The 57,671-nt window shown below is 67.3% G+C and carries 48 protein-coding genes (1 of these 48 running past the window's edge); 16 read left to right on the top strand and 32 right to left on the bottom strand.

The window, feature by feature from the left end:
- Nucleotides 1-301 precede the first annotated feature (301 nt).
- Together J7J50_RS09310 and J7J50_RS09315 are read right to left on the bottom strand one after the other, a co-directional pair.
- Nucleotides 302-3,877 (bottom strand): M1 family aminopeptidase, encoded by a 3,576-nt coding sequence (locus J7J50_RS09310; RefSeq protein WP_215057324.1) that lies wholly within the window; start codon nt 3,875-3,877, stop codon nt 302-304.
- A 14-nt stretch (nt 3,878-3,891) separates the two neighbouring features.
- Nucleotides 3,892-4,788 (bottom strand): ABC transporter ATP-binding protein, encoded by an 897-nt coding sequence (locus J7J50_RS09315; protein ID WP_215057325.1) that lies wholly within the window; start codon nt 4,786-4,788, stop codon nt 3,892-3,894.
- A gap of 308 nt (nt 4,789-5,096) precedes the next feature.
- On the opposite strand from J7J50_RS09315, the gene J7J50_RS09320 reads away from it, so the two are divergent.
- Entirely contained in the window at nt 5,097-6,287 is a 1,191-nt protein-coding gene (locus J7J50_RS09320; protein WP_215057328.1) for a low temperature requirement protein A, read from the top strand.
- A gap of 24 nt (nt 6,288-6,311) precedes the next feature.
- Here J7J50_RS09320 and J7J50_RS09325 read toward each other — a convergent pair whose 3' ends face one another.
- Together J7J50_RS09325 and J7J50_RS09330 are read right to left on the bottom strand one after the other, a co-directional pair.
- Nucleotides 6,312-6,686 carry a hypothetical protein gene (locus J7J50_RS09325; RefSeq protein ID WP_215057330.1) on the bottom strand — a complete coding sequence of 125 codons (375 nt, stop codon included), beginning with the start codon at nt 6,684-6,686 and terminating at the stop codon, nt 6,312-6,314.
- A gap of 195 nt (nt 6,687-6,881) precedes the next feature.
- Complete coding sequence (locus tag J7J50_RS09330; protein WP_215057331.1) at nt 6,882-8,255, bottom strand: MBL fold metallo-hydrolase; 1,374 nt, start codon at nt 8,253-8,255, stop codon at nt 6,882-6,884.
- A gap of 320 nt (nt 8,256-8,575) precedes the next feature.
- Here J7J50_RS09330 and J7J50_RS09335 point away from each other — a divergent pair, with 320 nt between their 5' ends.
- The gene (locus J7J50_RS09335; RefSeq protein WP_215057433.1) at nt 8,576-10,663 is read left to right on the top strand and encodes a M13-type metalloendopeptidase; all 2,088 of its coding nucleotides are present in this window, start codon (nt 8,576-8,578) and stop codon (nt 10,661-10,663) included.
- A 415-nt stretch (nt 10,664-11,078) separates the two neighbouring features.
- The gene (locus J7J50_RS09340) at nt 11,079-13,193 is read left to right on the top strand and encodes a M13-type metalloendopeptidase (protein ID WP_343222468.1); all 2,115 of its coding nucleotides are present in this window, start codon (nt 11,079-11,081) and stop codon (nt 13,191-13,193) included.
- A gap of 262 nt (nt 13,194-13,455) precedes the next feature.
- Here the strand turns inward: J7J50_RS09340 and J7J50_RS09345 are convergent, their stop codons facing one another.
- The gene (locus J7J50_RS09345) at nt 13,456-14,226 is read right to left on the bottom strand and encodes a hypothetical protein (RefSeq protein ID WP_215057334.1); all 771 of its coding nucleotides are present in this window, start codon (nt 14,224-14,226) and stop codon (nt 13,456-13,458) included.
- Nucleotides 14,227-14,450: 224 nt separating this feature from the next.
- Between J7J50_RS09345 and J7J50_RS09350 the strand changes: the two genes are divergently transcribed.
- Nucleotides 14,451-14,687, top strand: a complete 237-nt coding sequence (locus J7J50_RS09350) for a hypothetical protein (protein WP_215057335.1) — start codon at nt 14,451-14,453, stop codon at nt 14,685-14,687.
- Here the strand turns inward: J7J50_RS09350 and J7J50_RS09355 are convergent.
- Together J7J50_RS09355 and J7J50_RS09360 are read right to left on the bottom strand one after the other, a co-directional pair.
- Entirely contained in the window at nt 14,684-15,064 is a 381-nt protein-coding gene (locus tag J7J50_RS09355; RefSeq protein WP_215057337.1) for a hypothetical protein, read from the bottom strand. The genes J7J50_RS09350 and J7J50_RS09355 overlap by 4 nt on opposite strands.
- A gap of 1,222 nt (nt 15,065-16,286) precedes the next feature.
- Nucleotides 16,287-16,913 carry an FMN-binding negative transcriptional regulator gene (locus J7J50_RS09360; protein ID WP_215057339.1) on the bottom strand — a complete coding sequence of 209 codons (627 nt, stop codon included), beginning with the start codon at nt 16,911-16,913 and terminating at the stop codon, nt 16,287-16,289.
- 289 nt (nt 16,914-17,202) lie between these two features.
- Between J7J50_RS09360 and J7J50_RS09365 the strand changes: the two genes are divergently transcribed.
- Entirely contained in the window at nt 17,203-19,218 is a 2,016-nt protein-coding gene (locus tag J7J50_RS09365; protein WP_215057341.1) for a M13 family metallopeptidase, read from the top strand.
- A gap of 67 nt (nt 19,219-19,285) precedes the next feature.
- On the opposite strand, the gene J7J50_RS09370 is transcribed toward J7J50_RS09365, so the two are convergent.
- The 4 genes from J7J50_RS09370 to J7J50_RS09385 are packed head-to-tail and all read right to left on the bottom strand — an operon-like array spanning nt 19,286 to nt 25,516.
- A complete protein-coding gene (locus J7J50_RS09370; protein ID WP_215057343.1) occupies nt 19,286-22,051 on the bottom strand; it encodes a bpX6 domain-containing protein in 2,766 nt (921 codons plus the stop codon).
- On the bottom strand, nt 22,041-23,954 hold the full coding sequence (locus J7J50_RS09375) for a hypothetical protein (protein WP_215057344.1): 1,914 nt from the start codon (nt 23,952-23,954) through the stop codon (nt 22,041-22,043). The genes J7J50_RS09370 and J7J50_RS09375 overlap by 11 nt, the downstream gene beginning before the upstream one ends.
- Nucleotides 23,955-23,957: 3 nt before the next feature.
- Complete coding sequence (locus tag J7J50_RS09380; protein ID WP_215057347.1) at nt 23,958-24,377, bottom strand: hypothetical protein; 420 nt, start codon at nt 24,375-24,377, stop codon at nt 23,958-23,960.
- Nucleotides 24,374-25,516 (bottom strand): AAA family ATPase, encoded by a 1,143-nt coding sequence (locus J7J50_RS09385; protein WP_215057354.1) that lies wholly within the window; start codon nt 25,514-25,516, stop codon nt 24,374-24,376. Before J7J50_RS09385 ends, J7J50_RS09380 begins: the two co-directional genes overlap by 4 nt.
- A gap of 236 nt (nt 25,517-25,752) precedes the next feature.
- Here J7J50_RS09385 and J7J50_RS09390 point away from each other — a divergent pair, with 236 nt between their 5' ends.
- From J7J50_RS09390 to J7J50_RS09400, 3 genes are read left to right on the top strand one after another with little or no spacing between them, the layout of a single operon-like run.
- On the top strand, nt 25,753-27,108 hold the full coding sequence (locus J7J50_RS09390; RefSeq protein WP_215057355.1) for an AAA family ATPase: 1,356 nt from the start codon (nt 25,753-25,755) through the stop codon (nt 27,106-27,108).
- Entirely contained in the window at nt 27,108-27,584 is a 477-nt protein-coding gene (locus J7J50_RS09395) for a hypothetical protein (RefSeq protein WP_215057356.1), read from the top strand. The genes J7J50_RS09390 and J7J50_RS09395 overlap by 1 nt, the downstream gene beginning before the upstream one ends.
- The gene (locus J7J50_RS09400; protein WP_215057357.1) at nt 27,581-28,513 is read left to right on the top strand and encodes a tetratricopeptide repeat protein; all 933 of its coding nucleotides are present in this window, start codon (nt 27,581-27,583) and stop codon (nt 28,511-28,513) included. The genes J7J50_RS09395 and J7J50_RS09400 overlap by 4 nt, the downstream gene beginning before the upstream one ends.
- Before the next feature lie 15 nt (nt 28,514-28,528).
- Here the strand turns inward: J7J50_RS09400 and J7J50_RS09405 are convergent, their stop codons facing one another.
- The 3 genes from J7J50_RS09405 to J7J50_RS09415 form a co-directional block, all read right to left on the bottom strand.
- A complete protein-coding gene (locus tag J7J50_RS09405; protein WP_215057358.1) occupies nt 28,529-28,855 on the bottom strand; it encodes a hypothetical protein in 327 nt (108 codons plus the stop codon).
- A 66-nt stretch (nt 28,856-28,921) separates the two neighbouring features.
- Nucleotides 28,922-29,644 (bottom strand): rhomboid family intramembrane serine protease, encoded by a 723-nt coding sequence (locus tag J7J50_RS09410; RefSeq protein ID WP_215057359.1) that lies wholly within the window; start codon nt 29,642-29,644, stop codon nt 28,922-28,924.
- 92 nt (nt 29,645-29,736) lie between these two features.
- Nucleotides 29,737-30,075: an MGMT family protein gene (locus tag J7J50_RS09415; RefSeq protein WP_215057360.1), complete on the bottom strand. Its 339-nt coding sequence runs from the start codon at nt 30,073-30,075 to the stop codon at nt 29,737-29,739.
- A gap of 40 nt (nt 30,076-30,115) precedes the next feature.
- Between J7J50_RS09415 and J7J50_RS09420 the strand changes: the two genes are divergently transcribed.
- A complete protein-coding gene (locus J7J50_RS09420; protein ID WP_057943630.1) occupies nt 30,116-30,523 on the top strand; it encodes a hypothetical protein in 408 nt (135 codons plus the stop codon).
- A 218-nt stretch (nt 30,524-30,741) separates the two neighbouring features.
- Here the strand turns inward: J7J50_RS09420 and J7J50_RS09425 are convergent, their stop codons facing one another.
- The gene (locus J7J50_RS09425; RefSeq protein ID WP_215057361.1) at nt 30,742-31,869 is read right to left on the bottom strand and encodes an inorganic phosphate transporter; all 1,128 of its coding nucleotides are present in this window, start codon (nt 31,867-31,869) and stop codon (nt 30,742-30,744) included.
- Between the two features lie 10 nt (nt 31,870-31,879).
- On the bottom strand, nt 31,880-32,506 hold the full coding sequence (locus tag J7J50_RS09430; RefSeq protein WP_215057363.1) for a DUF47 family protein: 627 nt from the start codon (nt 32,504-32,506) through the stop codon (nt 31,880-31,882).
- A 425-nt stretch (nt 32,507-32,931) separates the two neighbouring features.
- Between J7J50_RS09430 and J7J50_RS09435 the strand changes: the two genes are divergently transcribed.
- Nucleotides 32,932-34,269 (top strand): hemolysin family protein, encoded by a 1,338-nt coding sequence (locus tag J7J50_RS09435; protein WP_215057364.1) that lies wholly within the window; start codon nt 32,932-32,934, stop codon nt 34,267-34,269.
- Entirely contained in the window at nt 34,253-34,963 is a 711-nt protein-coding gene (locus J7J50_RS09440; protein ID WP_215057366.1) for an exopolysaccharide biosynthesis protein, read from the top strand. Before J7J50_RS09435 ends, J7J50_RS09440 begins: the two co-directional genes overlap by 17 nt.
- 587 nt (nt 34,964-35,550) lie before the next feature.
- Here the strand turns inward: J7J50_RS09440 and J7J50_RS09445 are convergent.
- From J7J50_RS09445 to J7J50_RS09455, 3 genes are all read right to left on the bottom strand, one after another.
- Nucleotides 35,551-37,692: an EAL domain-containing protein gene (locus tag J7J50_RS09445; RefSeq protein WP_215057368.1), complete on the bottom strand. Its 2,142-nt coding sequence runs from the start codon at nt 37,690-37,692 to the stop codon at nt 35,551-35,553.
- Complete coding sequence (locus J7J50_RS09450; RefSeq protein WP_343222470.1) at nt 37,689-38,522, bottom strand: phosphate/phosphite/phosphonate ABC transporter substrate-binding protein; 834 nt, start codon at nt 38,520-38,522, stop codon at nt 37,689-37,691. The genes J7J50_RS09445 and J7J50_RS09450 overlap by 4 nt, the downstream gene beginning before the upstream one ends.
- Nucleotides 38,523-38,774: 252 nt before the next feature.
- Nucleotides 38,775-39,638 carry an RNA methyltransferase gene (locus tag J7J50_RS09455; protein WP_215057370.1) on the bottom strand — a complete coding sequence of 288 codons (864 nt, stop codon included), beginning with the start codon at nt 39,636-39,638 and terminating at the stop codon, nt 38,775-38,777.
- Nucleotides 39,639-39,734: 96 nt separating this feature from the next.
- Between J7J50_RS09455 and J7J50_RS09460 the strand changes: the two genes are divergently transcribed.
- The gene (locus J7J50_RS09460; RefSeq protein WP_215057371.1) at nt 39,735-40,556 is read left to right on the top strand and encodes an inositol monophosphatase family protein; all 822 of its coding nucleotides are present in this window, start codon (nt 39,735-39,737) and stop codon (nt 40,554-40,556) included.
- 214 nt (nt 40,557-40,770) lie between these two features.
- On the opposite strand, the gene J7J50_RS09465 is transcribed toward J7J50_RS09460, so the two are convergent.
- The 10 genes from J7J50_RS09465 to J7J50_RS09510 form a co-directional block, all read right to left on the bottom strand.
- On the bottom strand, nt 40,771-41,628 hold the full coding sequence (locus J7J50_RS09465; protein ID WP_215057372.1) for a class I SAM-dependent methyltransferase: 858 nt from the start codon (nt 41,626-41,628) through the stop codon (nt 40,771-40,773).
- A 140-nt stretch (nt 41,629-41,768) separates the two neighbouring features.
- The gene (gene secF / locus J7J50_RS09470) at nt 41,769-42,734 is read right to left on the bottom strand and encodes a protein translocase subunit SecF (protein WP_215057373.1); all 966 of its coding nucleotides are present in this window, start codon (nt 42,732-42,734) and stop codon (nt 41,769-41,771) included.
- 15 nt (nt 42,735-42,749) lie between these two features.
- Entirely contained in the window at nt 42,750-44,612 is a 1,863-nt protein-coding gene (gene secD / locus J7J50_RS09475) for a protein translocase subunit SecD (protein ID WP_215057375.1), read from the bottom strand.
- Nucleotides 44,613-44,670: 58 nt separating this feature from the next.
- Nucleotides 44,671-45,033 carry a preprotein translocase subunit YajC gene (yajC, locus tag J7J50_RS09480; protein ID WP_215057377.1) on the bottom strand — a complete coding sequence of 121 codons (363 nt, stop codon included), beginning with the start codon at nt 45,031-45,033 and terminating at the stop codon, nt 44,671-44,673.
- A gap of 304 nt (nt 45,034-45,337) precedes the next feature.
- The gene (gene tgt / locus J7J50_RS09485; protein WP_215057379.1) at nt 45,338-46,444 is read right to left on the bottom strand and encodes a tRNA guanosine(34) transglycosylase Tgt; all 1,107 of its coding nucleotides are present in this window, start codon (nt 46,442-46,444) and stop codon (nt 45,338-45,340) included.
- 88 nt (nt 46,445-46,532) lie between these two features.
- Complete coding sequence (gene queA, locus J7J50_RS09490) at nt 46,533-47,579, bottom strand: tRNA preQ1(34) S-adenosylmethionine ribosyltransferase-isomerase QueA (RefSeq protein WP_215057381.1); 1,047 nt, start codon at nt 47,577-47,579, stop codon at nt 46,533-46,535.
- 332 nt (nt 47,580-47,911) lie between these two features.
- Nucleotides 47,912-48,514: a response regulator transcription factor gene (locus tag J7J50_RS09495; RefSeq protein WP_215057382.1), complete on the bottom strand. Its 603-nt coding sequence runs from the start codon at nt 48,512-48,514 to the stop codon at nt 47,912-47,914.
- Complete coding sequence (locus J7J50_RS09500; RefSeq protein WP_057943649.1) at nt 48,511-49,698, bottom strand: sensor histidine kinase; 1,188 nt, start codon at nt 49,696-49,698, stop codon at nt 48,511-48,513. Before J7J50_RS09500 ends, J7J50_RS09495 begins: the two co-directional genes overlap by 4 nt.
- A 166-nt stretch (nt 49,699-49,864) precedes the next feature.
- Complete coding sequence (locus tag J7J50_RS09505; RefSeq protein WP_215057384.1) at nt 49,865-51,742, bottom strand: amidohydrolase family protein; 1,878 nt, start codon at nt 51,740-51,742, stop codon at nt 49,865-49,867.
- Nucleotides 51,743-51,782: 40 nt separating this feature from the next.
- Entirely contained in the window at nt 51,783-51,980 is a 198-nt protein-coding gene (locus J7J50_RS09510) for a hypothetical protein (protein ID WP_215057386.1), read from the bottom strand.
- Nucleotides 51,981-52,408: 428 nt separating this feature from the next.
- Here J7J50_RS09510 and J7J50_RS09515 point away from each other — a divergent pair, with 428 nt between their 5' ends.
- The 4 genes from J7J50_RS09515 (at nt 52,409) to upp (ending at nt 55,528) form a co-directional block, all read left to right on the top strand.
- A complete protein-coding gene (locus tag J7J50_RS09515) occupies nt 52,409-53,908 on the top strand; it encodes an aminotransferase class III-fold pyridoxal phosphate-dependent enzyme (protein ID WP_215057387.1) in 1,500 nt (499 codons plus the stop codon).
- Nucleotides 53,909-54,018: 110 nt separating this feature from the next.
- Nucleotides 54,019-54,261, top strand: a complete 243-nt coding sequence (locus tag J7J50_RS09520) for a hypothetical protein (protein ID WP_215057389.1) — start codon at nt 54,019-54,021, stop codon at nt 54,259-54,261.
- 61 nt (nt 54,262-54,322) lie between these two features.
- On the top strand, nt 54,323-54,634 hold the full coding sequence (locus J7J50_RS09525; RefSeq protein ID WP_215057391.1) for a hypothetical protein: 312 nt from the start codon (nt 54,323-54,325) through the stop codon (nt 54,632-54,634).
- A gap of 258 nt (nt 54,635-54,892) precedes the next feature.
- Nucleotides 54,893-55,528, top strand: a complete 636-nt coding sequence (gene upp / locus J7J50_RS09530) for a uracil phosphoribosyltransferase (RefSeq protein ID WP_215057392.1) — start codon at nt 54,893-54,895, stop codon at nt 55,526-55,528.
- A gap of 132 nt (nt 55,529-55,660) precedes the next feature.
- Here upp and J7J50_RS09535 read toward each other — a convergent pair whose 3' ends face one another.
- From J7J50_RS09535 to J7J50_RS09545, 3 genes are all read right to left on the bottom strand, one after another.
- Nucleotides 55,661-56,431, bottom strand: a complete 771-nt coding sequence (locus tag J7J50_RS09535; RefSeq protein ID WP_215057393.1) for a TMEM43 family protein — start codon at nt 56,429-56,431, stop codon at nt 55,661-55,663.
- Nucleotides 56,428-57,318: an MBL fold metallo-hydrolase gene (locus J7J50_RS09540; RefSeq protein WP_215057395.1), complete on the bottom strand. Its 891-nt coding sequence runs from the start codon at nt 57,316-57,318 to the stop codon at nt 56,428-56,430. Before J7J50_RS09540 ends, J7J50_RS09535 begins: the two co-directional genes overlap by 4 nt.
- Nucleotides 57,319-57,487: 169 nt before the next feature.
- Nucleotides 57,488-57,671, bottom strand: the final stretch of a protein-coding gene (locus J7J50_RS09545; RefSeq protein WP_215057396.1) for a hypothetical protein. The gene runs 401 nt beyond the window's last position; only the last 184 of its 585 coding nucleotides appear in the window; its start codon lies off the right edge, out of view — the gene reads right to left on this strand; its stop codon occupies nt 57,488-57,490.

Below are 57,671 nucleotides of genomic sequence, written 5' to 3' on the forward strand. Positions count from 1 at the left end.
AACGCTTCCGCCATAAAGCGGCGGGTCACTTTCTTTGTCCAAAGCCACAAAGAAAGTAACCAAAGAAAGGGCTTTAGGCTGTTTCGAGTCAAAAGCCACGAGTACGGTGCTTGCGCAGGCAGGTGCCACATTGGGCATCCTGCCCAAGGTGGCACCCGGCGCACGTCCATGTGCGCCGCCCTTCGGGTGTCCCTGGTCTCGCGAGTTACTAGCGGCGCCCAGCAACCGCAAAAGCAACGGCAACGGCAACGGCAATGGCAATGGCAGCAGCAACGGCAAACGCCAACTCAGCCCTCGCCCCTCACAACCGCTTGCGATTATCCGAAGGCACCCGATCGATCAACTTGTTGTAAGGATCGAACCCAACCTCATACGGCTCGCGATCCACCACCACCGTCACCTTCGTCTCCGCCTTCGTCACCCGCCTGCGCTGCAGCGACAACACCTGCTCATCGGCCTCCTTGCCCGAAGGCCCACGCGCGAACACGCCGACTTCGATCCAGTCGTCCACCGCGCCCGGCGTTTCCTTGCCCTTGCCGTCGGCGTAAAGCTTGCCCGCATGCAACTGCATCGTGACTTCGTACTTGCCGTCGGCGAGCTTCTTCGACGACGCCGACACCACGCGGTTGTCGTAGAAGGTGATTTTCTCGAACAAGTCGGTGATCAAGCCCTGCTGGTCGGGCCGGGCCTCGGCGCGTATGTATTCCAGCAACTCGGCCGAAGTCGTGTACGGCGGCGACTGATAACCCTTGTCCTGCAAGAACCGCTTCAGCGCGCGGTTGACCGCCGCCTCGCCCAGTTCCTCGCGCAAGCGGTAGAACACCAGCGAGCCCTTGCGGTAATGCACGTAGGGCTGGTTCTCGACCCGGTACAGCGGCAGTTCCTCGAGCCGCTCGTCGCCGCGATCGGACAGATAACGGTCCAGTTCGTACTTGAGGAAACGCCGCATCTTGGCCCGGCCGTATTCGTGCTCCATCACCATCAGCGCCGAATACTGCGACAGCGATTCCGACAGCATGCCCGCCCCCTGCACATCCGCGCCGATCACCTGATGCCCCCACCACTGGTGCGCGACCTCATGCGCGGTCACGTAGAACACGTAGTCGATCGCCTCCGGATCGCGCAGATCGGCGATGAAGCCCAGCGACTCGGAGAACGGGATGGTGTTGGCGAAGCTCTGGGCGAATCCGGCGTAGCTCGGAAACTCGATGATCCGCACCTGGCGATGCTGGTACGGGGTGAAGTTGGCCTGGTAATAGGCCAGCGACTTCTTGACCGCCACGATCATCCGCTCGACGTTGTACGCGTGCCTGGGATCGTGGTAGACCTCGATACGGACGCCGCCGGCGGCCGTGTCGCGCCGCACCTTCCAGCGCGCCGACAGATACGAATACAGCGGCAGCATCGGCTGGTCCATCGCGTAGTCGAAGCATTGCCGGCCATCGCGCATGTACTGCTTGCGCAAATAGCCCGGCGCCAGCGCGATCTGGTCCGGCGCGGTGCACACGGTGGTCTTGAAGTCGACCCAATCGGCGTCGTTGGCGATGAAATGGTTGGCGCGCGCCGCCCGGTCCTCCAGCCTGGCCGTGCGCGGCGCTTCGCCCAGGCCGCGCTTGCTGCGCTCGCCGCGGTCTTGCAACTGCCAGCCCTGGCTGTAGCCGAAGTGCGGGTAGCCGCCCGAATCGAAGAACGTGCCGTTGCCGACCACTTCGTGCCGATCGGGCTTGTTGGCGAACCCGCGCACCGACGAGGATTGCACGAACTCCAGCACGCGGCGTTCGCCGGGCTGCATCGGCCGGTCCAGGCGATAGATGCGATGGCCCAGGCGCTCATCGCCGCCGATCAGCCGGCCCCCGCCGAACTCCACGCGTTCAAGCCTGGAATCCGGGCCGAAGCCGAGGTGGAATTCGACGATCGGCGCGGCATGCGGGTTGACGATGTCGTAGCGTCCCCGCGCGCGCGCGAGCAAGGTTTCCGGATGCAGATCGACGGTATTGCGGATCGCGACGATGCGCGGCTGCGGCAGATCCCTGTACTTGCCGAACGCTTTCTCGTAGTTGGCCCGTTGGTCCATCGCCGCATCGGACGGCAGGTAGCGGTTGATCACGTTGGTGTTGTAAAAGATCCACGCGCCGCTCGCCGCCCACGCCGCCAGCGCGGCCGCCAGGGCGATGCGCGGGCCGCCGCGCAGGCGTTCGCGCGCCAGGCGCAGGCGATCGCGCCAGCCGGTGGAAACCCCGCGCACCCAGAACGCCGCCGCCAGCAGGATCAGCGCGCACAGCAGCAGGCCCCAATAGCCCTGGAACCACAACCGCGCGGCCAGGAAGTGGCCGTAGCCGTTCATGTCCGAATACGGCGCGTCGGGCGCGCGGGCGTAGTTGTAGAGACTGTGTTCGAAGCGCAGCAGGCCCATCGTCGCCTGCACGATCAACGCCAGCACGGTCAGGCCGTAGCCGATGAACCGGTTGTTGCTCAGCACTTGCAGCACCAATGCCAGCCCGCCCATCAGCACGAACGATATCGCGCCCAGCAACAGGCCGCGCGCATACAGCAGCGGCTCCAGCGCGGTATAGCCCTTGGCCAGTTGCAAGGCCATCGCCGTCACCGCGCCGACGCACTGGAACACCAGCACCACCGCGACCAGCGCCAGGAACTTGCTCAGCAGCGGCACCCAGTTCGCCACCGGCATCGCGTCGACGACTTCGGCCAGCTTGGCGCCGCGCTCCTTGAACACCAGTTCGCCGGCATAGAACATCGTCACCAGGATTAGCGTGGCGCTGAAACTCGATTGCAGCGCGGTCAGCATCAGCGAGGTGGTCGGATAGGTCTTGGTGCCGAAGGCGCTCTGCGTCATGTCCGCGCCGACCACGAAGTTGAGCATCGCGCAGGCGAGCATGATCAGGAACGGCACGCTCCTGAGCACGCCGACCGTATCGAAGCGCAACGCGTGCAGGAACTGCGCCCACGAGGTCGCCGCATCGAACGAGGGCCACACGCGCGGCGCGGCCGCGACGACGCCGGCGCGCGGCGGGCTGACGGCGGGCCGGTTCCGGCGCCGCAACCAGCCCCTGCCGGTGCCGGTGCGCTGCGGCTTGAACAGCGCGAACGCTGCCGCGATCATCGCGATGCCGACGCCGCTCCAGACCAGGCGGTTGAGCAGCAGCAAGCCGCCGAACTCCGGCAACCGGCTGTTGAGTTCCACCGACGACCAGTAGCGCACCGAGTGCGCGAAGGCGGTATCGCCGAACGGATCGAGCATCGCCGCCAGCCAGTCGTTGTCCAGGTCCGCGACCAGGGTATTGGCCAGCGCGCCCAGCACGAAGAAGCCGATCACGCCCAGGTACACGAACAGCAGGCTGCGTCCGGTGACCGCCAGCAGCGCCAGCAAGGCGCCGATGAAGACCAGGTTCGGCAGCATCATGACCAGGAAACTCCACAGGTACGGCCGCAGCGAGAACGGCCCCAACTGTTCGGGATCGACCCAGGGCATGAACGGCGCGACCAGCAGGCCCGCGATCGCGAAGGCATACACCAGCAGGCATGCGGCAAGCGCGCCGCTGAAGCGGCCGAGCAGGAAATCGCGCTTGCGCATCGGGCTGGAGAAGAACAGATCGGCGGTGCCCATCTCGAAATCGCGCAACAAGGCGCTGGCGACGAAGACCGCGATCACGAACAGGCTGGTCATGCTGAACGCGCCCAGCGACTGGGCGATGGTGACCGGCGCATTGCGGTGCACGTTGCCGATGCCGCCGCTCATTTGCACCGCATCCGAACTGCCCAGGGCGAAGGCGAGCAGGCCGAACATCAGCGCGATCAGCCACAGCAGCGGCGAGCGCAGCTGCTGGCGCAGTTCGAAGACGAAGAATTCACGAATCATGGCATTCGCTCCGCTCAGGCTACGATGCGCGCGTGTTCGCGCAGGCGCTGGAAGTACACGTCTTCCAGATCCGGCGCGACGCGTTCGAAGCCCTCCTCGGGCGCATCGGCGCTGAACACATGGATCACCGGCTGACCGCCGACCAGGCGCGTGGACAGCACGGTGAAGCGGGTCTCGTAACCGGGCAGCGCCGCCTTGCTGACCTGCTTGCGCCAGACCTGCTGCTTGAGCGCCTCGATCGCCGCGTTCGGCTCGCCGGCCAGCAGCACCTTGCCCTTGTTGACGATCGCCATCGTCGGGCACAGATCGGTGACGTCCTCGACGATGTGGGTCGACAGGATCACCGCCACGTTCTCGCCGATCTCCGCCAACAGATTGAGGAAGCGGTTGCGTTCTTCCGGATCCAGGCCGGCGGTGGGCTCATCGACGATCACCAGGCGCGGATCGCCGAGCAAGGCCTGGGCGATGCCGAAGCGCTGGCGCATGCCGCCGGAGAACGTGCCTAGCTTCTGCTTGCGCGCGGCCCACAGATTGACCTGATGCAGCAGTCCCTCGACCACCTCGCGGCGCGGCTTGCGCTGGCTCAGGCCCTTGAGCACGGCGAAGTGATTGAGCAAGTCCTCGGCGCTGACCCTGGGATAGACCCCGAAGTCCTGCGGCAGATACCCCAGTTGGCGCCGCACCAGGTCTTTTTCGCGCAGCACGTCGATCGCGCGGCCGTCGGCGCCTTCCAGCACGACGGTGCCGGCGTCGGCTTCCTGCAAGGTCGCCAGGGTGCGCATCAGCGAGGACTTGCCGGCGCCGTTGGGACCGAGCAGGCCGAACATGCCGCGCGGGACATCCAGGGAAATGCCGTCGAGCGCGCGCACGCCGTTGGCGTAGGTCTTGGTCAGGTCGCGGATGGTGAGCATGCGGAACTCCGTTGAGGGCGATGCGCGCGACGGGCCAGTGCCGCGACCGTCGCGATCCGGATCGATGCTAGCCAGGCCCTCCGCGCCGCCCCAGGGCGGTTGGTCGCGGTGACCGATGGCACGGCTTACGCAATGCAGCTTGCTTGAGTAATCCAGGCACCTTTATGCAGATCCGCGCGGCACGCTCGCCGCCGCCATCGCCGCGCGACATTGCGATCGCCCTGACGCCGCCGACACATCGCGTCCGCGTATCCTGCGGCGCATCCGCGCCCGTTTCGCGCCCTGCCATCGCCCGCCCAGGCCCGCCCATGACCCCGCCCCGCCCCACCCTGCTGCGCATCCGCGAAGGCCACGCCAAGGTCGGCTACGCCGAGCTGTTCTTCGATCTGGTGTTCGTGTTCGCGGTCACCCAGCTTTCGCACACCTTGCTCGAGCACCTCACTCCGACCGGCGCATTGCGCACCGGCTTGCTGTTCCTCGCGGTGTGGTGGCTGTGGATCTGCACCTCGTGGGTGACCAACTGGCTGGACCCGGAAAAAATCCCGGTGCGGCTGACCATCTTCGGCCTGATGCTGGGCGGCCTGATGATGTCGTCGGCGCTGCCGGACGCGTTCGCCGAGCGCGGACTGGCCTTCGCCGTGGTGTTCGCGGCCATGCAGGTCGGCCGCAGCGCGTTCATGCTGTGGGCGCTGCGCGGCGGCCGCGGCCCGGGCAATTTCCTTAATTTCATCCGCATCACCCTGTGGTTCGCGATGTCGGCGGTGCTGTGGATCGCCGGCGGACTGGCCGAATCCGAGTCGCGGGCGTGGTGGTGGCTGGGCGCGGTGGCGATCGAATACCTGGGTCCGATCGCGCTCTTCCGCGTGCCCGGCCTGGGCCGCTCGTCGTTGTCGGACTGGGACGTGGAAGGCGGCCATCTGTCCGAACGCTGCGGTTTGTTCATCATCATCGCGCTGGGCGAATCGGTGCTGATCACCGGCGCGACCTTCGCCAAGCTGGAGTGGAATCCCACCACCATCGCCGCGTTCTGCATCGCCTTCCTCGGCAGCGTGGCGATGTGGTGGATCTATTTCGACAGCGGCGCGGCGCGCGGCGAACACCGGATCACCCACGGCCAGGACACCGCCAGCCAGGCGCGCCTGGCCTACACCTATCTGCATCTGCTGATCGTCGGCGGCATCATCGTGTGCGCGGTCGCCGACGAACTGGTGCTGGTGCATCCCGATCACGCGCAAACCGCCGGCGTGGTCGCGATCATCGGCGGCCCCGCGCTGTACCTGCTGGGCTGCGCGTTGTTCAAGTGGGTGACCAACACCCGCCGCTTCCCGCCGTTCTCGCATCTTGGCGGCTTGCTGCTGCTCGCCGCGCTGGCGCTCGCCGCCGCGCCGCTGCATCTGTCGCCGCTGGTGCTGGGCGCGGTTACGACCGTGGTGCTGATGATCGTCGCCGGTTGGGAAACCGCATCGTTGCGGCGTTCCCGCTCCGAACCGAAGCATTGAGGCAGCGCGCCGCGACCGCGACGCTCAGCCGCGCCCCAATCGCCGCAAGGCGATGCCCAGGGCGATGCGGTAACTCGCCGCCAGATCGCGGTTGATCACGATCGTCGCCAGCGGCGCGGCATGCGCGCGCAGGCGTTCGTCCAGGGTGGTGGCGCTGCCGTCGTGGACTTCGATGTAGGCGCTGGGCAATGCGTCCAGCGCTTGCCGCAGCGGTTCGGGCTGGGCCAGCGCTTGCGAAGCCAGTTCGCCTGGATCGATCAACACGAACTCGGCGTTGCCCGCGCGCGCGCAGCCCAGTTGCGCGACGAACTCGCGCAGGCTCGCGCACGGCCGCACGTCCAGGCGGCGCCCGACCGCGGCCGCCAGCCGGCGCAGCCCGGCGTAGAAGTCCGCGCCCAACGGCGCCTAGTCGGAATGGGCGCCTTGTACGATCACGATGCTCACGCTTGCTGCCTGTTGATGGTCCGGGGCGCAGCTTGCGACAGGCTGGCATAAACGTGCTATTTCGCCGCGACGGCGCGGCGTAAATTCTTCGCATAGCCGGGGTGGCGGCGGCGGGTCATGGACGCGATTGGTCAGCCTCCATCGCCGCACCTAAACCTGCAAAGTCATCCCCGGCCGCGCCAGTTCCACCTTCACGCCGAAGCGCTCGCCGATCTCGCCGGCCAGCGCTTCGCGCGCCTTGTCTTCGCCGTGCACCAGCGCCAGCGGCGGATGGCCGGCGATCTGGCCGTACCACTCGATCAAGCCGTGTTGATCGGTATGCGCCGACAGTCCGCCGATGGTGTGGCGCTGCGCCAGCGCGCGCACGTCGCGGCCGTGGATGCGCACCCACTTCGCGCCGTCGACCAATCGCCGTCCGATCGTGCCTTCGGCCTGATAACCGACGAACACCACGTGCGTCTGCGGCTTGCCCAGGTTGTGCTTGAAGTGATGCAGGATGCGCCCGGCGTTGGCCATGCCGGAACCGGCGATCACGATCGCGCCGCGTTCTAGCTGGTTGATCGCCATCGAGTCCTGCGCCGATTCGGTCAGCTGCAGATTCGGCAGATGGAAGGGATTGGGTTTCTGTTTCCACACCCGCACCGCGTCTTCGTCGAACAGATCGGTGTGGCGGTCGTAGACGGCGACCACCTTGGCCGCCATCGGGCTGTCGAGAAAAATCTTCCAGCGGCCGACGTTCCATTCGTCCCAGTACTTGGCGAACCAATACAGCAGTTCCTGGCTGCGGCCGACCGCGAACGCGGGGATCAGCACGTTGCCGCCGTCGCTCCAGGCGCTTTCGAGAATGCGCCCGAGTTCGAGGATGGTCTCGGCGCGGTCCTTGTGCAGACGGTCGCCGTAGGTGGATTCCATCAGCACCAGGTCGGCGCGGTCGATCGGCGCCGGATCGCGCAGGATCGGCGTGCCCTTGGGGCCCAGGTCGCCGGAGAACACCAGCTTGCGGTCTTCGGCGTACAGCTCGACCACCGACGAGCCCAGGATGTGGCCGGCCTCGCGGAACGCGACTTCCACGCCAGGCAGGATTTCGCGGCGCGTGTCGTAGGCCAGCGGCTGCACGCGCTGCATGGTCGCTTCGACATCTTCGCGGGTGTACAGCGGAATCAGTTCGGGCTCGCCGTGCTGGCGCTTGCGGTTGCCGCGTTCGGCTTCGCTCTCGGCGATGGATGCCGAATCCAGCAGCATGATCCGCATCAGGTCGGCGGTGGCTTCCTGGGCGTGGATGGCGCCGCGGAAGCCGCGCTTGACCAGCAACGGCACGCGGCCGATGTGATCGATGTGGGCGTGGCTGATCACCAGCGCATCGAGCGCGGCGGCGTCGAAGGCGAACGGATCGAGATTGCGCCGTTCCGCCTCGGGACTGCCCTGGATCATGCCGCAATCGAGCAGCACGCGATGGCCGGCGGCCTCGACTTCGTGCAGGGAACCGGTGACCTCGCCGGCGGCGCCGTGGAAATGAACGCGCATGGGTTGTGCTCCTGATGTGGACCGGCCGCGGCGGCGGCCGCGATCCAGGCGTCGAACTTAGCATGCGTGCGAACCAGTCCGGCTCTCGATGGCACGCTTGTTGCGCAACGGCTCAGCGCACGCATCGCAGGGTGCAAATCACCCCACATGACTGACGACACCCTTCCGCGCCTGCGAACCGGTCTATCGTCGAGACATCGCGCTGGGGACCGACGACGACGGCCCGCAACGAGAGCCGCCGTTTCGTCATCTACCTCAAGTTCGCCTGGCAGGAGTACGCCATGACCCGATTCGTCACGACCCGATTCAAATCGTCCCCGTTGCTGCTGTCGCTCGCCATCGCCGCGGCCCTGAGCGCCTGCGCAAAACCCGAAACGCCGGCACCGGCGGCGAGTTCGCAAACCGCCGCGCCGCCCGCGGCGGCGCCCACGCTGAAGCTCGACGAAAGCAAACTGCTGCAGCCGGTGCGCTTCGCCGTCGGCGATCTGGACCCGTCCAAGAACGTCTGCGACAACCTCGGTCAATACGTCAACGGCAAGTGGTTCGCCGCCAATGCGATTCCGGGCGATCGCTCTTCCTGGGGCGTGTCGGATGTGTTGGCCGAACGCTCGCTGGCGGTGCAGCACCAGTTGGCCGAACAGGCCGGCCAGGACGCGCACGCCACCGGCATCGAGAAGATCGTCGGCGACCTGTGGGCCACCGGCATGGACGAGGCCAAGATCAACGCCCAGGGCATCGAGCCGCTGAAGAACGATCTGAGCGCGATCGCCGCGCTCGACACGCCGGAAAAGATCGCCGCCTATCTGCGCACCTCCGCCGCCGAGGGTCGCGGGGTGATCTTCGATTTCGGCGGCGAGGCCGACTTCAAGAATTCCTCGATGAACATCGCCTACGCCACGCAAAGCGGCCTGGGCCTGCCGGACAAGGGTTATTACTTCGATCAGGACAAGCGCGACAAACTCACCGCGTATCAGCAGCACATCGCCAAGGTGCTGGAACTGTCGGGCACGGCCGCGGCGGATGCGGCGGCGCAGGCCAAGGCGGTGATCGCGTTCGAAACCCGGCTGGCCAAGGCGTCGCTGTCGCGCGAGCAGTTGCAGGGCGACGTCGGGTTGTACTACCAGCCCATCAGCCCGGCGAAGGCCAACGAGCTGACGCCTAATTTCTCCTGGACCGAGTTCTTCAAGTCGCAGGGCGTGGAAATACCGGCGCAGTTCTCGCTGGCGATGCCGGACTTCCACAAGGAGGTCAGCAAGATGCTCGCCGACACGCCGGCCGCGGATTGGCAGGCGTATCTGCGCTATCACACCGTCGACGGCGCATCGCCGTATCTGAGCGATCCCTTCGTCGCCGAGCACTTCGAATTCCACAGCAAGGCCATGGTCGGGCAGAAAGAACAAAAAGCCCGCTGGAAACGCGTGTTGAACGCCATCAACGGCTCGGCCGGCGAGGCGATGGGCCAGTTGTACGTGAAGGTCGCCTTCCCGCAGCAGTCCAAGGCGCAGATGGACGCGCTGGTGCAGGGCCTGCGCACCGCGCTGAAGGCGCGCATCGAAAACCTGACCTGGATGAGCGCCGAGACCAAGAAAAAAGCGCTGGAGAAGTGGGCCAGCTTCACGCCCAAGATCGGTTATCCGGACAAGTGGCGCGACTGGAGCGGACTGAAGACCGGGCGCGACAGCTATTACGCCAACGCCCTGGCCGCGGAGCAGTTCAACTACCAGTGGAACCTGGGCAAGATCGGCAAGCCGGTGGACAAGACCGAATGGGGCATGTCGCCGCAGACGGTCAACGCTTACTACAACCCGCTGCAGAACGAAGTGGTGTTCCCGGCCGCGATCCTGCAGCCGCCGTTCTTCGATCCCAACGCCGACGAGGCGATGAACTACGGCGGCATCGGCGCGGTGATCGGCCATGAGATGACCCACGGCTACGACGATCAGGGCAGCCGCTTCGATCCGTCCGGCAACATGGTCAACTGGTGGACGCCCGAGGACGCGAAGGGCTTCGCCGCGCGCAGCACCAAGTTGATCGAACAGTTCAACGGCTACGAGGCCGCGCCCGGCCTGCACGTCAACGGCAAGCTGACCCTGGGCGAGAACATCGCCGACCTGGGCGGCCTGGCCACCGCTTACGACGCCATGCGCCTGGCGGTCGGCGACAAGCCCGATCCCAAGACCGACGGCCTGACCCGCGACCAGCGTTTCTTCTACAGCTTCGCCACCAGCTGGCGCGATCGCTACACGCCGGATCTGCTCAAGGTGATCGTCAATTCCAACGAACACGCGCCGGCCGATTTCCGCGCGATCGGCGCGCCGTCGAATCTGCCCGCGTTCGCGGCGGCGTTCTCGTGCAAGGCGGGGCAGCCGATGGTGCGTGCCGCCGACAAGCAGGTAGTGATCTGGTGAGCTGAGGCCACGAGCCGAGCCGTAGTGTTCCCTCTCCCGCTTGTGGGGTGAGCGGACGCGGCTTGCGAGCCACTGGCTCGCGTCCGGGAACGCTCAAACGCCCAGCGTTTGAGCCGGGGCGGGTCAGGGTGAGGGCAAGCGGCGGCGGCCCTCATCCGGCCCTTCGGGCCACCTTCTCCCGCCAGCGGGAGAAGGCAACGGCGAGCCCGAACCGCTGCATCGCGCTTATTCGATGCACAAATCGGGCAAAACTGAACATTCCCGCGCCACCCCACATGACCTTCGACACCCTTCTCACGCCCCGATCGGGACTATCGTCCGCCCGGTGTCCCGGCGCGGGCCGCGTCAATCCGGCCCGAAATCCGTGACAATCCCCGTTCGTTTCTCGCCAACGCCCTTCCGGCCGGAGCCCTTTGTGACCTTCAACAAACCGCAAGTCCTGCTGTTGTCCCTCGCCATCGCCGCCGCGGTGGCCGCCTGCGGCAAGCAGGAAACCGCCACCCCGGCCGCGGGCGGCGACGCCACCGCCGCCAAGCCGGCCGAAGCCGTCCAGTTCAAGCTCGACGAAAGCAAGCTGCCGCCGGTCAACCGCTTCCTCATGAGCGACCTGGACACCACCAAGGACGCGTGCACCGACTTCGGCGGCTACGTCAACGGCAAGTGGCTCGCCGCCAACGCCATCCCGGGCGACCGCACCTCGTGGGGCGCGTTCGAAATGCTCGACGAGCGTTCCGACGGCGTGCAGCGCCAGCTGGCCGAACAGGCCTCGGCCGACACCAAGGGCACGGGCGTGGAGAAGATCGTCGGCGACCTGTGGGCCACCGGCATGGACGAAGCCAAGATCAACGCCCAGGGCATCGAGCCGCTGAAGGCCGACCTGGGCAAGATCGACGCGATCAACAGCCCGGAAGCCATCGCCGCCTACCTGCGCGAAGTGTCCAAGACCGGCGACAACCCGCTGTTCGGCTTCGGCGCCGAAGCCGACTTCAAGGATTCGGCCAACAACATCGCCTACGCCTCGCAGGGCGGCCTGGGCCTGCCGGACGCGCCGTACTACACCGACGCCAAGTTCAAGGACAAGCTGGACGCCTACGAGCAGCACATCGCCAAGGTGCTGGAACTGGGCGGCGTCAAGGCTGAAGATGCAGCCAAGCAGGCCAAGGACGTGATCGCGTTCGAAACCCGCCTGGCCAAGGCTTCCAAGACCCGCGAGCAGCTCTCGCGCGACGTCTCGCTGTACTACAACCCGATCGCGCCGGCCAAGGCCGACGAGCTGACCCCGAACTTCTCCTGGACCAAGTATTTCGAGTCGCAGGGCGTGGCCGTGCCGAAGATGTTCTCGCTGGCGGTGCCGGGCTTCCATGAAGAAGTCAGCAAGATGATCGGCGAAACGCCGGTCGCCGCGTGGCAAGCCTACCTGCGCTTCCACACCATCGACGGCGCCTCGCCGTACCTGTCCGACGCGTTCGTGCAGGAGAACTTCAACTTCTACAACAAGACCCTGCGCGGCCAGAAGGAACTCAAGGAACGCGGCAAGCGCGTGCTCAACGTGATCGAAGGCCAGGCCGGCGAAGCGATGGGTCAGCTGTACGTCAAGGTCGCCTTCACCCCCGAGTCCAAGCAGCGCATGCAGGCGCTGGTCGAGAACCTGCGCCAGTCGCTCAAGACCCGCATCGAAAACCTCGCCTGGATGAGCGCCGACACCAAGAAGAAGGCGCTGGAGAAGTGGGCCAGCTTCACCCCGAAGATCGGTTACCCGGACAAGTGGCGCGACTTCAGCGGCCTGAGCACCGGCCGCGACAGCTACTACGCCAACGTCAAGGCCGCCAACGAGTTCAACTACAAGTGGAACCTGGGCAAGGTCGGCAAGCCGGTCGACAAGACCGAATGGGGCATGTCGCCGCAAACGGTCAACGCCTACTACAACCCGCTGCAGAACGAGATCGTGTTCCCGGCCGCGATCCTGCAGCCGCCGTTCTTCGATCCCAAGGCCGACGACGCCACCAACTACGGCGGCATCGGCGCGGTGATCGGCCATGAGATGACCCACGGTTACGACGACCAGGGCTCGCGCTTCGGGCCGACCGGCAACATGGAAGTGTGGTGGGCCCCGGCCGACGCGAAGGCGTTCTCGGGCCTGACCGCCAAGCTGATCAAGCAGTTCGACGGCTACGACGCCGGCAACGGCCAGCACGTCAACGGCACCCACACCCTCGGCGAGAACATCGCCGACCTGGGCGGCCTGGCGACGGCCTATGACGCGATGAAGAAGGCCGCGGGCGACACGCCGGACCCGAAGACCGACGGCCTGACCCGCGACCAGCGCTTCTTCCTCAACTGGGCCACCGTGTGGCGCCGCAACTTCACCCCGGAAGAGAAGAAGGTGCGCCTGCAGACCGACGAGCACGCCCTGGCCAACTTCCGCGCGATCGGCGCGCCGTCGAACCTGCCGAGCTTCGCCGCCGCGTTCTCGTGCAAGCCAGGCCAGCCGATGGTGCGCGAAGGCGACAAGCAGGTGGTGATCTGGTGATTCGTGCCTCGCCGCGCCGCGCCGCGGCCTGATCGCACGGCATGAGCAGAAAGGCCCGGGAATTCCCGGGCCTTTTTGTTCGCCGATGAGTCGTTGAGTTTAGACCGTGGCACTGGATCTTGTTCGCAAGAGCGGCTTCGTGCGTCGTCCATGCGATCCGAATGCGATCTCGGGCGCCTCATGCGTCCACTGTGGCCGGGCACATCGCGTCGATCCGGTTCCGCGCTCGCAATCCGCATCCGCGCGCTCGCCGCACCCGGTTCTATAACTCGTCGTGCGCGGTGCAATTAGGCGCCGGCACGCAGCGGGTCATCGAACGCAGCACCCGATCCGACACATCGCGCTGGGTCAGTCCGCGCCACTGCAAACTCGCGCCCTGCAAGTCGCGTTCGCTGGGCCGGATATCGTCGAGGGTGACCGGGCGCCCCAACCGCTGACGCAACTGGGACAGATAAATCCCGCCCGCCGGCTCGGGACCCGGCCGCGTGGTCATGATGGACGGATCGGCGTCTGTCGTATTCGGCGCAGGAATAATCTCGATGACATACTCATCCGCAGTGATAGGCCCCAGTTGCTCCGAGGTATGCAATAAACCCAGCGCGTGTCCGACTTCATGGATGACGGTTTGCCGCACGTGCATGTCCAGGTATTCGGCCACGGATATGTCACCGACCACACCAGCGGCGCGCGATACGGCATAGTGTTCCGAGACGGTGACCCCTATGGCGTGCGGATTGAGCAACACGCACATCGGCCTGCTTTCGATGATGGCGTAACCCATTACATTGCAGTTCTGGTGTTCTACCGGAAACAGACGGAATTCAACCGTCGCATCCTGCGGCCCGCCCGCGTGATAAGGAACGCCATTGGCTGCCCGGGCCGCATCGCGATTCCCCAGGTAATTCTCGCCGGCCCACAGCCTGATGGCCGTCAGGTAATTTTGCGCGAAATCGTAATGTATGGTCTGCCCGGCGACTCCCGGCCCTGGCGGAATAACGATATCGGCATACCGATCCCCAGTGACGTAAGACATCGAGTAAGACCCGGTTGCGGGATTTATTCTCCCGACCAGCCGCCCCCACTTGAGTGGCGCATGCCGGCCACGCAGGCCTCCATGCCCTACCACGCGCGCGTACTGCGCATTGTCGATGTGTCCCGGCTGCGCAAAGCACAGGCTGGAGGCCGAGAAGAAAAGCGCGAGGCTCCACCTCAGCCATGCCGCTGGTCTGTTTCCGCTCATCATTGCCGCTCCCATTCGTGAACCTGGTGACGCATGAAAATTCCGCCCGTCCGGGTGCGATGTCGCCCATCGCGACGCGTTGGCTGCAAAGGTTCGAACTCGAACGCGAACTTGCGCGCATTCGCTATCGTCTGATGGATGGCCCGGAGCTTGCAGGCTTGCGCTGTCGCGCGAATCCGGAAGCCAAAAACGCAGCGTTGCTCCAGGCATGCGCCGCCGCGAGCGAAACTTCGGCGGGGCAGGCGATGCATTAATTGGAGGCTTTGCAGTCCGATTCCACGCTGCATAGAAGGATGCTGAAATCCTCCGCCGACCCGTAACAGATGCCCTTGTGGTTATTGATTTGAATCGGGATCTGCGAGGCAAATGCCAACTGCAGGTCTCGCGCGAGATACGAAGAGCGCTGGGGGTCGCCGTCCAACACCATGTTCATCCACTTCACTCCACCCCACGTGAAGTAAGCGGAGGAAGCCGCGGGCTCATTTTGCGTCGTGAACGCCAGTACGTTGGAAGTACCGGGCCTGAGCCCTATTCTGGTGACATACCCTGTTCCGCAGACAACATCAGCCGCCGCAGCCGTGCCGCTGCTCAATGCCGCAAACAACAAAAACACCGAAACAAGCTTTCTCATACCAAGTCTCCTGACATCAAGGAAATACGAAATACCCAGGGGGGCGAGTGCAATCCCGGCAGCCCCACCTTCGGTCGTTCCGCGAATGCAATCCGCAATCCGCCAGGAACACCTGCTTGAATAAACGCGCCATCCGATGGCGGCCCTACTCAGACAAGTCCTAATAGCTGCTCCCGCATCCGCTGGGCTTCGCGATTCGTGCGCGACCGCACGAAACACAGCGGGATGTCCCGCCTTACGCGCATCGTCCGACAAGACTCTGGATGTCCCGGGGTTTTCGCGATGCGCTCCATCGAGCGCGCCACGACAATTCGCCCCTTTGAAGAAACGCCGCGCCGTGACGATGTGCCGAACGAAAGAAGGCCCGGGGATTCCCGGGCCTTTTTTTGTTCGCGCGAGGTGCGGGCGCCTGTTTTTTCAGGGCAGCAGGATTTCTTGTGGGAGTGCCTGCTCTTGTGGGAGGGCCTTCAGGCCCGATGTCTTTCGATCAAATCGCGGCGATCTGTGACAAGAGCATCGGGGCTGAAGCCCCTCCCACAACAGCCGCCGCGTCAACCGCAGGATTTTCGTGAGAGGGCCTGCTTTTGTGGGAGGGCCTTCAGGCCCGATGCCTTTCGATCAAGTCGCGGCGATCTGTGACAAGAGCATCGGGGCTGAAGCCCCCCAACAACAGCCGCCGCGTCAACCGCAGGATTTTTGTGGAAGGGCCTGTCTTTGTGGGAGGGCCTTCAGGCCCGATGCCTTTCGATCAAGTCGCGGCGATCTGTGACAAAAGCATCGGGGCTGAAGCCCCTCCTACAACAGCTACCGCGCCAACCACAGGATTTTTGTGGAGGGCCTGCTTTTGTGGGAGGGCCTTCAGGCCCGATGCCTTTCGATCAAATCGCGGCGATCTGTAACAAAAGCATCGGGGCTGAAGCCCCTCCTACAACAGCTGCCGCGTCAGTCGCGGGATTTTGGTGGGAGGGTCTGCTTTTGTGGGAGGGTCTTCGGGCCCGATGTCTTTCGATCAAGTCGCGGCGATCTGTGACAAGAGCATCGGGGCTGAAGCCCCTCCTACAACAGCCGCCGTGTCAGTCGCGGGATTTTTGTGGGGGCCTGCTTTTGTGGGAGGGCCTTCAGGCCCGATGCCTTTCGATCTAGTCGCGGCGATCTGTGACAAGAGCATCGGGGCTGAAGCCCCTCCTACAAGAGCGTCGCCACAACAACTACCCCCACGACATCAATCGGGCGAGCGCTCCCGCGCCCGCATCAACGCGGCGATTTCGCGGCTGGCTTCGCGCGGTTGCGCGGCCAGTTCGGCGGCTACCGCGGCGCGGTTGGCTTCGGGGTGGTTCTGGCTGAGTTTCCACTTCATCACCGTGGCATCGGCGATGAAACGGAATCCGACGATGCCGCGCAACTGGCTGACATGATCGGCACGCTCGGGTTCGAAACGCCAATCGCGGCCGACCAAGGCTTCGTGCAGATCGCTCAGGTCCGACACCACGCCGGCCAGGAACTCGGTGTCCTCGAAGGTCTGCAACTGCCCGCGCAGATGCGCCACGGCGTAGTTCCAGGTCGGCACGCGCGCCTGCTCTTCCTTGTCGGTGTACCACGACGGCGACACGTAGGCGTGCGGGCCATGGAAGATCAGCGTCGCGGGGCCCGGATGCTTCGCCTGCGGGTTGGGACGCGCCCAGTGGCCGCGGATCTCGATGCGGTCGCCGTCGCGGCGGTACAGCACCGGCAGATGCGAGAGGGTCGGAACCTCGTCGCGCACGGTGATCACGGTGGCGAAGTTGTCGCGCGCCACCAGCGCGTCCAGCGAGGCGAGATCGGCTTCGGCGAAAGCTCTGGGCAGGTACATGCGCGTTCCGGTGCGGCGTTGCGGGAGCCGTCGATACTATCGCAGCGCACGCGGCGCCGGCTTCGCACGCGCGACACGTTCCGGCATCGCGCCACCGCGCCAGGCCCCCGACGCTCGTCTCGCGCACGACGACGCACCACGCACTCGCCCGGCCCGCACCAGGAAGCTGTACGGGCACGCGGATTCCCCCCATAGCGGCCCCCGCCCCGCGCCACCCGAACCCCCAACCCGTTCACCGCCCACCCCACCCCAGTTGTTAAACTCGCGCATCCCCAGGATGGAATACGCGATGTCGAACCTACGCCCGCTTGCCTGCGCCCTCGCCCTGAGCCTGATCGCCGGTCTGGCCTCGCCCGCCGCCGATGCCGCCAAGAAGAAGGCCGCCGCCAAGCCCAAGGCTCCGGCCGCCGCCAACGCCTGCACCGATTTCTACGCCAGCGCCAACGCCGACTGGCTGCGCGCCAATCCGCTGTCGGGCGCGGGCTCGGTGTCCTCGCTGGAAACCCTGGCCGCCAACGCGCGCCGCCAGCAGCTGGAACTGCTCAACACCGCCATGACCGCGCCGCAGGGCAACGTGCAGAAGCTGCTCGGCGACTTCTGGGCCAGCGGCCTGGACGAAGCGGCGGTCGAGCGCGACGGCTCGCAGCCGATCGCGCCGCTCCTGGGCCGCATCAACGCGATCAAGAAGGCGAAGGAAATCCCCGCTTCGATCGCCGCGCTGCATCAGGTCGGCATCCCGGTGCTGTTCAACTTCGGCGCCGACATCGATCTGCAGGACCTGGAACGCCACATCGGCTACTTCAGCCAGGGCGGCCTGGGCCTGCCCGATCCGGCCTACTACACCCGCGCCGACGCCGACACGCGCCAGTTGCTGGGTCACTACAACAACTACGTGCAGAAGATCCTGACCCTGACCGGCACGCCCAAGGAAAAACTGGCGGCCGAAGCGCAGTGGGTGATCGATCTGGAAACCCGCATCGCCCGCGCCTCCAAGCCGCTGACGGACCTGCGCGATCCGCGCGCCAACTACGCGCCGGTGCAGGTCGCCACGCTGGCCAAGACCTACAAGGGCCTGCAACTGAGCGACTTCCTCAAGGCCCAGGGCGTCAGCGACGACAGCGTCTCGCTGGCCAATCCGCAATTGTTCGCCGAACTCGACAAGCTGATCGGCACGCTCAAGCCCGACCAGTGGAAGGTGTATCTGCGCTGGCGCATCGGCGATTCGATGGCGCCGTACCTGGCCAAGCCGTTCCGCGACGCCGAGTTCGATTTCCGCGGCAAGGTCCTGCGCGGCCAGCGCGAGCAGCCCGCGCGCCAGCAGGCGGTGCTCGATGCGATCACCCTCGCCGCCGGCCCGATGGTCGGCCACGAGTACGCCGCGCGCTACCTGCCCGCCGCCACCGATTCGCGCGCCGAGCAGATCGCCGGGCAAGTGCGCGAAGCGCTCGGCAAGGCCATCGACGCCGACACCCGTTTCAGCGACGGCGCCAAGGCCGAAGCACGCGCCAAGCTGGGCAAGCTCAAGATCGAAGTCGGCACGCCCAAGCGCGATCTGGACTACAGCGTGCAGCCGATGGGCCGCGGCAGCTTCGGCAGCAACATGCTGATCGCCTCCACCTGGCGCCATCGCGAGGAAATGAAGCGCATCGGCCGCGGCAACGCCGACCGCCGCTGGGACGTGCTGCCGCAGGAGCCCTCGCTGGCTTACGACATCGCCCAGAACCGCCTGATCGTGACCGCGGCGATGCTGCAGGCGCCGGTGCTGGACCTGAGCAAGCCCGAGGCCGCGCAGTACGGCGCCTACGGCTCGCTGGTCGGCGCCGAACTCACGCACGGCTTCGACAGCCGCGGCCGCTACGTTAACGCCAGGCAGGAAGTGCGCGACTGGTGGACGCCGACCGAAGTCTCGGCCTGGGACGCACTGGGCAGCCGCGTCGCCGCGCAGTACAGCGCCGAGTCGTATCCGGGACTGAGCGCGACCAAGGTCAACGGCAATCAGGTGCGCGAAGTCGCCATCGCCGATCAGGCCGGCGTCGAACTGTCCTGGGCCGCTTACCGCGCCGCTCAGCCGGCGGCGAGCAAGGACGCCAATCAGGCCTTCTTCAAGGGCTGGGCCGGCCTGTGGGCGCAGCAGCTGAGCCCGGAAGTCGCGGCCCAGCGTTCGGCCTCGGGCATCCACGCGCCGGGCGTGTGGCGCACCAACCTGCCGCTGTCGAATCTGTCCGCCTTCGGCGAGACCTTCGGCTGCAAGGCCGGCACGGCGATGACCCGCAAGGCCGATCAGCAGATCAAGGTCTTCCCCTGATCGAGCCGCGGCATCGCACACGAAAGAGCCCGGCGGATGCCGGGCTTTTTTGTTGCCGCTATCGCCGCTACAGCAAGGTCAGACAACGCAGCCTGGAAGTCTGCGTATCGATCTGCATCACCCGACCTTCGCGATCGAACAACACCAATCGGTCGGGTTGCTCGCGCACCTGCACCTGGGTCTGCGGCCAGTCGATCTCGGCCACGCAGCGCGCGCGCATCTCGGTGCCGCGGCGCACCAGGTACAAGCGCATGCGGTAGACGCCGTAGACCATCACCAGGAAGCCGTTCGCGAGCGGGATCACGCCGCATTCGGGCTCGCCGGTGCCCGGTTCCGGCGCGGCCAGATCGATGCTGCAATCGTGCGGGCCCACCGTGCAGCCAAAGCGCACGCCGCCGTCTTCGTTCGCGGCCAGCCGCAGCTTGGCGGTGATCATCTGCGGATCGAGCAGCGCCGACTGGCCGTCGTCGAGCGCGACCGGTTCGCGCGACACCAGCGAACGCCGCGGCGCGGTGCGGTAATGCCAGACCACGATCTGAGCGCGTCCGGGCACCAGGAACAATTCGTCGTGTTGCAGGAACCGCGCCTGCGCGACCGGGCCGCCGAGATCGCCGACGCTCCACAGCACGTCCAGCGATGGCCGCGTCGCGTCGATCACCGCGATGCGATCGCCGGTCACCACCGACCAGGCGATGCCGTCGAAGCGATCGGCGAAGAACTGCAGCGGCATCGCGCCCAGGTCGGCGATTTCATGGCTCACCAGATCGAGCCGGGCGATGCGCCACACCGAATCGCGCTTGGCCAACGCCAGCGCGACCTGACCGCTGTCGCCGATCACCAGCCGGAACGCCGGCACCGCGTAACGGCGCAGGCAGCGCCCGTTGCGATCGAACACCGCCGCGCCGGCTTCGCCCAGCGCGACCAGATAACGGCCTTCGCCGAGCGCGACCACGTCGCTGGGCGCGCGCAGGCCGATCTCGTCGGGCATGCGTTCGGACACCGGTTCGGCCGCCGTCCACAGCCGCCGCACCGCAGCGATCGCGGGCACCTTCCATTCCGGCAGATCGGCGCGCAGCCACGGGTCGTCGGACAGATCGCGGATGCGGTTGAGTTCGCGCACGTCGAGTTCGTTCGCGCCGAACCCGCGATCGGCCGCCAGCGCCGGCAGCACGTGGGTGGCGAGCAGGCTCAGCGCCGGATTGCGCGACTGGCAATCGGCCAGCGCACGCCCGAGCGCGGCGCGCGGCGGCGCCGGCGAGGACGGATCGGCATAGACGGCGATGCGTTCGGCGTAATGCTGCAACGTATCGGGCAACAAGGTGGCGCGCTGCACCAGCGCGCGCGCCGACAACAGCGAGCCGGCCGATTCGGCCGCGAGCAGCCAGCGCGCGGCCTGTTCGCGCGATTCCGGGTCCGGCCAGACCGCGTCCACCGCCGCCAGCCATTGGCCTTGTTCGACCAGCGCCTGGCCCCATTGCCGGCGCAGGCTCAGCGCGTGTTCGGGATGCGAGGATTCCAGCATCGCGATCGCCGCGGCGAAGGAGTTGTCGCGGCGCGCGACCAGCACCGCGCGCTCGCTGTCGCCGGCCAGCATCAGCAAACGGATGATGGTGTCGGCGGGCATGTCCCAGCCCAGCGCCAGTTCCGCGGCCTGGGCGAAACGTTCGTGACGGATCAGGTAATCCAGCGCTTCCTGGCGCGCGTTGAGCAACTCGGCGAGCACGAACACCGCTTCGTCGATCTTGCCCTGCCGGTCCAGCGCCTCGAACGCGGCCCGGTAGCGCTTGCGCAGCATCTCGCGCGCGTAGTCGCCGAAATCGAAGCTGGCGTGCGTGCCCTTGCCGCGGCTCAGGCTCAACCGGTCGCGGCGCCCCGGCAGCGAGAACGCCTGACCGAGCGAATCGTGGCCGTCGCCGTCGATCGGCAAGGCGTGGCGCAGCGCTTCGGTCAGGTCGCCTTCGTCGAAGCGCTCCATCAACCGGCGCAGGTACATGCCGTGGCGCATGCCCATCAGCTTGGAGGCCTGACTGGCCAGCGCCGCCTTGACCAGCCACTGGCGCCAGCGCTGCGGTTGCACGGCGCCGCCGCGCGCGGACACGCCGCCTTGCGAACCCTGCGCGCCGCCGCGTCCGCCCTGCCCCGCGCCGCCGCCGGCCAGCGACGGAAACCGGTTCAGCAGCCAACCGGCGATGCCGTCGCGGGTGCCGATGACGCGCTCGCGCAGGCTCGCTTTCGCCGCGCCGCCGCGTCCGGCTTCGCGCTCGCCGGCCGAATGCAGGAACGATTCGCGCTCCGCGCTCGGCGGCCCGATGCGCTTGCCCAGCACCTCGCGCAACGCCTTGCTCGCCAGCCGGTCCTGGCGCGGCGCGCGCTGGATGCGGCTGCAATCGAAGGTGTCGTGCAGCGCGTAGTCGTCGATGTCGAGAATCAGCGACGGGTCCAGCGCCTGCGCCTGAGCGAAATTCAGCGAACGCAGGCGCCCGCCGATCGCCAGATGCACATCGGCCGGCGCCAGCGCGGCCAGTTCCTGCGCCGTCAGCGGCCCGCCGTACAAACCGTGCGCGCCGATCCTGCACAACGGCGCGCCGCCGGCCTGCTCGCACTGCATCGGCCGCGGCGCGTCGAAGTACAGCACGTCGCCCTCGTCGAAGCGCCAGGCGCGGCAGCCCGGCGTCCAGGCGCGCGCGATGCGTTCGAGCCGTCGCTGCGGCGGCATCGGATCGGCCGCGAACCACAGGCCCGCGACCGTCTGCCAGCCGCGCCAGAGCGGATGACGCACGTCGCTGCGCGCGTCTGGCGGCATGTCGCCGCCGGTGGAAGTTTCAGCCGGCATGGTTCGCCCCCTCGAGCACCAGTACCCTTGGATTGCGCTCGTGCACCACGACCAAGCGCCCTTGTTGATCGATCAACGCAATCAGGTCGGTCCCAGCGGCCACGGTGACCTGAACGATGGGCGCCGACGCCTGATACAACGTGCTGCGATGCTTGGCGCCGACGCGCATCAGCGTCCTGCGGTCCGGTCGCAGCGCGATCAGATATTGCTCACCGAGATGTTCCGAACCCAGGCCGACCACTTTCCAGTCGGCCGGCAGAACCGCTTCGTACTCGCTGGCCTGCGGCGCGTCGGATCGATCGCGCAGCAGCGGCCGCACGAACACCCGCCACACGCTGGAACGTTCGCCGCCGTGTCCGCCCAGCGTGCGTTCGACGCAGAAGCCGCCCGCCCAATGGTCCCCGCAGGTTCGGGCATTCACGAATGCCGCGTTCACCGCGCCCTGGACCGCCACGCGCTCGATCAGCCGATCGCCGCCGAACCCGATCGCCTGCAATTCCAGATAGCCGTCGCTGTGGCGCAGATAAAAGACCTCGCCGGGCGAGGACTGAGCCAAGGCGTGGACGTGCTCGGCGACTGTGCAGAATTCGATCGGATAGCGCCCGATCTTTTGCGGCACGGCCAGGTCGCTGCGACGGCCGCGGTGTCCGGGACCGCGGGTCCAGGCCAGCAAGCGTCCGTCGGGAGCGAGCACGAACAAGCGCTGCGCCTGGCCTCTGCCGTCGAGCAGAACCGACGGCCACCATCGGCCCTCCGCCGGGGGCGATTCGACACGGTCGTCTTTCTGGCGCGGCGCGCGCAGCAAGACCGACATCTGCCAGAACTCCACATGCCCAGGCAGCACGACCAGTCCGGCGAAATGCCGGCCGTTCAAGGTCGCCGCGCGCAAGGTCTTGCTCTTGCTCCAGCGCGTAGTCTTGGGTACGGACAGCTTGATCTTGCGATCCGACGGGCGCGGGACCGGATACACGTTCGCCGCGCTCTCCTTCGCCCAGGCCACGGCGATATGACCGCCGTTGAAGGAGATCAACGGCGGATGTCGCAGCGACAGCATGCCGCCGGCCTGGGTCCGCGACTCCACGCTCACCGGCTGCGTGCGATCGAACTGGCCTTGAAGCAACGACGCGGACCAGTCCGGCGCCGGCAACCGCAACCGCGTCTCGCGCCGCGCCTGCCGCGAGGCGATCGTCACCGACAATTCGTCCGCGCCGGCGCGCAGCACATCGACGCGATGGCCCAGGCCGTAACCGGGCGTGTGCAGGCCGATCGACCAGCGCTCGCCCGGGCTGGGATCGGCCTGATCCAGTGCGCTCACCCATTCGCTGTGCAGGCGTTCGCGCGGCGGCAATGCGGCCGCATCGGCCTGCGCGTCGCCCGCGGCGCAGTCCGGTTCGAAGGTGCGCGATGCGAACAAGCGCCGCAACTGCTCCGGCGAATCGGCCGTGTGCAACTCGCCGGGCTTGTGCGCCACGCCCCAGGCGAAGCGCGCCTTGGCCGCCTGCGCGCGCTGCGCCAGCAGAATCCACATGGCCGCGTGCACCAGCCGCATCGCGCCCAGTTGCGACGGGCCGCAGTCGAACACCGCCACGGTCAGCGCATCGACTTCGCGCGCGACCAGTTTCGGATTGAGGAACAGATGCTCGCCGCCGGCGGCGCGGCGGTCGAACTCCTCCGGCGCCGCGTCGGCCAGCGCCCATTCGCTGAGCAGCAGGCGATCATAGTTGCCGCGGCGGCGCAGATCATCGACGCCCTCGGGCTCGGCGCGGCCGGCGTGCGCGCGCAGGCGGAACGCGCCCAGCAGCGGATGCAGGCGCAGCAGCAGGCCGCCGACGATGACCGCCAGCTCCGGGTCGAACCAATCCAGCCATGCGCGCCAGGGCGTCAAGGTTTCCGGCAGCTGCATCGCTCAGTCCTGCCACATCGCGCGGATCTGCGCGATCAGCGCCGCGCTGGCCGGCAGCGCGCGATGCAAGGGCACGATCTGCGCCGGTTCGCGCAGCAACAACAGCGGCGCCTGCGGATGGCGCCGGGCGATCTGGCGCTGCAGCAGATCCATCGGCAGGTCCGGGCATTGCGTGGTGACCAGCCACAGCGAGGGCGCCTGTTCGCACGGCGCCACGTAGGCCACGCCCTCGAACCACGGCAGGTTCGCGGCCGCGCCGGTGACCACCGCGACATCGGCGTTGGCGGTCAGCATCAGGCTCTCGCGCACCTCGTCGTCCAACCGCTCCAGCGCGCTCAGCAGCGCGCGCGAAGCCTGCGGGCCGATCCCGACCGCGCCCTGCGGCGGCGGCGGCGGGTCTTGCGGGCGCCAGTCCCACTTCATGCCGAAGCCGACACCCGCTGGATCAGGCGCGTGCGTTGCGCGGCGAGTTCGGCCGGAATCGATCGCGGGTCGAAGTTGGCGTCGATCTCGCGCAGCAGCGCTTCGGCGATCACGCCGGCGCCGGGCGCGGCGGCGTCGCTGTCCAGGCAACTGCGCGCCGCCTCGATCAGCCGCGCCACCCGCGACACCGGTTGCAGCACCGCGTGCTCGACCGCCGCGCGCAGGGTCGGATTGGCCGCCGCGCTCAGCGAATCGCGCAGCACGTCCTGGGCGGCGGCCTGCGCCTCGCGGGTCGGCATGACGTAGAACAGCGGCCACAAGTCGGCTTCGTCCGCGACCTCGCGTCCAGCCAACACCGTGGCCGCGGCGATCAGTCGCTGCACCTTGACGATGCGCCGGTCCGACAGGCTCAGTCCGGCGCCGCGCAGTTTGCGGATCGCATCGGCCAGCAGGCTGCGCGCGCGCTCCATGCCGACCTGCGGCACGCGCTGGCTCAGGGCGTCGATATCGCCCAGCTCGGTGCGGTGGCTCAGGGTCGCGCGCTCGGCCTGCCAACCGCCGGCGAGCAAGGCTTCGAGTTGATGATCCGGCACCGGCTCGACGAACAGATGCAGCAGGAAGCGGTCGCCGAACGCGGCCAGCGATTCGTCGTCGGGCAAGGCGTTGGAGGCGCCGACGCAGACCCGCAGCGGGCAGGCGATCTGGGTGTGGCCGCGGCGGAAGCGGCGCTCGTTGAGCACGCCGAGCAAGGTGTTCAGGATCGCGGTGGAACCCAGGAACACTTCGTCCAGGAACGCGACGTCGGCCTCGGGCAGCATGCCAGTGACGTCGGTTTCGACCACGCCCTCGCGTAGCCGGCGCAGATCGACCGGGCCGAACAATTCCGACGGCTCGGTGAAGCGGCCCAGCAGGTATTCGAAATAACGCCCGCCCAGCGCGGCGGCGACCCGGCGCACCACCGCGCTCTTGGCGGTGCCGGGCGGGCCCAGGATCAGCAAGTGCTCCTGCGCGACCGCCGCCAGCACGATCAGCTCGGCCAGTTGCTCGCGCTCGACCAGGCCGGTGGTGGCCGCGTGCACGGCGTCGCGGACGCGGGCCGCGGCCTGTTGCGCGTCGGTGGGAAGATTCGGAAGACTCATAACGGGCGGCCTGGGTCCTTGGCGGCGCGGGCGGCGCAAGCGGGCAACAGCGGCTGAAGGGACGGCGCGCGTTCCCGGGGCGTCGTTCCCCCTGGAATACGGCCGCTGTGACGAACTGTAGGCGCGAGCCTTGCCGAACCGCAACTGATGTCGCGGTACGATCGTGAATCCCGACCGGTTCGCCCCGGTCATTGCAGTACGCTGCCGCGACCTCACCGTCCGGCCAGGATGCCTACATGCCCGACACCTCCCTGGACGATCTGTTGGCCGCGCTGGCGGCCAGCCCGCACAACCCCGCATTGGGGATGTTGGTGGTCAACGCCTGCCTGGCCGAGTCCGATCCCGATGCGCTGAGCCGCGCGCTGGACCTGTCCGGCGAGGTGCTGCTCAGCGACGCCACCCAGCGCGACGCCGCGCTGCGCCTGCTGTTGCAACACCGGCGCGACGAACTGGTGCTGCGGGTGGCGCCGGAAAATTCCGCGGCCGGCTTGTTCGCCCGCGCCCGCACGCTGCTGGCCCAGGGCGAGCGCGATCAGGCGCGCGGCCTGTACCAGCAGGCGATCGCGCTCAATCCGGCGCTGGAAGATTCGGCGCTGGCGACGGAACTGGCCGGCAAGGTGATTTCCTTCGCCAACGCCAGGCGCATCCAGTCCGGCCAACTGCAGGCCAGCCTCGCCAACGACGACACCGACGCCGACGACGTCTCGCGCCTGTTGCAGCCGACGCAGGCGCGGATCGGGTTCGACGATGTCGGCGGTCTGGATGAGGTCAAGCATCAGATCCGCCGCCGCATCATCACTCCCTTCCTCAAGCCGTCCTTGTTCGAGCGCTTCAAGCGCCGCTCCGGCGGCGGCATCCTGCTGTACGGCCCGCCCGGCTGCGGCAAGACCCTGCTGGCGCGCGCCACCGCCGGCGAATGCGGCGCGCGGTTCTACAACGTCGCCATCACCGACGTGCTGGACATGTACATCGGCGAGTCCGAGCGCAAGCTGCACGCGATCTTCGAAACCGCGCGACGCACCGCGCCGGCGGTGGTGTTCTTCGATGAGGTCGAGGCGATCGGCGGCAAGCGCCAGTACTCGCGCGAGGCCACCTCGGCGAAGTTGGTCAGCCAGTTCCTCACCGAGCTGGACGGCTTCGCCCAGAACAACCAGGGCGTGCTGATCCTGGGCGCGACCAACGTGCCGTGGGCGGTGGATGCCGCGTTCCGCCGTCCCGGCCGCTTCGACCGCGTGCTGTTCGTGCCGCCGCCGGACGATTCGGCGCGGCGGTCGATCCTGGACCTGCTGCTGCGCGAGCGCCCGCTGGCCGACGGCATCGAGACCGCCGAACTGGCGCGGCTGACCTCGGGCTACTCCGGCGCGGACCTGCGCAATCTGGTCGAGACCGCGATCGACGAGGCGATCGAGGATTCGATCGAACAAGGCCGCGAGTCGCCGCTGACCATGGACCACCTGCGCAGCGCGCTCAAGGACACTCGCTCGACCACGCTGGAATGGCTGACCACCGCGCGCAATCACGCGCGCTACGCCAACCAGGGCGGCCAGTACGACGAAGTGCTGGAATTCCTCAAGCGCCACGGAGGCGGCTGATGGCGGCCGGCGCTTATCGCCTGCCCGACGAGCCGCTGCCGTCGGGATGGTCGCGTTACGCGGTCGATCCGCTGTGGCCGTTGCTGACCCTGATGCTGGCCGGCGGCGGCTTCGGCCTGCTGTGGTTCGCTTTCAACAGCGCCGCGCTCGGCAGCCCGACGCGCTGGCGCGAATGGGGCTGCATCGCCGTCAGCGTGATCGGCGGCCCGCTGCTGGCGCTGGCGATCTACGCCGGCGAATACCACGACCTGCTGTCGCCGGCGCAGGTGCCGTACGCGATGCTGTCGATCCTGCTGCTCAAGCTCGGCGTGGCCTATGCGCTGTACCTGATGCAGCAGCGCTGTTTCGAAATCCGGGAGTACTACGGCGGGCAAGCGCGCAACGGCCTGCCGCTGATGATCCTGCTGGCGGTGGTCGGGCGCGGCGCGCTCGACATGTCGCAATGGCCGCCGATGCTGAAGCTGGTGCTGCAATGAGCGCGCGCGGCGGCGACTACCTGTATCGCATGGCCGAGCGCTACTACGCGCACGGCCAGATCGACGAAGCCATCGACGCGTTGCTGCGCCTGCTCGGCGAAGACGCCGAGCAAGCCGACGCGCACGCCTTCCTCGCCCTGTGCCTGGTCAAGCGCAAGCGCTTGCACGCGGCCGAGCTGGAAGCCCGGCGCGCGCTGGAGCTGGAACCCGAATCGCCGTTCGCGCACCTGGCCGCGGCGATCGCCGCGATCGCCAGGCGCAGCCTGAAAACCGCCGAATCGCATCTGCAGGCGGCGCGCGCGCTCGATCCGGATTCGGCCCAGATCGCCGACGCGTTCGCGCGTCTGTACCTGGCCTGGGGCCGCGACGCGCAGGCGCTGGAACAAGCGCGGCTGGCCTGCGAACTCGATCCGGACGATCCCGACTACCCGGCCCTGCTCGCCTCGCTGGAACTGCGCCGCGGCGACCGCGCGCGCGCCGAGGCGCTGGCGCGCGAAGTGCTGCACGCCAATCCGGAACACGTCGAAGCCCTGTGCGTGCTGGGCCATTGCGAACTCGCCGGCGGCCGCACCGACAGCGCCCGCGATCACGCCGCGTGGGCCTTGCAGATCGACCCGACCGACACCGACGCGCTGACCCTGATGGCCGCGGTCAAGGCGCGCCGCAGCTGGCTGCTGGGGTTGTGGTGGCGCTTCCAAAGCTTCGTCAGCGCCGGCTCGCGCACCCGCGCGGTGGTGCTGCTGCTGGGCATTTTCCTGATCTACCGCGTCGCCCTGATCGCCCTGCCGCAGCAAGGCTATCCGCAATGGACCGGCCCGATTTCCTACGCGTGGCTGGCGTTCTGCGCCTATACCTGGATCGCGCCGGGATTGTTCTGGCGCTCGCTGAAGAAGGAACTGGAGCAGGTGAAGCTGCGGCCGGGGTTCTAACCGGCTCGTTGGAACTCAGCGCGTCGGTTCGGCTTGGCCGGGCCGGCGCAACAGGCGGGCGCGGACGGTAGGATCGAACTGGATGTCGCGCACAGCGATGAGTTCGTCGGCGGCCGCCTCGCCCGCGATCGAACCCGCATCGAAAGCGGCGCGCGCGGCCCCGGGTTCGTTGCCGACGAACTTCACGCGGAAGAACGGCGAATACTCGTCGGCGTCATCGTCGAACCGCGATTCCAGCAGCCAGAAGCCGTGGTCCCGGCCGCCCGCCAGCAGCCATCGCGGGACATCCCAGAAATCGGCGTAACTGAGAATCGGCAACCACGTCGCGGCGGGTATCGGCATGGACCTCGCTCCTGATCGGCTCACGGAACTACCGTGATCGAGGCCGGCGTGGCCGAATACAAGGCCCTACTTCACCGCCCGCAACTTCGAGGCCTTGCGCCGCTCGCGCAGCGCGTCCACGCGCGGGTCGCGGCGGGGGCCGCCGCCGGTGCCACCGCTCTTGGGCGGATGCGCGCGCCAGTAACGGATCACGAACCAGCCGACGATCATGCCGCCCAGGTGGGCGAAGTGGGCCACGCCGGTGCCGGTGGTGAATACGCCGTAGAACACCGAGGCCAGCGCGTAGATGATCACCAGCGTGCGCGCCTTGAGCACGATCGGGAACGGCAGCAGGGTCACGCGGCGGTTCGGGAACAGCATGCCGTAGCCCAGCAGCAGGCCGTAGATCGCGCCGGATGCGCCCAGGGTGACGTACAGCTGGCCTTCGTAGATCGCGATCGAGGCGAACAGCAGCTGCAGCAGCGCCGAGCCGATCAGGCAGATGAAGTAGTAAATCGCGTAGCGCCTGGCGCCCCATTCGTATTCCAGCGACGCGCCGAACATCACCAGCGCGAGCATGTTGAACACCAGATGGCCGACGCCGCCGTGCATGAAACCGGAGGTCAGCAACTGCCAGGGCATGAAGCCCGGGCCATCGACGGTGAACTGCGAAGGCACCCAGGGCCACATTTCGAACCACAACGCCCAGCCGCGCGTGGATTCGCTCAGGCTCAACAAGGATTGCAGGAGAAATACAACAACATTGGCGATCAGCAGTTTCCTGGTGACCGACGGAATACTGGAAAACATCGCGGCTCCTCGAATCGGCCGCTATGGTAGCCGCGGCGAAGCCGCGATGACGTGAGTACGGCGTGCAGAACGCGCTTGCGCACGAGCCCCGTTCAGTCCTGCGGCGGTCCCCAGATCTGCGCGTCCACGCTCGGCGCGGCGCGCTGGCCGCGCACGCGGCCGTTTTCGACCCGCACGCCCTCCGCGCGCAGGCGCTGGGACTGTTCGCGATAGCCCTTGGAGCCCTCCGGGAAGGCGATGCGCCCGTCCGAGCGCAGCACCCGGTGCCAGGGCAGCTTGGCGTCGTCGTTCTCGCTGAGCAGGCGCGCGACCAGGCGGGCGCGCCCGGGCAGGCCGGCGCGGCGCGCGACCTCGCCGTAGCCGGCGACCTCGCCCTTGGGAATAGCGCGGATCGCGGCGCGGATGAGCTTGGCGGCAGTTTCGCTGTCCATCGCGGTAGCATATGCGCTGCAACGCGCTGGAGTCGCCCCCATGCAATTCGAACAGATCCGCCACCAACTGACCCGATCCGGGTTCCACCTCACCGTCCACGACGAAGGCGTGATCTGCATCGAGCTCTCGCTCGAACAGGGCACCCGCCACCAGGCCATCTTCCTGTCCGAGCTCGAGGACGACGACGGCCGCCCGTTCCTGCGGGTCAGCACCGCGATCGCGCCGACCACCGGCCTGGACGCGCGCCGCGCGCTGGCGTTCAACTGGGAAAGCCACGTCGGCTATCTGGCCATCGGCGACCTCGACGGCGTGCCCTATCTGCAGCTGTGCGAGAACCGCCCGCTGGAAACGCTGGACGCGGCCGAAGTGCAGCGGCTGGTGATGGAAATCGGCGGCGTCGGCGACCGGATGGAGCGCGTGCTGTCGGCGGACGGCGATCTGCTCTGATCGCGATTGCGCAAGCCCTGAAGCCCTCCGATATCGGGGGGCTTTTTGTTTGTGGGGGGCGGCTTTTGTGGGAGAGCTTTTGTGGGAGGGCCTTCAGGCCCGATGCTTTTCTTTCAGATCGCCTCGATCTGAGCCAAAAGCATCGGGCCTGAAGGCCCTCCCACAAAAGCCGAAAAAGGCCCGCGATCAGCGGGCCTTTTCGCATCCGTTCGCCGGACTCAGATCCAGCCCAGGAACCGCATCGTCTCGAACAGGATATACGCGATGCCGCCGGCCGCCGGGATGGTCAGTATCCACGCCCAGATCATCTTCTCGACCACGGTCCACTTGATCGAGTTAAAGCGCTTGGCCGTGCCCACGCCCATGATCGCGGCCGAGATGTTGTGGGTGGTCGACACCGGAATGCCCAGCGACGAGGCCAGCATGATCACCGAGGCGGCGCTGGTCTCGGCGGCGAAGCCGTGGATGGGATGCAGCTTGACCAGCTTGTGACCCAGGGTCTTGATGATGCGCCAGCCGCCCGCGGCGGTGCCGGCGGCCATGACCACGGCGCAGGTCAGCTTGATCCACAGGTCGATGTCGTTGTTGGCCAGCGCGCCCGGTGAGGGATGCAGGAAGGCCAGCCACGACGGCAGGTTGTCCAGGGTTCCGGCCGACTGCGCGCTCATCAGCGCCAGGGCGATGATGCCCATGGTCTTCTGCGCATCGTTCATGCCGTGGGCGAAGCCCATGCCGGCGGCGCTGACCAGCTGCGCCTTGCCGAAGAAGCTGTTGACCCAGCGCGGCCGCGCGGCGCGGCGCAGGAAACCGCCGCTGCGCGCCATGAACGAGATGAGCGCGAACAGCACGCCCATCACCAGGAAGCCGGCGGTGAAGCCCAGCACGGGTGAGGTGAACATCGGCACGATCACCTTCCACAGCACGCCGGCGCTCTTCCAGATCGGCTCGGCCGGATGCGACCACACCACCGCGTGCCAGTTGTTGGAGGCCGCGGCCAGCGCCGCGCCGCACAGGCCGCCGATCAGCGCGTGCGAGGAGGAGGACGGCAGGCCCAGCCACCAGGTGATCAGGTTCCAGATGATGCCGCCGAGCAAGGCGCACAGGATCAGCTGCGAACCGACCTCGACCACTCCGGCGTCGATCAGGCCCGAGGCGATGGTCTTGGCCACCGCCGTGCCCCACAGGGCGCCGATCAGGTTGGTCGATGCGGCCAGGATCACCGCCTGCATCGGCGAGAGCACCTTGGTCGCGACCACCGTGGCGATGGAGTTGGCGGTGTCGTGGAAGCCGTTGACGTATTCGAAGATCAGCGCGGCCAGCACTACCACGATGACGAGCGTAAGCATCGCGCGCGCCTCAGGAGTTTTTCAGGACGATCTGGTAGGCGACCACGCCGGCCTCGCGGCAGCGGTCGATCGCCTTTTCCAGGATCTCGAAGAACTCCTTGAGCAGGAACATCTGCAGGTTGTCGAGTTGGCCGGAATAGATGTCGCGGTACAGCTCCAGCATGAGGCGGTCGGCCTCGTTCTCCAGCGCGCGCAGCTGATCGTTGAGCGCCTTCATCGGCTCCAGCTTGAGATGGCGCAGCTGGTGGACCATCTTCACCACCACGCCGGCGGCCTGCTCCAGCATCGCCGCGCGCGGCGCGAAGTCGATCTGTTCCAGGTGGCGGGTGGCCAGCGAATAGCGGTCGGCGAACTTCTCGACCTGCTTGGGGATCTTGTACAGCGCCGTGGACAGCGCTTCGATGTCCTCGCGCTCGATCGGGGTGATGAAGCTGTCGACCAGCTCCTGGCTGATCTTGTCGGAGGTCTCGCGCTCGCGCTGGCGGGCCAGCTTGAACGCGTCCAGGGCCGGCTGGCGGTCGGCGGCCTTGAGCATTTCGTGCAGGGCCTTGGTGCTGTCGTGGGCCGCCACCGCGGCCTCTTCGAGCAGGGTGTAGAACTGGTTGCCTTGGCCGAAAATCGTCTGCAGGGAGAACATGCTGGGGAGCCTCTGGGCCAGGGACGGTGTGGGCCGGCCTCGGCGGATTCGGGGTTCGGTACGGCGGCGCCGGACCGGTGGCGGGCGCCGCGGCGGGCCGGGGCGGGGTTTGCGGGCGCGATTATGACGGTTTGATGTCCGCCCGCCCACCTCGGCGCTTCGGTCCTGCGATCCGGGCGCCCCCATTGAACCGCCCGAGTTTGCAGTTCCGCCCACGCCGGCGGCTTTCACGAAGGGCCGCCGCGCCGGCCTGCTAAGATCGGCGCCGGCCCGGTTTGGCTTGTTCAGGCCCGGCCACCCTTCCCTTCCCCGCACCACACCATGGACGACGACCCAAAACCGCCGCCTGGCCACGCATCGCTGGCCCCTTCCCATCATTGCCCCCGCTGCTTCCGTGAACCCACAGGCCACTGGAGGCGCTGCCGATGCTGGAATTACTGATCGTCCTGGCCCTGATCGTGCTCAACGCTTTCTTCGCGATGTCGGAGATGGCGCTGATGACTTCGCGCAAGCTGCGCCTGAAGCAGATGGCCGAGACCAGCCGCGGCGCGCGCATGGCCCTGCAACTGGCCGAGCACCCGGACAACCTGCTGTCGACCGTGCAGGTCGGCATCACCCTGATCGGCGTGCTTACCGGCACCTTCGGCGGCGAGTCGATCGGCCTGGCCATCGCCGGCTGGCTCGGCGGCGTGTTCCCCGGCGCGATCGAATACGCGCGCCCGATCGGCATCGGCACCGCGGTCGGCCTGATCACCGCCGCGCAGGTCATCTTCGGCGAGCTGATTCCCAAGCGGCTGGCGCTGACCAATCCGGAGAAGATCGCCAGCTCCGTGGCGATCGTGCTGGCCGGGCTGGCCCGTTTCGCCAAGCCGGTGGTCGCCACGCTCGGCGCCATCAACCGCCTGGTGCTGCGCCTGCTCGGCATCAAGGACGATGCGCGCAGCGAGATCAGTGAAGAGGAGATTCGGCTGTTGGTCAGCGAAAGCCACGAGCAGGGCGTGATCGACGCCGACGAACGCAAGATGATGAATCGCGTGCTCAGCCTCGGCGACCGCACCACCGACAGCCTGATGACGCCGCGCACCCGCATCACCTGGCTCGACGCTGGCGCGAGCATCGAGGACAACCTGGCGACCATGCGCGAATCGCCGTTCTCGCGCTTCCCGGTGTACCGCGGCGGCGACCAGGACGTTCTGGGCGTGCTCGAAGCCAAGTCGCTGCTGGCCAGCCTGGGCGAGGACCGGCTGCCGGACCTGTTCGCGCAGCTCACCGAAGCCTTGTTCGTGTCCGAGTCCACCCATGCGCTGAAGCTGCTGGAAATCTTCCGCGAGGAACAGCAGTCGCTGGCGCTGGTGGTGGACGAATACGGCGACGTCACCGGGCTGATCACGGTCAACGACCTGATGGGCGCGGTGATCGGCCGCGTGCAGACCACCGAATCGGACGATCAGCCCGGCCCGGTGGTGCAGCGCGAGGACGGCTCGTACCTGGTCGATGGCGCGCTGGGCCTGGAAGAACTGCGCGAAGTCATCGGCGGCGGACGCCTGCCGAACGAGGACGAGCACGACTTCCACACCGTCGCCGGCATGGTGATCGCCCACTTCGGCCGCATTCCGCACGTCGGCGAGCATTTCTCCTGGACCGGCTGGCGGATCGAGGTGATCGACCTGGACGGCCCGCGCATCGACAAGTTGCTGTTGCAGCGGCAACAGCAGCAGCAACTCAAGCCTGCCGAGTCCAACGACGATGACGTCGGCGGCTGATCGCGGCGGGCCCGATCCGCAGCAGCACCAGGGCCACGACGGCGGCGGCGGCGATCGCCGCCGCCGCGAACGCCCGCACGAAGCCGGCACCCGTGCCCTGCTCGACGCCATCGTCGCCGGCGACCCGGACGAAGTCGTCAAGTTCGGCGACGTGTTCAACGGCCTGGGCAATCGCTCGTTCGGCATGCTGCTGTTCGTCTCGACCCTGCCCGCCTTCATCCCGATCCCGGGCGTGGGCGGCGCCATCAGCGGCCCGCTGGTGGTGCTGGTGGGCCTGCAATTGCTGATCGGCCTGCGCAAGCCGTGGCTGCCGGGCTTCATCGCCCGGCGCGGGCCGCATCGCAGCGCGATGGTGAAGTTCCGCAATCTGCTCGCGCCGTGGCTGACGCGGCTGGAGCGTTTCGTCAGCCCGCGCGCGCCGGCGCTGCTGGATCATCGCGCCGCCAACGCCTTCACCGGCTTGCTGCTGGTGCTGCTCGGCATCCTGTTGTCGCTGCCGATTCCGTTCACCAATTTCCTGTTCGGCGCCTTGCTGCTGTTGTTCGCGTTCGCGCTGCTGGAACGCGACGGCAAGCTGATGGCGATCGCCTGGGTCGCGGGCGGAATCGCGGTGGTGGTGTTCGGGGTGTTGTCCGGCAGTCTGGCCACCGCGGCGGCGGAGTGGATTGCGTTGGCTCGGGGTAAGTTGGGGTGAGGGTTGCCTCTGTCGTTGCTTTGAGCTTTCGAAGCCGTGACGTCATCTCACCCGCGGTTCGAATTTCCGAATCCCACCCGATACTTCGAATTTCTGAATCTCGCCCGCCACTTCGAATTTCCGAAATCGTCATTCCCGCGAAGGCGGGAATCCAGGGCCTTTCGTGCGAGAACGTTTGAAGTCGCTGGATTCCCGCGTTCACGGGAATGACGGCCTGGAAGGATGACGCTGAAGTCTCTGGATTCCCGCTTTCGCGGGAATGACGGCCTGGAAGGATGGCGCTGAAGGCTCTGGATTCCCGCGTTCGCGGGAATGACGGTCTGGTGGGATGACGTTGAAGTCGCTGGATTCCCGCTTTCGCGGGAATGACGGTCTGGAAAGATGCCGCTGAAGGCTCTGGATTCCCGCCTTCGCGGGAATGACGGGCTGGTGGGATGACGTTGAAGTCGCTGGATTCCCGCGTTCGCGGGAATGACGGCCTGGAAGGATGACGCTGAAGTCTCTGGATTCCCGCCTACGCGGGAATGACGGTCTGGAAAGATGCGACGCAACGACAGCGTGGATAACTACATCTCAACGCCCGACCATCACCCCAACAACGCCAAAAACTCCTGCGCGTTCACCGGATGCCCCAGCCAATACCCCTGCGCCAGATCGCAGCCGCGTTCGCGCAGCACGGCGTACTGCCCTTCCTTCTCCACGCCTTCGGCGACCACGATGATGCCCAGCGAATGCGCCATGGCGATGATCGCGGTGGTCAGCGCCAGATCGTCCGGGTCGCGCAACACGTCGGCGATGAAGCTGCGGTCGATCTTGACGCCGTCCACCGGCACGCGGCGCAGATGGCTCAGGCCGGAGAAGCCGGTGCCGAAGTCGTCCAGCCACACCTTGACGCCGCTCGCGCGCAGCCGCGACAGCAGGTTGCTGGCGTGGGTCTCGTCGCCGATCACCGCGGTCTCGGTCAGCTCCAGATGCAGATGCTGCGCCGGCAATCGGGTTTCGTGCAGGCAGGCGGCGACCACGTTGGGCAGGTCGCCGCTGCGCAACTGACGCGGCGATACGTTGACCGAGACGAATAAAGGGTCCTTGCCCGGGTGCGCGTCGTGCCAACTCACCGCGTCCTCGCAGGCCGCGCGCAGCACTTGCGGGCCCAGGGTTTCGATCAGGCCGCTCTGCTCGGCCACGTCGATAAACACCGACGGCGCGATCAAGCCCTGTTCGGGATGCTTCCAGCGCAGCAGCGCCTCGGCGCCGACCATCTTGCCGTCGCCCAATCGAAACACCGGCTGATAGACCAGACTCAGTTCGCCGCGATCCCAGGCGCCGCGCAACTCATGCTCCAGATGCACGCGGCGCTCCACCGCCTGATCCATCGCCCGGCTGTAGAAGCGATAGCAATTCTTGCCGGCGACCTTGGCCTGGTACATGGCGATGTCGCCGTTTTTCATCAGCGCGGTCGCGCCGGAAGCGTCTTCCGGATACAGAGTCACGCCGATCGAAGTGCCCAGGAACACTTGACGCTCATGCACCATGATCGGCTGACCGAGTTCGGCCACCAGCACCTCGGCCAGATGACTGGCGACGGTGCGCGCCTCGCCGTTGCGCTCGCGGCGGCCCTCGACCAGGATCACGAACTCATCGCCGCCGAAGCGCGCGAGCAAGGCCAGTTCGCCGCCGATGCGGCCCACGGTTTCGTCGATACGGCGGGCGAACTGCAGCAGCACTTCGTCGCCGGCATCGTGGCCCAGGGTGTCGTTGACGCGCTTGAAATCGTCGATGTCCGCGAACAGCAAGGCCAGCTGGCCGCCGTCGCCGCGCAGATGCAGCAGCCGCTGATCCAGCGATTCGCGAAACGCCAGCCGGTTGGCCAGGCCGGTCAGCGCGTCGGTGTAGGCCATGCGGCGGATGTCGCGATCGTGGCGGGCCAGGCTTTGGCTCATGCGGCCGAAGGCGCGCATCAGATCGCCGACTTCGTCGTTGTGATCGCCGGCCGCGGGCACATGATCGAACTGGCCGAACTGGCCGTCTTCGATCGCGCGCGCGGCGTCGGCCAGTTCGCGGATCGGCTTGACCAGCCAGCTCTGGATCAGCCACACCATCAGCGCGCCCAGCGCGAGCAGGCCCACGCTCAGCAGTCCCACCCACAGCAATTGCAGGCGGCCCAACGCGTCCAGGCGCTGGCGCAGTTTGTCGAGCGCGCCGTCCTGATAGGTGCGCATGGCCTTGAGGTCGTAGCCCACGCGCACGCCGCCCAGCCGCTGCTGGCCGATCTTGATCGGCGCCGACACGTCGAAGGTATTCACGCCCCACTGCGTGTGCATGGCGCGCGCGGCGACGACCTGCGCCGCCATCGCATCGTCCATGCGCTTGCCGTAGCTGGGAATTTCCTCGCTGCCGTCGTGGACGATGTTGCCTTCGTTGTCGTAGACGATGACGTAGCGCACGCCGGGGTTGGTCATGGCCGCGCGGCTGAGCTCGCCGATCGCGTCCAGGTCGAAGTAGTACACCGGGTTGGTCAGCGAACCGGCGAGCTGGGCGACCTCGCCTTCGCCGTGGCGGCGCAGGCTTTCCACGAAACTGTCGCGCATCGCGTCGCGGCTGACGCCGACTACTTCGCTTTGAATCCGCTCCTGCCGGTACAGCAGCAACGCGATCAACACCACCACGACCAGGAAGGCCAGGCCCATGATCGACAGGAACTTGGCCTGCAAGCCCGCGCGCAGTCTCATTCGACCTCCGCCCGCACGCGCGCCACGCCCAGGGCGAGGTGATCGAGCGCGCGTTGCGAGGCCGGGTCGATCGGCATGAAGCGCGTGGTCTTGAAGAAACGCAGCAAGGCTTCGCCTGCATCGGGATCGCCGGCGGCGTCGAGCAGCACCTCGCGCAGACGCGCGGCGACTTTCGGGTCCAGATCGTGGCGCACCACTTCCACCGCGCGCGGATATTCTTCGCTGCGGCCGATCTCGACCAGATCGCGGCGGAACGCATCGGGCACCCGGCGTGGGTTGTTCCAGTCCAGGTTGCTCATCACCCCGACATCGACCAGACGCTTGTGCACCCAGGTGGAGATGTTGAGTTCCGAACGCGCGAACAGGTAGCCGACCGCGCCCTGGTTGATGCGGTCGGTCGGCGACAGCAGGATTTCCAGGCTCAGCCCGCGTTCGAGCAAGGTCGCCGCCGGCACGAAGTAGGCGCTGGTCGAGGACGGGCGCTGGAAGGCGACGTTATGCCCGCTCAGATCGTCCAGCGAGCGCAGCCCGCTGTCGCGGCGGGCGAAGAACACGCTGTGGTAGTGGCTGACGCCGTCGCGCTCGGTCAGCAGCATCGACCGGGCGTCGGCGCGCTGATGCAGCAGCATCGCGGTGCCGGCGGTCTCGCTGACCCAATCGACCCGGCCCCGGCGCAGATAGCTGCCCATCTGCTGCACGTCCTTGGCCATCAGGATGCGGCCTTCGCGGATGCCGACGTCGGCCATGCGCGGGACGACATAGTCCAGCAGCGGCTTGAGCTGCTCGTAATGGGCCTTGGGGTCGTCGCTGATCCGGCCCAGCACCAGCACGTGGGCGTCGCTGCCTCCTTCGGCGCGGCCGTGCGCATCGGCCGTCGCCGACGACGCGCCCGCCGGACCCCCGACCCCGAGCAGGGCGAGCCCGAACAGCCAACCGAAACACCGCGAGCTAGCGATCAATCGTCGTCACCTGGCCGGATTGCCAGGGCAGCGTAATCGAAACCGCGGCCTTGCCGATACTTTCCACGTTGCCCCCTCGCCGGCCGCGTTCGCGGCGGCCGGCGTCTTCCAACGCACACGCGCTCAGCGGCGCTGCCCGGCCAACATCGCCATGCGCTCCACATCGGCCAGCACGCCGCGCAGCAGGCGCACCTCGCGCTCGTCCAGGTCGGCGCGCAGGAACAGCCGGCGCAACTTGCGCATGGCCGATTCGGGCGCGCGGCCCTTGTGGAAGTCGATCGCGTCCAGGGCCTCGCCGAGCTGGCTGAAGAAGCCCTCCAACTGCGCGTGCGAGGCCGGCGGATCGAGGCGCTCGAAGGCGCCGCCGGCGGCGGTCGCGGCCAACGCGGCCATGCGCAGCTCGTAGCTGAGCACCTGCACCGCCGCGCCGAGGTTCAGCGAGCTGTAGTCGGGGTTGGCCGGGATGTGCACGGCGGCGTGGCACAACTGCAATTCTTCGTTGTCCAGACCGGTGCGTTCGCGCCCGAACACCAGCGCGACCTCGCTGCCGCCGCGGGCGCGGGCGTCCACCCGCGCGGCGGCGTCGCGCGGCACCAGTTCCTCCAGCGCGATCCGCCGGCTGCGCGCGGTGCAGCCCAGGACCCAGTGGCAGTCGGCCACCGCCGCGGCCAGATCGGGCAGGACGATGGCCGCTTCCAGGACGTCGTCGGCGCCGGCGGCCATGGCGTAGGCGTCGCGGTCCAGCGGTTTTTCCGGGGCGACCAGGACCAAGCGCGACAGGCCCATGGTCTTCATCGCCCGCGCCGCCGAGCCGATGTTGCCCGGGTGCTGGGTGCCGACCAGGACGATACGGGTGTGGGCGGCGGCCGGATCGACCGGCTCGGCCGGGGTGGGCGTGGAGGCGGCGGCGGGCGCGGCTGCCTCAAGTGAGTTGGCATTTTCGGGCGCCTGGGCGCCGGCGAGTTCGTCGCGGGGATCGTGGTTCATGCGCAAATGGTAAACTCCCCGCCCCGGCCACAGGCGCCGGCCCGCTCTTTACCCCCGTCAGTCCTTCTCCACCTCATCCGTTCGAGGCCGTAAGCCATGCAGAAACCCGCCGTCACCCTCATGGTCAAAGCCGCCCGAGCCGCCGGCAACGTCCTGTTGCGCCACATGCACCGCGTGGACGCGCTCAACATCGTCGAGAAGGACCGCATGGACTACGCCAGCGAAGTCGATCGCCTGGCCGAAGCCGAAATCATCAAGGAATTCCGCCGCGCCACGCCCGACTACGCCATCCTCGGCGAAGAAAGCGGCCCGCTCGGCCAGGCCCGTTTCACCTGGGTGATCGACCCGCTCGACGGCACCAGCAACTACCTGCACGGCATCCCGCACTTCTGCGTGTCCATCGCCTTGTGCGAAAACGGCGAACCGACCCACGGCGTGATCTTCGATCCCCTGCGCAACGACCTGTTCACCACCAGTCGCGGCAGCGGCACCCAGCTCAACGAAAAGCGCGTGCGTATCGCCGAGCGCAAGGATTTGACCGGCGCCATGCTCATCACCGGCTTCCCGCCGCGCGAACGCGCCCGCGCCAGCGCCCACCTCAAGTGCCTGGACAACCTGCTGGTGGACGCCGAAGACGTCCGCCGCACCGGCTCGGCCGCGCTCGACCTGGCCTACGTCGCCTGCGGCCGCGCCGACGCCTACTTCGAAGCGGGACTCAAGCCCTGGGACGTGGCGGCGGGCGTGCTGATGGTGCGCGAGGCCGGCGGCAAGGTCACCGACTTCAAGGGCCGCTCGACCGGGCCGATGGACAACCGCGGGTTGCCGCCTCGGCAGATCGTCGCGGGGAATCTGAAGATTGCAGATGCGTTGCAGAATCGGATTGTTAATACGGGGTATGCGGCGGTGTTTGATTCTTGAGCGCTTGATTCGCTTAAACCGTTGCACACAAAAACGCCGCGATTATCGCGGCGTTTTTTATTGGGTGACCTAACCGCTGAGCTATCGATCCTGGAACCAAAAAACTCCGAGCGCGTCGTTGGCGGTGGCCGCGCCGCTTATTTGATGATTCCAAATCGATGCCGACAGAAAAACCTTTCATTCCGACTTCCTCTGGCCACTCAATACACGCAGATCAAGGCGACCGCGCTGTAACCACCCAAGTCGCGCCGCCTACCTCGATCCCCTGCTCCGTCGCGACCCCCGCCAAGGCCTCGCGAATCGCCGCGGTAGCTCGCTCTTGAATCTCCTCGCTCTGCGCCGCCAGCAGGCGCGAGACCGGGCCGACGCGGAACACTTGCGCCAGCGCATCCTCGACCACGGCTTCGCGGGTGTCGCTGCGGCCGCAATAGAACGGTGCCTGGAAGGGTTGCAGTTCGATCTGCCCGAAGCCCGCTTCGCTCAGGATCCGCTGCACTCGCTGCGGATCGCTGAAATTGAACGGGCCGGGCGCCTGGGTGTCGATCGGCGCCTGCTCGACGATGCCGTGGATGGCGTTCAACGGCAGCACGTACCAATCGTTCTTCGCCGGTTCTTGCCAGCACGCAAATGCGAGGCGGCCGCCGGGTTTGAGCGTCTTGCGCAATTGCGTGAAGGCGGCGACCGGGTCGTCGAAGAACATCACGCCGAAGCGCGAGAACAACAGGTCGAAGCTTCGCGGCGGAAACTGCGGCGCGCTGGCATCGGCCAGACGAAATTCGACCGGCAGGCCGAGCGGCCGCGCGCGGTCGCGCGCGCGACCGATCAGCGGTTCGGACACGTCCACGCCGATCACCGAGCCGCCCGCGCCTACCGCCCGTGCGAGTTCGAACGAGGTCGCGCCGGCGCCGCAGCCGATATCCAACACCGCCTCGCCGGGCTGTATCGCGGCCGCGTCGAATGCGGCGTGGCCGTAGGCGGCGGTGCGCTCGTCGAGCCACTCGTTATAGGTCAGCCAACGCTCGCCGATAGGACCGTTCCAGTCGTTGATCTGTTGCTGGTTGCTTGCGCTCATCGCCGCTCTCTCGATTCATGCCGAGCACGCATGATGCAATGCGGAAGGGCGTCTTCGAAACCGCCAGCGACGCGAACGCTGGCTCAAACGAAAAAGGCCGCGACATGCGCGGCCTTTTTCGTACATCAAACCAAAAACCCTTACGGCCGGCGCGCCAGCGCCGCGTCGTCCTTGGCCTTGGGCAGCAAGTCCTGCTTGGTGACCTTCAGCAGGCCCAGGGTCAACAGCGGGCAGGCGACGAAGATCGAGGACAAGGTGCCGATGACGATGCCGAGCATCTGCGATTCGGCCATGCCGCGCAGCGAACCGCCGCCGTAGATGTACAGGGCGATCACGGTCAGGAAGGCGACGAAGGAGGTGATCACCGTGCGCGACAGGGTCTGGTTGATCGACTTGTTGAGCACGGTTTCCGGGTCGGCGCGCATCGAGCGGAAGTTCTCGCGGACGCGGTCGAACACCACGATGGTGTCGTTGATCGAGTAACCCATCACCGACAGGATGCCGGCCAGCACGGTCAGGTCGAACTCGTGGCCGCTGATGGCGAACCAGCCGGCGACCACGATCACGTCGTGCAAGGTGGTGATGATCGCGGCCACCGCGAACTTCCATTCGAAGCGGAAGGCGATGTAGATCAGGAAGCCCACGATCACGAAGATCAGCGCATACAGGCCGTTGAGGGCGAGCTCCTTGCCGACTTGCGGGCCGACGAACTCGTTGCGCAGCACCTTGCCGGTGTTGCCGCCCACGCTGACCGCCTTCATCACCGACTCGGCGGCGTGGCTGGTGGCGGCCGCGGTGCTGTCGCCTTCGCGCGGCTGCAGGCGGATCAGCAGTTCGTTGCCGGCGCCGTAGGTCTGGACCTGGGCGCTGTCGTAACCGTCGGCGGCGAGGCGGTTGCGCACCTCATCGAGATTGGCCGGCTTTTCGAGATGCACCTCGACCAGATTGCCGCCGGTGAAGTCCAGGGCGAAGTTGAAGTTGCGGGTCACCATCGCGCCGATCGCGACGAACATGATGATCGCGGCGATGACGATCGACACCCACCGCATCTTCATGAAGTTGATGTTGGCGTCGTTCGGCAGCAGGGTCAGCGGGAAAATTTTCATGTCTGGGTTCTCCCGTCAGATCGCGATGGACTTGAGCTTGCGGCGGTTGCCGTAGATCAGCGTGGCGATGCCGCGCGACACGGTCACGGCGGTGAACACCGAGGTCAGGATGCCCACGATCATGGTGATCGCGAAGCCCTTGAGCGGACCGGTGCCGAACATCAGCAAGGCCAGGCCGGCGAGCAGCGCGGTCATGTTGGAGTCGAAGATGGTGCCCGAGGCCTTGTCGTAACCGGTGGCGATCGCCGACTGCGGCGGCATCCCGGCGCGCAACTCTTCTCTTATTCGTTCGTTGATGAGCACGTTGGCGTCCACCGACATGCCGACCGACAAGGCCAGGCCGGCGAAGCCGGGCAAGCTCATGGTCGCGCCGACGAAGGGCAGCGACATCACCGCGATCACCATCAGCAGGTTGAGCAGCAGGGCCAGACAGGTGATCAGGCCGAACATGCGGTAATAGATCAGGAAGAAGGTCAGCGCGAAGATGAAGGAGAACATCACCGCGGTGGTGCCGCGCTTGACGTTGTCCGCGCCCAGGCTCGGGCCGACCACGCGCTCTTCGACGAAGGTCATCGGCGCGGCCAGCGCGCCGGACTTGAGCTGCTTGGCCAGGCTGGTGGACTCTTCGCGGGTCAGGCCGGTGGTCTGGAATTCCTTGCCGAACACGCCCTGGATGGTCGAGTTGCTGATCACGCGCTCTTCGGTGCGGGTGGTGCGCACTTCCTTGCCGTCCACGATCTGGGTGATCGGCACCTGTTCGACGTAGACGATGCCCAGCGGCTTGCCGACGTTTTCCAGGGTGTGGTTGAGCATGCGCTGGCCGCCGATGGCGTTGAGCGTGATGCTCACCTGCGGCTGGCCGGTGCGCGAGTCGGTGCCCGGCACGGCGTTGATCAGCTGATCGCCGGAAACGAGCAGGCGCTTGGACAGCAGCACCGGCTGCTTGTTCTGGTCGTAGTAAACGCGCGCTTCCGGCGGAACGTTGTGGTCGCGCACCGCGGCCGCGGCGGCGGCGCGGTCGCCCACGCCGGCGCGGAATTCCAAGGTGGCGGTGGCGCCGATCTGGCGCTTGGCTTCGGCGGTGTCCTGCAGGCCCGGCAGCTGGATCACGATGCGGTCGGTGCCCTGGCGCTGGATCACCGGCTCGGCCACGCCGAAGGCGTTGATGCGGTTGCGCAGGGTGGTGAGGTTCTGTTCGATCGCTTCCAGCGAGATGCGCTGCAGCTCCGACTGCGGCACTTCCAGGGTCAGGGTGCGCGCGTCGAGATTCTGGGTCAGGGTCGGGAAGGCGATGCGCAGTTGCTTCTGCGCCTTGTCGGCGTCGGCGTTGACGGCCAGCGTGGTGACGATGGCTTCGTTGCCGCGGCGCACGACCGAGGTGTAGGGCACCGAGTTGTCGCGCAAGGTCGCGCGCACGTCTTCCACATAGGCTTCCAGGCGCTTGTCCAGCGCGGCGGCCTGATCGACCTGCATCACGAAGTGCACGCCGCCCTGCAAGTCCAGGCCGCGCGGCATCGGCTTGGCGCCGAGCGAGGCCAGCCAGTTCGGCACGGTCGGCGCCAGGCTCAGCGCGACCACGTAGTCGCTGCCCAGTTGCGGGCGCAGCAAGTCGGAGGCCTTCGTCTGCTGATCGGTGTCGTTGAGCCGCACCATCAGGTTGCCGTCTTCGACCTTGATCGACTTGGAGGGGATCTTGGCTCCGGCCAGGATGCCGTCCACCTTCTTGGCCAGCGCCGCGTCGATCGCGGTGCCGCCGGTGCGCGCCGCGGTGATCTGCACCGACGGATCTTGCGGATAGGCGTTAGGCAGCGCGTAGATCACGCTGATGATCAGCACGACCAGAATGGCGAAGTATTTCCAGCGCGGAAAGGTCAGCATCGAGAACCCCTGCGGCGACCTCCCCGGCCGCCGCGTTTGAAGATGGCGTGGCGTCGGCTCAGGCCGACTTCAAGGTGCCCTTGGGCAGAACGTTGGCGATCGCGCCCTTCTGCACGCGGATGCGCACGTTGGCGGCGATTTCCACGGTGATGAAGTTTTCGCCGATATCGGTGACGGTGCCGGCGATGCCGCCGTTGGTCAGCACTTCGTCGCCCTTGGACAGCTTCTCGAGCATGCCGCGGTGTTCCTTGGCGCGCTTCATCTGCGGGCGGAAGATCAGGAAGTACATGACGGCGATCAGCACCAGCGGCAGGACCAGGCCGCCGAAGCCGCCGCCGAAGAGGCCGCCCGGAGCCGGAGTCGGAACGCTGCCGGCGCCTTGGGCGTAAGCGGGGCTGATCAGAAGGTCGAGCAGATTCATCTGAATGTCCTGAAACGAAAAATAGCCGGGGATTATGCCACGGCTGGGTTGGGGCCACGGCCGGGGCCGAAATGGGCCGCGGCGCACGCTTTCGAATGGGTTCCCCGCTGTCCGGGCGGGCCGGATGCGGTTGGTCGGCCGTTGGGGGCTGTCCGCGATTCCTGGGCCGGGCCGGGAGGGGCCGGGATCAGGAAACGGCGGGGCGGGCCCTCACCCCTGCCCTCTCCCGTGAACGGGAGAGGGGGACGGAGAGTTCGCCCGCTTACGCGGGCGAACGACTTTCTTCATGCGGGCGAACGGCTTTCTACTGGCGTGCGGCGTAGAAAGACTCGCGGAAGGCGGTAAAGGTTCCCTGCTCGATCGCGGCGCGCATCTGCGCCATCAGGCGCTGGTAGTAGCGCAGGTTGTGCAAGGTGCCCAACATCGGCCCGAGCATTTCGTTGCAGCGGTCCAGGTGGCGCAGGTAGGCGCGGCTGAAACCGTTGCGGCAGGCGTAGCAGTCGCAGCCTTCCTCGATCGGGCGCAGATCGCGCTCGTACTTGGCGTTGCGCACGCGCACCGTGCCCTGAGCGGTGAAGTAGTGGCCGTTGCGGGCGTTACGGGTCGGCATCACGCAGTCGAACATGTCCACGCCGCGCGCGACCGATTCGACCAGATCCTCCGGCCGCCCCACGCCCATCAGATAGCGCGGACGGTCTTCCGGCAACTGCGGGCAGGTGTGTTCGAGCATGGCGTTGCGTTCTTCCTCCGGCTCGCCGACCGCCAGGCCGCCGACCGCGTAGCCGTCGAAGTCCAGCGCTCGCAAGGCTTCGGCCGAGCGCGTGCGCAGGTCGTGATGCACGCCGCCCTGGACGATGCCGAACAAGGCCGCGTCGTTGCCTTCGTGCGCGCGCCTGGAGCGCTCGGCCCAGCGCAGGCTCAGTTCCATCGACTTGCGCGCGACATCGATGGTCGCCGGATACGGCGTGCATTCGTCGAAGATCATCACGATGTCCGAGTCGAGCACCCGCTGGATGTTCATGCTCTCCTCCGGCCCGAGGAACACCTTGCTGCCGTCCACAGGCGAGGCGAAGGTCACGCCCTGCTCGGTGATCTTGCGCCGGTGCGCCAGCGAGAACACCTGGAAACCGCCGGAGTCGGTCAGGATCGGCCCGTTCCAGCGGGCGAAGCCGTGCAGGCCGCCGTGATCGCCGATCACGTCCAGGCCCGGACGCAGATACAGATGGAAGGTGTTGCCGAGAATGATCTGCGCGCCGAGTTCGGCGACGTGCTCGGGCATGATGCCCTTGACCGAGCCGTAGGTGCCCACCGGCATGAACGCCGGGGTTTCGACCGTGCCGCGCGGAAACGTCAGCCGGCCGCGGCGCGCGGCGCCGTCGTTACCCAGCAGTTGGAAGGACATGCGGCTCATGCGCTTGCTCCGGAGTAAGCGGACGCAGTGCCGCGATGATTCGAAAGAGGACAACGCGGCTCGCCGCGCGCGCGGCCGGACGAGCGCATCACGACGCCTGCGGCCACAGCAGCATCGCATCGCCATACGAGAAGAACCGGTAACGCTCGGCGATCGCGTGTTCGTAGGCGGAAAACACCTGCTCCTTGCCGGCGAACGCCGACACCAGCATCAGCAGCGTGCTTTCGGGCAGATGGAAGTTGGTGATCAGCGCATCGACCGAACGGATCTGATAACCCGGCAGGATGAACAAGCGGGTTTCGCCGGCGAACGGACGCAGTTCGCCGTCGGCGTCGCGGTTGAGGCGGATCGCGCTTTCCAGCGCGCGCACCACGGTCGTGCCGACCGCGATCACGCGGCCGCCGGCGGCGCGGGTGCGGCGGATCTGTTCGACCAGGCCGGCGCCGACGTTGAGCCACTCGCTGTGCATCACGTGCTGATCGAGATGGTCCGCGCGCACCGGCTGGAAGGTGCCGGCGCCCACGTGCAGGGTCACGTGGCCGAATTGCACGCCGCGTTCGCGCAGCCGCTCCAGCAGTTCTTCGTCGAAATGCAGGCCGGCGGTCGGCGCCGCGACCGCGCCGACTTCGCGCGCGAACACGGTCTGGTAGCGCTCGGCGTCGTCGTGCCCGGGTTCGCGCTGGATGTACGGCGGCAGCGGCAGGCGTCCGGCGTGCAGCAGCCATTGCTCCAGCGACTCGGGCACGTGGAAGCGCAGGCGGTAGAACTCGCCCTCGCGGCCGAGCACTTCGGCTTCGCCGCCGGCGTCCAGGGCGATGCGCGCGCCTTCCTTTGGCGACTTGCTCACGCCGAGCTGGGCCCGCGCTTCGCTGCCGCCGAGCAGGCGCTCGATCAGGATTTCGACCCGTCCGCCGGTGCTTTTCTGGCCGAACAGGCGCGCCGGGATGACCCGGGTGTCGTTGAACACCAGCAGGTCGCCGGGCTGCAGCATCTGCGGCAGGTCGCTGAAGACCCGGTCCTCGCGCGCGGCCGGTAGCGGCGGCACGACAAGCAGGCGGCTGGCCGAGCGCTGCGCCAGCGGCGCCTGGGCGATCAGTTCGGGGGGGAGTTCGTAATGGAAATCGGACTTTTTCAAGGAAACCGGAGAGATTGAGCGCGAAGCGCCGCAGCGGCCGAAGCGGTCGGAAACCGGCTAAAACCGAAGGACGCGGGCGGGACACGACGGCGACGGGCGCCGGATTCGGTCTCGGGGAAGGCGGCCATTATCCGGGTGTTGGGGTGGATCGCCAAAAGTTGTCTTGGGGCGTAAGAGCAAATCCCCCCTGCCCCCCTTTTTCAAAGGGGGGAACAGCAAAAGCGGGGTTCGGAGAAACTGGCGACCGTTTTGCCCCTGCGCCCCCATCAAAGCGGGTTCCCCCCTTTGAAAAAGGGGGGCCAGGGGGGATTCGCTCTTAGCTTTTGTTCTTCCTACAACCACCCATTCTGCCGGGCCCGCCGATACGCCTCGATCCGATTGCTGCTGTCGAGCTTGCCGATCGCCTCGGACAGATAATTGCGCACCGTGCCCTGGCTCAGATGCAGGCGCTCGCCGATCTCGGCCGTGGACAGCCCCTCGCCGGCCAGGCGCAGCACCTGCCGCTCGCGCTCGGTCAGCGGGTCTTCGTCGCTCCACGCCGCCACCGCCAGCTGCGGGTCGATCGCCCGGCCGCCGCGATGCACCTGCCGCAGCGCCTCGGCCAATTGCCCGGCCGGCGCGTCCTTGAGCAGATAACCGCGCACGCCCGCGTCCATCGCCCGGCGCAGATACCCGGCGCGGCCGAAGGTGGTGACGATCACCACCCGCGTCGGCATGCCCGAATCGCGCACCCGCATCGCCAGATCGATGCCGGTCATGCCCGGCATCTCGATATCGGTCACCACCATATCGGGCTGGATGCGTTTGACCGCCTCCCAGGCCTGCGCGCCGTCGCCGGCTTCGGCGACGACTTCGATGTCGGGTTCCAGGTTCAGCAACGCGGCCAGCGCGCCGCGCACCAGGGCCTGATCTTCAGCGAGCAACAGACGGATCATGCGGTACCTCGTTCGAGCAGGGCCGGCTCGCGCGCGGCCCCGGGGAGAGTGGCGGCGGGCGCCGGCAAACGCCGCGCGGCGGCCAGCGCCTCGCGCGACACCAGCAGACTCAGGCGGGTGCCTGCGCCGTTCGGACTTTCGATTTCGAGCATGCCGCCGACCGAGCGCAGGCGTTCGCGCATGCCGGTCAGGCCGTGGCCTTCGCCGGATACGCCGCCGCGGCCGTCGTCGGCGATCAGCAGCACGATGCCGCCGCGCGCGTCCTGGGTCAGTTCGACATCGACCCGGCGCGCCCGCGCGTGACGCAGCACGTTGGTCACCGATTCGCGCAAGGCCAGCGCCAGCACCGCTTCGACGTTGAGCGGGATGTCCACCGGCGCGAGCTTGTGGTCCAGGCTGATTTCGCCGCCCAGCAGCGCCAGCCGCGCCGCCGCCAGTTCGGCCTGCAGGCCGTTGGCGCGGATGCCGGCGACGGCTTCGCGCACTTGCGTGAGCGCTTCGCGCGCGACCCGTTCGACTTCGCAGATCTGATCCTGCGCGGCGTTCTTGTCGTGTTCCAGCAAGCGCGCGGCCAACTGCGATTTGAGCACCACCACCGACAGCGTGTGGCCGAGCAGATCGTGCAGGTCGCGGCCGATGCGTTCGCGTTCGGCCAGGCTGGCCAGGCGCCGCACTTCTTCCTGGGTCAGGCGCAACTCGGCGTTGCGGCGCTCGCGCGAGCGCGCGGCCAGCACGCCGGTGAACACGATGGAGCCGACCAGCAGATGGATCATCACGCTGAACACCGGCATGCCTACCGCCGGCAGGGTCATGATCGACTCGACCCCGAAGATCGCGAACAGGCCGATCGCCAGGGCGATGCCGCGGCGCAGCGGCAGGAAGCTGGCGATCATGCCGGCGGCGAAGATCAGATAAGTGCCGCCACCGATGCCGAACGGCACCGTCGCGAATCCCACCGCCGCCACCGCCAGCACCAGCCACAGCCGCAACTTGGCGCCGCCGCGGTAGAACGCCCAGTACATCGGCAGGAACACCAGCACCGAGCAGGTCGCCAGCACGAAGATCCACCACGGCGCCGGCCAGGAAAACAGCGGGATGAAGACGAAGCTCAGATACAGCAGCGACGCCAGATGCCAACCGAGCAGGTTGTCGTGGGTGTCCAGCGGCGGTCCGGGCAGGCGCATGGTCGGAGTCCTGAAGTTCGATCGCGCCCCGCCGAAGCGGGCCTTGATCAATGCATGTACGGCGGGTATTGCAGCCACGTCTTCACCTGTAGGTGTGGAATCGAGGCGTGGCCCACGTGTGGATCTGAATGATTCAGGCACCCCCGTGCCACGATCGATGCGGACTTTAGCGGAGTTCGAAGGCCTCGATCTCGAATGAGAACGGCCCCGGCTCACCGCTCGCGCTCAAGGCGATGGCGCGCAAACGGCTCAGATCGACATTGGGCATGCTCGCCAGCGGCACGCGTACTTGCTGCCATTGCGCGGTGTTTTGAATGATCTGCAGGCCCGGCTGGCCGCTCATGTCGGCGCCGGAGAACACCAGCAGGGTCAGGCTGCGTGCCTGCCCGCGCACGCGAAAACTCAATTCATGCACAGCCCGCGCGTCGGCCGCGCCCAGCGGCACCGAGCCGGGAATGAACATCAGCCCGCCCCAGGGCTGCGCCGCGCCGGCCGCGATCTCGCCCTGGGCCGCGAGCGGAACCGAACCGCCCTCGCCCTGCCCGGCCAGCAGGCGCGCGCTGGACTTGCCGCCCAGGTAGGCGTCGTTGGACGCCATCCAGCTCGGCCCGGGCTTGCCGTCCTTGAACAAGGCCACCGGGCCCGGCTTGACCTGCGGCAGGCCGGCGCCGACCGCGCGCGCGATCGAATAGCCGTTCTTCCAGATCGCGCGGACGGCGCGGGTCGCGGTGATGTCGGTGGTCGGATCGCCATCGACCAGCAGCAGGTCCGCGCGCAGGCCCGGCGCGATGCGGCCGCGATCGTCGAGCTTGAAGCTGCGCGCCGGCACCGAGGTCGCCGCGCGCAGGGCTTCGACCGGGCTCAGGCCGGCGCGCACCAGCAGATCGAGTTCGTTGTGTTCGCTGGCGCCGTGCGCGGTGCCGGGGTTGCCGGCGTCGGTGCCGGCCAGCAGCGGGACGCCGGCGGCATGCAGCGCGCGCACGTTCTCCATCGAATTCCTGAGCCGGTCGGCGACGCCCGCGCCCGCCTTGAAGCCGTTGTCCAACATGGTTTTCTGCGGCGGCTGCAGCCACGGCGCCACGCGCGGATCGGCGGCGAGGCGCGCGCCTTCGCCGCTGCCGGCGACCGAAGCCATCACGGTCAGCGTCGGCACCACGAAGGCCCGGTGGCGCTTGATCTCGGCGATCAGCTTGGGATCGTCGATGCGATCGCCGTTGACGTGAACCAGGCCGTCGGCGCCGGCATCGATCGCCAGCGCGGCCTCTTCTTCCAGCGACACATGCACCACCGCCAGGCGCTTGCGCGCATGCGCTGCCTGGATCGCCGCGCGCAGCGCCGGTTCGCTCAGCGTCGCCATGCGCGCCTTGCCGTGGGCATCGCGCGACTGCTCCAGCACCAGCTTGATGTAGTCCGAACCTTCGTCGATGCGCGCATCGACGAAGGCCTGGGCCTGGGCGGGATCGTCCAGGGTCGGGATCGCGAAACCGTATTCGGTGCCGTGGCCGCCCTTGGCCGTGACCAGGGTGCCGGCCGACCACAGATCGGCCTGCGTGGTCTTGGCGCGGCTTTCGCGTTCGCTCTTGGCCGTCGCCAGCAGATGGTGGTCGGTGAACATGTCCAGTTCGGTGGTCACGCCGAAGCGCAGCGCGTCGCCGCGGGCGTCGCCCCAACTGTGCACGTGCGAGTCGATCAGTCCCGGCAGCAGGGTCTGGCCGGCGCCGTCGAGCACCGGCACGCCGTCGGGCACCTTCACCTTCGCGCCGACCTCGGCGATCAGGCCGTCGCGCACCAGCACCGTCGCCGACGGCAGCACGCGCTCGCCGTCGAACACGCGCACCTGGCGGATCGCGAACTGCAGCGACGGCGCGCTCGCGGACGGATCGGCGGGGGCGGCGGCCGGGGCCGGCGTCTGCGCGGCGGCGGTGGGCGGCTGCGCGGCGAAGGCCGCGGCGCTGGCGAGCAGGCCCAGCAGCAGGCCGACGCTCAGCGCGGTGCGGCGCTGGGTTCGGATCTGGCCGAACCTGGCCGATGTCATCGAATGCATACGGATCTCCATGAAAAGGTACGCCTGCGGCAGCCGTCGGTCACAGGCTGCGCTGCGGGCCGGCGCGCTCTTGCCGGCGCAGGCCTGGGAAAATGGGCTGGTATTGCGAACGACGCGGCGGCGCGCCGCCGGCGCGGCCATGCGCCGGACGCGCCGCCTTGGCGGCCGGGACGTCGCCCGGACCCGGCTGCCGCGCGGCCGCGGCGACGACGCGATGAAAGGGATGGATCGCATTCATGGCCGAACCCCACGCGCTTGCCGGAAGGTGCGGCCACTGTCGGTTTCGCGATCGTTCCGCGTCAGTGCACGAAGACATTCATCGCCGGTGACAAGCGTCACCAGCGGCACGAAACGCGGCCCGGGCGGCCCGTGCGAACCTCCGTACGCAGGGGGTTATCGGCGAACCAAGGACATGATAGACTCACATAAATCATTGAAATGAAACGAAAAATCGTCAAAAGGCTGGGGCCTTACGCAAAAATTTTGCGCGATGTTTCGGGGTTTCAACGAGTTACGCGGGGACTGCGTCCTGGTCCTCTTCGTTCGATGTGAGAGATGGCGCTTGGCAGCTTGGGGGCTGCTGCAACCGCGAGCGTCCAGCCATGAAGGCGGACCGGTCTCCCACGCAACACACGGCACGACGCCGACGACCTTCTGGAGATCGAGATGACCAATTTGCTCAGCCAACTCGCGCCGCTGCGCGCGCACGCCGGCAAGCGCCGCACCGTCGGCCTGGACGACGACACCGTCGCCCGCTTCGCCGTCACCCATCCCGATCTGGGCGAAGCCATCGCCGCCGCCGCCGCCGAGTACGCGCTGGTGCGCGATCTGCACGCCGACCTGCTCGACCTGGACGAAGACGCGCAGATCGACGCCGTCCAGCAGGGCTACGTCAATTTCTATCCCGACGACGGCGTCAACCCGTACATCGCCCTGGCCGCGCGCGGCCCCTGGGTGATCACCCTCAAGGGCGCGGTGCTGCACGACTCCGGCGGCTACGGCATGCTCGGCTTCGGCCACACGCCCTCGGCGGTGATCGCGGCGATGGCCAAGCCGCAGGTGATGGCCAACATCATGACTCCGTCGCTGTCGCAGCTGCGCTTCGAGCGCGCCCTGCGCGCGGCCATCGGCGTGAACCGCGACGGCTGTCCGTACGAGCGCTTCTTCTGCCTGAATTCGGGTTCCGAATCGGTCTCGCTGGCCGCGCGCATCGCCGACGTCAACAGCAAGCTGATGACCGACCCGGGCGCCAGGCACGCCGGCCGCGCGATCAAGCGCGTGGTGGTCAAGGGCAGCTTCCACGGCCGCACCGAGCGCCCGGCGCTGTACTCGGATTCCTCGCGCAAGGCCTACAGCCAGCACCTGGCCAGCTACCGCGGCGAGGATTCGGTGCTCACGGTCGAGCCGTACGACATCGACGCGCTGAAGAAAATCTTCAGCGATGCCGAAGCCAACCACTGGTTCATCGAAGCGATGTTCCTGGAACCGGTGATGGGCGAAGGCGACCCGGGCCGCGGCGTGCCGCCGGCGTTCTATGCCGCCGCGCGCGAACTCACCCGCAACCACGGCTCGCTGCTGCTGGTCGATTCGATCCAGGCCGGCCTGCGCGCCCACGGCGTGCTGTCGATCATCGATTACCCGGGCTTCGAAGGCCTGGACGCGCCGGACATGGAGACCTATTCCAAGGCCCTCAACGCCGGCCAGTACCCGTTGTCGGTGCTCGCCGTCGGCGATCGCGCCGCCTCGCTATACCGCAAGGGCCTGTACGGCAACACCATGACCAGCAACCCGCGCGCGCTCGACGTCGCCGTCGCCGTGCTCGAACACGTCACCCCGGAACTGCGCGCCAACATCCGCGCGCGCGGCGCCGAGGCCATCGCCAAGCTGGAGAAGCTCAAGAGCGAGCTGGGCGGCCTGATCACCAAGGTCCAGGGCACCGGCCTGCTGTTCTCGTGCGAACTCGCCCCGCAGTTCAAGTGCTTCGGCGCCGGTTCGACGGAAGAGTGGTTGCGCGAGCGCGGCATCGGCGTGATCCACGGCGGCGTCAACTCGCTGCGTTTCACCCCGAACTTCACCATCGGCAGCGACGAGCTGGAGCTGCTGGTATCGATGGTCGGCCGCGCCCTGCGCGAAGGCCCGCGCGCGCAGCAGGCCGCGGCGGCCTGACGGCCTTTGGGAGTGAGTGGAGAGGAGCGGGGAGTGAGCGAAAGCCGCTTCTCGCTCTTACTTACTCCTCACTCTGCTTCACTCACTGCTGCTCCAAAGGAGCCCATGGAATGATCCGTTTGTCGAACAAGGAAACCGGCGCCGACATCGGCGAGATCAGTGAAGAAGAGCTGCAGATCCTGGTGGCCGCGCTGGAAGAAGAAGGCAGCAAGGACCAGGACTATTGGATCGACCACGCCGTGGTCGACATGATCGAGATCGATCATCTCAACGCCGGCTCGCTGATCACCGTGCTGCGCGCGGCGATCGGCGGCAGCGATGGGGTCGAGATTCAGTACGTGCGGACGGCCTGAAGCCGATGCGCAGGCCGGCCGCGGCGATGACGCGGCCGGGCTTGCGCGGCCTGCTCCGCTCATGGCGCTCGATCTGATCCAGGCCCGCCACGAGCGCGAGATCCACACCTCGCGCAAGATGTTCGCCATCGACGAGATGCTGCATTCGCAGTTGCTGGCCCGGGCGCAGCCGCGCGGCGAGTATCCGCTGCTGCACAAGTTGCACGACTACTACGCCGATACGGTTTTGTTGCTCGGCGAGCTGCCTCGCTTGCAAGCGGAGCTGACACGGATCAGGGGCAAGTTCACCGATCCCACTCAGGTGCATGAGTTCTCGCGCTTCGTCGAGCAGGCTTTAGCCGACGGCGATAATCTCTACGCCACCGCCGACTGAACTGTCAGCACCGACCATCCCGACCTAGCGGATTCCCCCCTTTGAAAAAGGGGGGCCAGGGGGGATTTGCTTTTGCTTTCCCCGCCGCAGAAGCAACAGCAAAAGCAAATCCCCCGCGCCGCTTCGCGTCGCCGCCCCCTTTTTCAAAGGGGGCAACGGCAGACGCGGCGCGGCGCCGGACCGTCACGCTTGCGCCCCGCCCCGCAACCGTCAATCCTTTGCGGCAACAATCGCCCGTCCCCGCACCCAGGCCGCCCAATGAAAATCGTCGAAGTCCGCCATCCGCTCGTCCAACACAAACTCGGTCTGATGCGCCGCGCCGACAACAGCACCAAGTCGTTCCGCGAGCTGGCTTCGGAAGTCGCGACCCTGCTCACTTACGAAGCCACCGCCGACCTGGAAACCGAGGAGGCTGTGGTAGAAGGCTGGGCCGGGCCGGTCGTCACCCGCCGGATCAAGGGCGCCAAGGTCACCCTGGTGCCGATCCTGCGCGCCGGCCTGGGCATGCTGCCGGGCGTGCTGGAACTGATTCCGGCGGCGAAGGTCGGCGTGGTCGGCCTGCAGCGCGACGAACAGACGCTGCAGCCGGTCGGCTACTACGAAAAACTCACCGGACGCATGGACGAGCGCACCGCGCTGATTCTCGATCCGATGCTCGCCACCGGCGGCAGCCTGATCGCGACGGTGGATCTGCTCAAGAACGCCGGCTGCAAGCGCATCAAGGGGCTGTTCCTGGTCGCGGCGCCGGAAGGGTTGAAGGCGCTGGAGGCGAAGCACCCGGATGTGGAGGTGTTTACCGCGTCGGTGGATGAGCGGCTCAACGAAGTCGGCTACATCCTGCCGGGGTTGGGCGATGCGGGCGATAAGATTTTCGGGACCAAGCATTACGCTTGAAGTGTGGGCTCATGATTTGCTGAGCGAAAAGCATCGGGGCTGAAAGCCCCTCCCACAACAGACGCCGAAGCTACGCAATCTTTTGTGGGAGGGGCTTTCAGCCCCGATGCTTTTCGCTCAGCTCGCGCGAGGCTACCCCCGCCCCTGCCGCCGCTTGCGCAGCCGATACAACACGATCAGCGCCAACACCACCGCCACCGCGAACCACCCCGGCGACCAGCCGCCGGTTTCAGGCTCCGCCGCCACCGGCGCAACAGGCTCGCGCGCCGGCGCCGCGTTCAAGGCCGCCGCGGCGGCCTCCGGGCGCAAACGCCATGCGCCTTCGCGCAATTCCAGCTTGCCCTCCAGCGGCGGCAACCGCAGTTCGCGCCAACTCACGCGCAAATCGCCGATCTGCGGATCGAGCGGATTCTCCGAACTGCCCAGGCCATCGCCCTCGGGCTGAAACGTCGCCGCCAGGTTCGACGGCAAACGGCTGAAATTGGGCCGGAACACCCGCCACTCGCCGATCGCGCGCAACACCTCGCTGCCCAGCGGCTTGCCGTCGAGCGTCGCCGACTCCGACCACCAGCGCCGATTTTCCAGCGGCATGCGCGACGGATTGGCGTGACCGGGTGAGTAACCGCTGGAATCGATCGGCGCCGCGTTCCACACCCGCTCGTAACCGTCGCCCTGCGCGGCGATACCAAACTCGCGCCGCCACTGATACATCTCGACCCGGCGGTCCAGGCCGAACTGCCGCGTCAGCACGCCGAAATCGCGATCGCTCAGCGCCTTGCCGCTGAGCGGTTCGCCCACCGGTTCGCCGTCTTCCGCGTCCTGCGCCCAGGCCGCGCCCGCACAGGCCAGCATCGCGGCCAGCGCGATCGCGCGCCAGCGCCGCGCGGCGCGGCGCGAATTCATGCAGCCAGCGCCCGCGCCTGCAGTTCGGCGACTTCGTGCACGGTGCCGAACTTGCCCTTGTCGTCGCGCACCACCTGCGCCAGCGCGCAACCCGGGTCGTGGGTGAAGAACAGATGCACGTTGCGTTCGAGCTTGTCGCTGAGAAAGGCTTTCTTCTCGTCGATCAGCAGTTCGGCGTTGCGGTCGTAGCCCATGGTGATCGGCACGTGCACCCACGGCCGGCCCGGAATCAGATCGGCGCAGAACACCACGCCGCCGTGCGCCTGTCCCTCGACCTGCTCGGGGCCGACGATCTCGCCCAGCATCAGCCCCGGCGTGTGGCCGTGGCTGTAATGGAAACGCACGCTAGCGCCGAGCAACTTCGAATACTCGCCGTCGACCAGTTCCAGGCGGCCGGTGGCTTCCAGCAGCGCCGGCAGTTCGGCGATGAAACTGGCGCGATCGCGCGGATGCGGCTGCAGCGCGCGCTGGTAGTGCTCACGCCCGACCAGGTACGAGGCATTGGGGAACAACAGACGCGGCGACTGCCCTTCGGCCCACGGCGCGAGCAGTCCGCCGGCATGATCGAAGTGCAGATGCGAAAGCACCACCACGTCGATATCGTCCGGCGCGAAGCCGGCCTTGGCCAGCGAATCGATCAGCACGTGGCGCTCTTCGACCACACCGTAGCGCTCGCGCAGCTTGGGTTCGAAGAACGCGCCGATGCCGGCCTCGAACAACACCGTCTTGCCGGCCAGCGGGCTGGCGAGCAGAGCGCGGCAGGCCAGCTCGATGCGGTTTTGTTCGTCGGGCGGCGACCATTTGGCCCACATCGCCCGCGGCGCGTTGCCGAACATCGCGCCGCCGTCGAGTTTCTGCGAGTTGCCGAGGATCGACCAGAGCTTCATGGCTGCACCGCCCGGGCTGCGGGCATTGGCGGGGGATGGCTCATTTTAGCCGGGATTGGGGATACGGGATTCGGGATTCGTAAAAGCCGTCCGCAAGACAGGCCAAAACTTCAGCTTCGCGAAGCCCTTGCTTCTGCCAATCCCGAATCCCCAATCCCTAATCCCGGCTTCACTGCGGCGTCGCCACGCTAGCGAAGTGAAAAATGAACTCGCCATCGCGGCCATCGGCGGAGACCACGCGCACCGGCGCCAGCGGCTTGTCGGCGACCAGGGTGGCGGTGCCGCTGGCCGACAGCTTGCTGATCAGTCCGGCCGAGCGGCCGTTGATCTTGATCAGCATCTCCTGCCCCGGG

It is taken from the genome of Lysobacter sp. ISL-50 (genome assembly GCF_018612875.1).
Taxonomy (GTDB): Bacteria; Pseudomonadota; Gammaproteobacteria; order Xanthomonadales; family Xanthomonadaceae; genus Lysobacter.

Coding starts and splice junctions, on each gene's coding strand:
- upp (WP_215057392.1), top strand. CDS start 54,893: ATGAAAATCGTCGAAGTCCGCCATCCGCTCGTCCAACACAAACTCGGT.
- tgt (WP_215057379.1), bottom strand. CDS start 46,444: ATGAGCCGCATGTCCTTCCAACTGCTGGGTAACGACGGCGCCGCGCGC.
- J7J50_RS09500 (WP_057943649.1), bottom strand. CDS start 49,698: ATGCGCCTGCCCGGACCGCCGCTGGACACCCACGACAACCTGCTCGGT.
- J7J50_RS09540 (WP_215057395.1), bottom strand. CDS start 57,318: ATGAAGCTCTGGTCGATCCTCGGCAACTCGCAGAAACTCGACGGCGGC.
- J7J50_RS09360 (WP_215057339.1), bottom strand. CDS start 16,913: ATGTACCTGCCCAGAGCTTTCGCCGAAGCCGATCTCGCCTCGCTGGAC.
- J7J50_RS09445 (WP_215057368.1), bottom strand. CDS start 37,692: ATGAGACTGCGCGCGGGCTTGCAGGCCAAGTTCCTGTCGATCATGGGC.
- J7J50_RS09355 (WP_215057337.1), bottom strand. CDS start 15,064: ATGAGAAAGCTTGTTTCGGTGTTTTTGTTGTTTGCGGCATTGAGCAGC.
- J7J50_RS09370 (WP_215057343.1), bottom strand. CDS start 22,051: ATGCCGGCTGAAACTTCCACCGGCGGCGACATGCCGCCAGACGCGCGC.
- J7J50_RS09390 (WP_215057355.1), top strand. CDS start 25,753: ATGCCCGACACCTCCCTGGACGATCTGTTGGCCGCGCTGGCGGCCAGC.
- J7J50_RS09525 (WP_215057391.1), top strand. CDS start 54,323: ATGGCGCTCGATCTGATCCAGGCCCGCCACGAGCGCGAGATCCACACC.
- J7J50_RS09415 (WP_215057360.1), bottom strand. CDS start 30,075: ATGGACAGCGAAACTGCCGCCAAGCTCATCCGCGCCGCGATCCGCGCT.
- J7J50_RS09515 (WP_215057387.1), top strand. CDS start 52,409: ATGACCAATTTGCTCAGCCAACTCGCGCCGCTGCGCGCGCACGCCGGC.
- J7J50_RS09510 (WP_215057386.1), bottom strand. CDS start 51,980: ATGAATGCGATCCATCCCTTTCATCGCGTCGTCGCCGCGGCCGCGCGG.
- J7J50_RS09315 (WP_215057325.1), bottom strand. CDS start 4,788: ATGCTCACCATCCGCGACCTGACCAAGACCTACGCCAACGGCGTGCGC.
- J7J50_RS09460 (WP_215057371.1), top strand. CDS start 39,735: ATGCAGAAACCCGCCGTCACCCTCATGGTCAAAGCCGCCCGAGCCGCC.
- J7J50_RS09505 (WP_215057384.1), bottom strand. CDS start 51,742: ATGCATTCGATGACATCGGCCAGGTTCGGCCAGATCCGAACCCAGCGC.
- J7J50_RS09345 (WP_215057334.1), bottom strand. CDS start 14,226: ATGTCTTACGTCACTGGGGATCGGTATGCCGATATCGTTATTCCGCCA.
- J7J50_RS09440 (WP_215057366.1), top strand. CDS start 34,253: ATGACGTCGGCGGCTGATCGCGGCGGGCCCGATCCGCAGCAGCACCAG.
- J7J50_RS09455 (WP_215057370.1), bottom strand. CDS start 39,638: ATGAACCACGATCCCCGCGACGAACTCGCCGGCGCCCAGGCGCCCGAA.
- J7J50_RS09425 (WP_215057361.1), bottom strand. CDS start 31,869: ATGCTTACGCTCGTCATCGTGGTAGTGCTGGCCGCGCTGATCTTCGAA.
- J7J50_RS09385 (WP_215057354.1), bottom strand. CDS start 25,516: ATGAGTCTTCCGAATCTTCCCACCGACGCGCAACAGGCCGCGGCCCGC.
- secD (WP_215057375.1), bottom strand. CDS start 44,612: ATGCTGACCTTTCCGCGCTGGAAATACTTCGCCATTCTGGTCGTGCTG.
- J7J50_RS09435 (WP_215057364.1), top strand. CDS start 32,932: ATGCTGGAATTACTGATCGTCCTGGCCCTGATCGTGCTCAACGCTTTC.
- secF (WP_215057373.1), bottom strand. CDS start 42,734: ATGAAAATTTTCCCGCTGACCCTGCTGCCGAACGACGCCAACATCAAC.
- J7J50_RS09365 (WP_215057341.1), top strand. CDS start 17,203: ATGTCGAACCTACGCCCGCTTGCCTGCGCCCTCGCCCTGAGCCTGATC.
- J7J50_RS09400 (WP_215057357.1), top strand. CDS start 27,581: ATGAGCGCGCGCGGCGGCGACTACCTGTATCGCATGGCCGAGCGCTAC.
- J7J50_RS09495 (WP_215057382.1), bottom strand. CDS start 48,514: ATGATCCGTCTGTTGCTCGCTGAAGATCAGGCCCTGGTGCGCGGCGCG.
- J7J50_RS09465 (WP_215057372.1), bottom strand. CDS start 41,628: ATGAGCGCAAGCAACCAGCAACAGATCAACGACTGGAACGGTCCTATC.
- yajC (WP_215057377.1), bottom strand. CDS start 45,033: ATGAATCTGCTCGACCTTCTGATCAGCCCCGCTTACGCCCAAGGCGCC.
- J7J50_RS09395 (WP_215057356.1), top strand. CDS start 27,108: ATGGCGGCCGGCGCTTATCGCCTGCCCGACGAGCCGCTGCCGTCGGGA.
- J7J50_RS09420 (WP_057943630.1), top strand. CDS start 30,116: ATGCAATTCGAACAGATCCGCCACCAACTGACCCGATCCGGGTTCCAC.
- J7J50_RS09375 (WP_215057344.1), bottom strand. CDS start 23,954: ATGCAGCTGCCGGAAACCTTGACGCCCTGGCGCGCATGGCTGGATTGG.
- J7J50_RS09410 (WP_215057359.1), bottom strand. CDS start 29,644: ATGTTTTCCAGTATTCCGTCGGTCACCAGGAAACTGCTGATCGCCAAT.
- J7J50_RS09520 (WP_215057389.1), top strand. CDS start 54,019: ATGATCCGTTTGTCGAACAAGGAAACCGGCGCCGACATCGGCGAGATC.
- J7J50_RS09380 (WP_215057347.1), bottom strand. CDS start 24,377: ATGAAGTGGGACTGGCGCCCGCAAGACCCGCCGCCGCCGCCGCAGGGC.
- J7J50_RS09320 (WP_215057328.1), top strand. CDS start 5,097: ATGACCCCGCCCCGCCCCACCCTGCTGCGCATCCGCGAAGGCCACGCC.
- J7J50_RS09430 (WP_215057363.1), bottom strand. CDS start 32,506: ATGTTCTCCCTGCAGACGATTTTCGGCCAAGGCAACCAGTTCTACACC.
- J7J50_RS09330 (WP_215057331.1), bottom strand. CDS start 8,255: ATGCGCGTTCATTTCCACGGCGCCGCCGGCGAGGTCACCGGTTCCCTG.
- J7J50_RS09405 (WP_215057358.1), bottom strand. CDS start 28,855: ATGCCGATACCCGCCGCGACGTGGTTGCCGATTCTCAGTTACGCCGAT.
- J7J50_RS09535 (WP_215057393.1), bottom strand. CDS start 56,431: ATGAATTCGCGCCGCGCCGCGCGGCGCTGGCGCGCGATCGCGCTGGCC.
- J7J50_RS09310 (WP_215057324.1), bottom strand. CDS start 3,877: ATGATTCGTGAATTCTTCGTCTTCGAACTGCGCCAGCAGCTGCGCTCG.